This window comes from Pseudomonas sp. JAI115 (genome assembly GCF_014200835.1).
Taxonomy (GTDB): Bacteria; Pseudomonadota; Gammaproteobacteria; order Pseudomonadales; family Pseudomonadaceae; genus Aquipseudomonas; species Aquipseudomonas putida_A.
On the sequence record NZ_JACHCY010000016.1, the window covers coordinates 57,672 to 115,342 of the forward strand.

Annotated in this window: 48 protein-coding genes and 1 tRNA gene (2 of these 49 cut by a window edge); 18 read left to right on the forward strand and 31 right to left on the reverse strand. The window is 60.4% G+C overall.

Annotation, left to right across the window (positions count from 1 at the left end; all coding sequences use genetic code 11):
• A protein-coding gene (locus HDC30_RS24775; protein WP_047596451.1) for a LysR family transcriptional regulator crosses the window boundary here: on the reverse strand, positions 1 to 12 show its 5' end (the start). The gene continues 918 nt to the left of window position 1, outside the view; the window shows 12 of its 930 coding nt (coding positions 1-12); the start codon lies at positions 10 to 12; the stop codon falls past the left edge of the window.
• A gap of 169 nt (positions 13 to 181) precedes the next feature.
• Between HDC30_RS24775 and HDC30_RS24780 the strand changes: the two genes are divergently transcribed.
• Together HDC30_RS24780 and HDC30_RS24785 are read left to right on the forward strand one after the other, a co-directional pair.
• Positions 182 to 1,465 carry an aspartate aminotransferase family protein gene (locus HDC30_RS24780; RefSeq protein ID WP_183785547.1) on the forward strand — a complete coding sequence of 428 codons (1,284 nt, stop codon included), beginning with the start codon at positions 182 to 184 and terminating at the stop codon, positions 1,463 to 1,465.
• A 196-nt stretch (positions 1,466 to 1,661) separates the two neighbouring features.
• Positions 1,662 to 1,820 carry a YqaE/Pmp3 family membrane protein gene (locus tag HDC30_RS24785; RefSeq protein WP_003228885.1) on the forward strand — a complete coding sequence of 53 codons (159 nt, stop codon included), beginning with the start codon at positions 1,662 to 1,664 and terminating at the stop codon, positions 1,818 to 1,820.
• A 133-nt stretch (positions 1,821 to 1,953) separates the two neighbouring features.
• Here HDC30_RS24785 and HDC30_RS24790 read toward each other — a convergent pair whose 3' ends face one another.
• The 16 genes from HDC30_RS24790 to rpsU form a co-directional block, all read right to left on the reverse strand.
• Positions 1,954 to 3,765 carry a S9 family peptidase gene (locus tag HDC30_RS24790; protein ID WP_183785549.1) on the reverse strand — a complete coding sequence of 604 codons (1,812 nt, stop codon included), beginning with the start codon at positions 3,763 to 3,765 and terminating at the stop codon, positions 1,954 to 1,956.
• Positions 3,731 to 4,903: a pyrroloquinoline quinone biosynthesis protein PqqE gene (gene pqqE / locus HDC30_RS24795; RefSeq protein ID WP_045121967.1), complete on the reverse strand. Its 1,173-nt coding sequence runs from the start codon at positions 4,901 to 4,903 to the stop codon at positions 3,731 to 3,733. Before pqqE ends, HDC30_RS24790 begins: the two co-directional genes overlap by 35 nt.
• Positions 4,875 to 5,150, reverse strand: coding sequence for a pyrroloquinoline quinone biosynthesis peptide chaperone PqqD (pqqD, locus tag HDC30_RS24800; protein ID WP_003228880.1), 276 nt, complete (start codon positions 5,148 to 5,150; stop codon positions 4,875 to 4,877). Before pqqD ends, pqqE begins: the two co-directional genes overlap by 29 nt.
• Positions 5,147 to 5,899 (reverse strand): pyrroloquinoline-quinone synthase PqqC, encoded by a 753-nt coding sequence (gene pqqC / locus HDC30_RS24805; RefSeq protein ID WP_096796665.1) that lies wholly within the window; start codon positions 5,897 to 5,899, stop codon positions 5,147 to 5,149. Before pqqC ends, pqqD begins: the two co-directional genes overlap by 4 nt.
• A gap of 142 nt (positions 5,900 to 6,041) precedes the next feature.
• Positions 6,042 to 6,953 (reverse strand): pyrroloquinoline quinone biosynthesis protein PqqB, encoded by a 912-nt coding sequence (gene pqqB / locus HDC30_RS24810; RefSeq protein WP_183785551.1) that lies wholly within the window; start codon positions 6,951 to 6,953, stop codon positions 6,042 to 6,044.
• 81 nt (positions 6,954 to 7,034) lie between these two features.
• Positions 7,035 to 7,109, reverse strand: a complete 75-nt coding sequence (gene pqqA, locus HDC30_RS24815) for a pyrroloquinoline quinone precursor peptide PqqA (RefSeq protein WP_003422658.1) — start codon at positions 7,107 to 7,109, stop codon at positions 7,035 to 7,037.
• A gap of 158 nt (positions 7,110 to 7,267) precedes the next feature.
• The gene (gene pqqF, locus HDC30_RS24820; RefSeq protein ID WP_183785553.1) at positions 7,268 to 9,685 is read right to left on the reverse strand and encodes a pyrroloquinoline quinone biosynthesis protein PqqF; all 2,418 of its coding nucleotides are present in this window, start codon (positions 9,683 to 9,685) and stop codon (positions 7,268 to 7,270) included.
• A gap of 48 nt (positions 9,686 to 9,733) precedes the next feature.
• Positions 9,734 to 10,528: a carbon-nitrogen hydrolase family protein gene (locus HDC30_RS24825; protein ID WP_097089115.1), complete on the reverse strand. Its 795-nt coding sequence runs from the start codon at positions 10,526 to 10,528 to the stop codon at positions 9,734 to 9,736.
• Positions 10,529 to 10,540: 12 nt separating this feature from the next.
• Positions 10,541 to 12,223: an NAD(P)/FAD-dependent oxidoreductase gene (locus HDC30_RS24830; protein ID WP_097089118.1), complete on the reverse strand. Its 1,683-nt coding sequence runs from the start codon at positions 12,221 to 12,223 to the stop codon at positions 10,541 to 10,543.
• A 207-nt stretch (positions 12,224 to 12,430) separates the two neighbouring features.
• A complete protein-coding gene (locus HDC30_RS24835; RefSeq protein ID WP_115988767.1) occupies positions 12,431 to 12,892 on the reverse strand; it encodes an Lrp/AsnC family transcriptional regulator in 462 nt (153 codons plus the stop codon).
• Positions 12,893 to 13,187: 295 nt separating this feature from the next.
• Positions 13,188 to 13,754 (reverse strand): PBECR2 nuclease fold domain-containing protein, encoded by a 567-nt coding sequence (locus HDC30_RS24840; protein ID WP_027610707.1) that lies wholly within the window; start codon positions 13,752 to 13,754, stop codon positions 13,188 to 13,190.
• A 202-nt stretch (positions 13,755 to 13,956) separates the two neighbouring features.
• Positions 13,957 to 14,033, reverse strand: a tRNA-Ile gene (locus tag HDC30_RS24845).
• Between the two features lie 15 nt (positions 14,034 to 14,048).
• The gene (locus tag HDC30_RS24850; protein WP_027610708.1) at positions 14,049 to 17,795 is read right to left on the reverse strand and encodes a bifunctional diguanylate cyclase/phosphodiesterase; all 3,747 of its coding nucleotides are present in this window, start codon (positions 17,793 to 17,795) and stop codon (positions 14,049 to 14,051) included.
• A 126-nt stretch (positions 17,796 to 17,921) separates the two neighbouring features.
• The gene (gene rpoD / locus HDC30_RS24855; protein ID WP_027610709.1) at positions 17,922 to 19,769 is read right to left on the reverse strand and encodes an RNA polymerase sigma factor RpoD; all 1,848 of its coding nucleotides are present in this window, start codon (positions 19,767 to 19,769) and stop codon (positions 17,922 to 17,924) included.
• Positions 19,770 to 19,836: 67 nt separating this feature from the next.
• Positions 19,837 to 21,801: a DNA primase gene (dnaG, locus tag HDC30_RS24860; protein WP_007966496.1), complete on the reverse strand. Its 1,965-nt coding sequence runs from the start codon at positions 21,799 to 21,801 to the stop codon at positions 19,837 to 19,839.
• A gap of 481 nt (positions 21,802 to 22,282) precedes the next feature.
• Positions 22,283 to 22,498 carry a 30S ribosomal protein S21 gene (rpsU, locus tag HDC30_RS24865; protein WP_002551877.1) on the reverse strand — a complete coding sequence of 72 codons (216 nt, stop codon included), beginning with the start codon at positions 22,496 to 22,498 and terminating at the stop codon, positions 22,283 to 22,285.
• Positions 22,499 to 22,697: 199 nt separating this feature from the next.
• On the opposite strand from rpsU, the gene tsaD reads away from it, so the two are divergent.
• Positions 22,698 to 23,723: a tRNA (adenosine(37)-N6)-threonylcarbamoyltransferase complex transferase subunit TsaD gene (gene tsaD / locus HDC30_RS24870; protein WP_047596441.1), complete on the forward strand. Its 1,026-nt coding sequence runs from the start codon at positions 22,698 to 22,700 to the stop codon at positions 23,721 to 23,723.
• 23 nt (positions 23,724 to 23,746) lie between these two features.
• Here the strand turns inward: tsaD and plsY are convergent, their stop codons facing one another.
• The gene (gene plsY, locus HDC30_RS24875) at positions 23,747 to 24,316 is read right to left on the reverse strand and encodes a glycerol-3-phosphate 1-O-acyltransferase PlsY (protein WP_115988769.1); all 570 of its coding nucleotides are present in this window, start codon (positions 24,314 to 24,316) and stop codon (positions 23,747 to 23,749) included.
• 74 nt (positions 24,317 to 24,390) lie between these two features.
• Here plsY and folB point away from each other — a divergent pair, with 74 nt between their 5' ends.
• Positions 24,391 to 24,747, forward strand: a complete 357-nt coding sequence (gene folB / locus HDC30_RS24880) for a dihydroneopterin aldolase (protein ID WP_183785555.1) — start codon at positions 24,391 to 24,393, stop codon at positions 24,745 to 24,747.
• Positions 24,738 to 25,256 carry a 2-amino-4-hydroxy-6-hydroxymethyldihydropteridine diphosphokinase gene (gene folK / locus HDC30_RS24885; RefSeq protein ID WP_183785557.1) on the forward strand — a complete coding sequence of 173 codons (519 nt, stop codon included), beginning with the start codon at positions 24,738 to 24,740 and terminating at the stop codon, positions 25,254 to 25,256. Before folB ends, folK begins: the two co-directional genes overlap by 10 nt.
• Before the next feature lie 80 nt (positions 25,257 to 25,336).
• Here folK and HDC30_RS24890 read toward each other — a convergent pair whose 3' ends face one another.
• The 11 genes from HDC30_RS24890 to HDC30_RS24940 form a co-directional block, all read right to left on the reverse strand.
• Positions 25,337 to 26,566, reverse strand: coding sequence for a multifunctional CCA addition/repair protein (locus tag HDC30_RS24890; protein ID WP_183785559.1), 1,230 nt, complete (start codon positions 26,564 to 26,566; stop codon positions 25,337 to 25,339).
• A 64-nt stretch (positions 26,567 to 26,630) separates the two neighbouring features.
• Entirely contained in the window at positions 26,631 to 28,193 is a 1,563-nt protein-coding gene (locus HDC30_RS24895; RefSeq protein WP_027610714.1) for a SpoVR family protein, read from the reverse strand.
• Positions 28,190 to 29,461, reverse strand: coding sequence for a YeaH/YhbH family protein (locus HDC30_RS24900; protein ID WP_003228849.1), 1,272 nt, complete (start codon positions 29,459 to 29,461; stop codon positions 28,190 to 28,192). Before HDC30_RS24900 ends, HDC30_RS24895 begins: the two co-directional genes overlap by 4 nt.
• A 100-nt stretch (positions 29,462 to 29,561) precedes the next feature.
• The gene (locus tag HDC30_RS24905) at positions 29,562 to 31,484 is read right to left on the reverse strand and encodes a PrkA family serine protein kinase (RefSeq protein ID WP_003228848.1); all 1,923 of its coding nucleotides are present in this window, start codon (positions 31,482 to 31,484) and stop codon (positions 29,562 to 29,564) included.
• Between the two features lie 294 nt (positions 31,485 to 31,778).
• Complete coding sequence (gene glpE / locus HDC30_RS24910; RefSeq protein WP_183785561.1) at positions 31,779 to 32,108, reverse strand: thiosulfate sulfurtransferase GlpE; 330 nt, start codon at positions 32,106 to 32,108, stop codon at positions 31,779 to 31,781.
• A gap of 33 nt (positions 32,109 to 32,141) precedes the next feature.
• On the reverse strand, positions 32,142 to 33,023 hold the full coding sequence (locus tag HDC30_RS24915; RefSeq protein ID WP_183785563.1) for a symmetrical bis(5'-nucleosyl)-tetraphosphatase: 882 nt from the start codon (positions 33,021 to 33,023) through the stop codon (positions 32,142 to 32,144).
• A complete protein-coding gene (gene apaG / locus HDC30_RS24920) occupies positions 33,023 to 33,403 on the reverse strand; it encodes a Co2+/Mg2+ efflux protein ApaG (protein ID WP_183785565.1) in 381 nt (126 codons plus the stop codon). The genes HDC30_RS24915 and apaG overlap by 1 nt, the downstream gene beginning before the upstream one ends.
• A gap of 114 nt (positions 33,404 to 33,517) precedes the next feature.
• The gene (rsmA, locus tag HDC30_RS24925) at positions 33,518 to 34,333 is read right to left on the reverse strand and encodes a 16S rRNA (adenine(1518)-N(6)/adenine(1519)-N(6))-dimethyltransferase RsmA (RefSeq protein ID WP_103368683.1); all 816 of its coding nucleotides are present in this window, start codon (positions 34,331 to 34,333) and stop codon (positions 33,518 to 33,520) included.
• Positions 34,330 to 35,319: a 4-hydroxythreonine-4-phosphate dehydrogenase PdxA gene (pdxA, locus tag HDC30_RS24930; RefSeq protein WP_183785567.1), complete on the reverse strand. Its 990-nt coding sequence runs from the start codon at positions 35,317 to 35,319 to the stop codon at positions 34,330 to 34,332. The genes rsmA and pdxA overlap by 4 nt, the downstream gene beginning before the upstream one ends.
• Positions 35,316 to 36,632, reverse strand: coding sequence for a peptidylprolyl isomerase SurA (gene surA, locus HDC30_RS24935; protein ID WP_183785569.1), 1,317 nt, complete (start codon positions 36,630 to 36,632; stop codon positions 35,316 to 35,318). The genes pdxA and surA overlap by 4 nt, the downstream gene beginning before the upstream one ends.
• Positions 36,613 to 39,411, reverse strand: coding sequence for an LPS-assembly protein LptD (locus HDC30_RS24940; protein ID WP_150370212.1), 2,799 nt, complete (start codon positions 39,409 to 39,411; stop codon positions 36,613 to 36,615). Before HDC30_RS24940 ends, surA begins: the two co-directional genes overlap by 20 nt.
• A gap of 130 nt (positions 39,412 to 39,541) precedes the next feature.
• On the opposite strand from HDC30_RS24940, the gene HDC30_RS24945 reads away from it, so the two are divergent.
• The 3 genes from HDC30_RS24945 to HDC30_RS24955 are packed head-to-tail and all read left to right on the forward strand — an operon-like array spanning position 39,542 to position 41,998.
• A complete protein-coding gene (locus tag HDC30_RS24945; protein ID WP_097089139.1) occupies positions 39,542 to 40,561 on the forward strand; it encodes an aminoglycoside phosphotransferase family protein in 1,020 nt (339 codons plus the stop codon).
• The gene (murU, locus tag HDC30_RS24950; protein ID WP_183785570.1) at positions 40,558 to 41,229 is read left to right on the forward strand and encodes an N-acetylmuramate alpha-1-phosphate uridylyltransferase MurU; all 672 of its coding nucleotides are present in this window, start codon (positions 40,558 to 40,560) and stop codon (positions 41,227 to 41,229) included. Before HDC30_RS24945 ends, murU begins: the two co-directional genes overlap by 4 nt.
• A 1-nt stretch (position 41,230) precedes the next feature.
• On the forward strand, positions 41,231 to 41,998 hold the full coding sequence (locus tag HDC30_RS24955; RefSeq protein ID WP_183785572.1) for a TerB family tellurite resistance protein: 768 nt from the start codon (positions 41,231 to 41,233) through the stop codon (positions 41,996 to 41,998).
• Between the two features lie 130 nt (positions 41,999 to 42,128).
• Here the strand turns inward: HDC30_RS24955 and HDC30_RS24960 are convergent, their stop codons facing one another.
• Positions 42,129 to 43,118 (reverse strand): alpha/beta hydrolase family protein, encoded by a 990-nt coding sequence (locus HDC30_RS24960; protein ID WP_027610725.1) that lies wholly within the window; start codon positions 43,116 to 43,118, stop codon positions 42,129 to 42,131.
• A 74-nt stretch (positions 43,119 to 43,192) separates the two neighbouring features.
• Between HDC30_RS24960 and HDC30_RS24965 the strand changes: the two genes are divergently transcribed.
• From HDC30_RS24965 to trpE, 10 genes are all read left to right on the forward strand, one after another.
• Complete coding sequence (locus tag HDC30_RS24965; RefSeq protein WP_183785574.1) at positions 43,193 to 45,589, forward strand: PAS domain S-box protein; 2,397 nt, start codon at positions 43,193 to 43,195, stop codon at positions 45,587 to 45,589.
• Between the two features lie 113 nt (positions 45,590 to 45,702).
• Positions 45,703 to 46,344 (forward strand): response regulator transcription factor, encoded by a 642-nt coding sequence (locus HDC30_RS24970; protein ID WP_177327384.1) that lies wholly within the window; start codon positions 45,703 to 45,705, stop codon positions 46,342 to 46,344.
• A gap of 351 nt (positions 46,345 to 46,695) precedes the next feature.
• Positions 46,696 to 47,820 carry an ABC transporter ATP-binding protein gene (locus HDC30_RS24975; RefSeq protein WP_007966453.1) on the forward strand — a complete coding sequence of 375 codons (1,125 nt, stop codon included), beginning with the start codon at positions 46,696 to 46,698 and terminating at the stop codon, positions 47,818 to 47,820.
• Positions 47,821 to 47,868: 48 nt separating this feature from the next.
• Positions 47,869 to 48,912 (forward strand): ABC transporter substrate-binding protein, encoded by a 1,044-nt coding sequence (locus HDC30_RS24980; protein WP_027610727.1) that lies wholly within the window; start codon positions 47,869 to 47,871, stop codon positions 48,910 to 48,912.
• A 194-nt stretch (positions 48,913 to 49,106) separates the two neighbouring features.
• Positions 49,107 to 50,354, forward strand: a complete 1,248-nt coding sequence (locus HDC30_RS24985; protein ID WP_150370215.1) for an ABC transporter permease — start codon at positions 49,107 to 49,109, stop codon at positions 50,352 to 50,354.
• A gap of 12 nt (positions 50,355 to 50,366) precedes the next feature.
• Positions 50,367 to 51,191, forward strand: coding sequence for an ABC transporter permease (locus HDC30_RS24990; protein WP_102356220.1), 825 nt, complete (start codon positions 50,367 to 50,369; stop codon positions 51,189 to 51,191).
• A 276-nt stretch (positions 51,192 to 51,467) separates the two neighbouring features.
• Entirely contained in the window at positions 51,468 to 52,616 is a 1,149-nt protein-coding gene (locus HDC30_RS24995) for an iron-containing alcohol dehydrogenase (protein WP_096796646.1), read from the forward strand.
• Positions 52,617 to 52,696: 80 nt separating this feature from the next.
• Positions 52,697 to 53,371 (forward strand): ribulose-phosphate 3-epimerase, encoded by a 675-nt coding sequence (gene rpe / locus HDC30_RS25000; RefSeq protein ID WP_003228808.1) that lies wholly within the window; start codon positions 52,697 to 52,699, stop codon positions 53,369 to 53,371.
• Positions 53,368 to 54,186, forward strand: coding sequence for a phosphoglycolate phosphatase (locus tag HDC30_RS25005; RefSeq protein WP_095137402.1), 819 nt, complete (start codon positions 53,368 to 53,370; stop codon positions 54,184 to 54,186). The genes rpe and HDC30_RS25005 overlap by 4 nt, the downstream gene beginning before the upstream one ends.
• A 71-nt stretch (positions 54,187 to 54,257) precedes the next feature.
• Positions 54,258 to 55,739 carry an anthranilate synthase component I gene (gene trpE / locus HDC30_RS25010; RefSeq protein WP_183785576.1) on the forward strand — a complete coding sequence of 494 codons (1,482 nt, stop codon included), beginning with the start codon at positions 54,258 to 54,260 and terminating at the stop codon, positions 55,737 to 55,739.
• 170 nt (positions 55,740 to 55,909) lie between these two features.
• Here trpE and estP read toward each other — a convergent pair whose 3' ends face one another.
• Positions 55,910 to 57,671, reverse strand: the 3' portion of a protein-coding gene (gene estP / locus HDC30_RS25015; protein WP_183785578.1) for an esterase EstP. The gene runs 149 nt beyond the window's last position; 1,762 of the gene's 1,911 nt are visible here — the last part of the coding sequence; its start codon lies beyond the right edge, outside the window; it ends in the stop codon at positions 55,910 to 55,912.

Sequence of the window (57,671 nt, forward strand, 5' to 3'; positions counted from 1 at the left end):
TTTGAAATCCATAAGTAATGCTTATCGAAAATGCTGGTAAATCGAAATGGCCCGAAGCCGTCAGTGAGCCTAGTCTAACCGCAATCACAAGGCTTACAGGGCCAGAGAGCGCGATGAATAGCGTTTGCTTCGACAGTGTTTGCATAGGCGGTTCAAAAAACCTCAAGCGAGGTTTTTTGCAATGAATCTGTTCAGTCTGCGGCGTCAGGCGCCGAGTCTCGATGACCTCGCTTTCGAGGCCGGTCCACCCCAGGCAGGCGATAACCTGAATGCCGAGCGACTGATGCCCAGCGTCGAGCGACCGGCGCAGGTCTTCGTGCGCGGCCAGGGCTCCTGGTTGTGGGACAGCAACGACCGCGCTTATCTCGACTTCTCCCAGGCCGGCGGCGCCAACAGCCTCGGCCACAGCCCTTCGGCGCTGGTCAAGGCCATCGCCAGTCAGGCCCAGGCGTTGATCAATCCCGGTTTCAATCTGCACAACCGCGGCGTGCTCAGCCTTGCCGAGCGCCTGTGCGCCAGCACTTCCAGCGATCAGGCTTACCTGCTCAATAGCGGCAGCGAGGCCTGTGAAGCGGCGATCAAACTGGCGCGCAAATGGGGCCAACTGCATCGTGGCGGCGCCTCGCGGATCATTGTTGCGAAGCAGGGTTGCCATGGCCGCAGCCTGGCAACGATTTCCGCGTCGGACAGTTGCAACCTGCACAACCGCTTCGCACCGTTGCTGCCGGGTTTCGATCTGGTGCCGTTCAATGACTTGCCTGCGTTACATGCCGCCGTCGATGCGCAAACCGTGGCAATCATGCTCGAACCGATCCAGAGCGATGCCGGGGTGATTCCGGCCACCGAGCATTACCTCAAAGGCGTCGAGCGCTTATGCCGCGAGCTGGGCATTCTGCTGATCCTCGACGAAGTGCAGACCGGCATCGGTCGCTGCGGCACTTTGCTCGCGGAACAGTCCTACGGTGTGCGCGCCGATATCGTCGTGCTCGGCAAGGGCCTCGGCGGCGGTGTTCCTCTGGCGGCGTTATTGGCCCGTGGCAAGGCCTGCTGCTTTGATGCGGGTGAACTGGGCGGCACTCATCACGGCAATGCACTGATGACCGCGGCCGGCCTGGTGGTGCTTGATAGCGTGCAGGACCGGGCATTTCTTGAACAGGTCAAAGACCTCGGCCAGCACCTGCGCGAGGGACTCGCTCGCTTGGCGCACCGTTACGGCCATGGCGAGTTGCGCGGGCAAGGTCTGTTCTGGGGACTGAGCCTGTCAGAGGATTCCGCCGATGCCGTAGTCAAAGCCGCCTTGCATGAAGGCCTGCTGCTCAACGCGCCGCAAGCCAACTGCCTGCGTTTCACCCCGGCACTCAGCGTCAGCAAGGCCAACATCGACGAAATGCTCCTGCGCCTGGCCCGCGCCTTCTCGCGAGTGCGTACCGCGCAACTGCAATGCCGCAAAGGGATTGCCGTCTGAGCTGAAGTTTCCTACCCGATTTGAAGAACCGTCTCGCGGTATAACGCACGCCCCACGCCTGATTCTTTTGGCGTGGGGCATTTTTTTGTGCCCGATGGTGGCGATCAAATGGCGTTTACAGTGAACCCTGACGAACGGCGCAGGTCGATTAGCTTGTATGGCTCATGTGAGCCAACCCCCATTCAGGAGCTGACCCATGGACTTCATTCGTATCATCATCGCTATTCTGTTGCCGCCACTGGGTGTGTTTCTGCAGGTCGGGTTCGGCGGGGCGTTCTGGCTGAACATTCTGCTGACGCTGTGCGGTTACATTCCGGGGATCGTGCATGCGGTGTACATCATCGCCAAGCGCTGAGTTCAGCGGCACCTGATAGATAGCTTTCGCGAGCAGGCTCGCTCCCACAGGGGATTTTGTGCACAACACAGATCCAATGTGGGAGCGAGCCTGCTCGCGAATGGGACGACGCTATTTTGAATTGGGGCGGTGATCAGTCCGCCAACCCCATCACCCGCCGATAAAACTTCCACTCCTGCTCCAACGCATGCGCCTGATTCACCGCCCGGCGAAAGCCATGGCGTTCCTCGGCGTAGTAATGCGCCTCGACCGGGATGCCGTTTTGCTCCAGCGCCGCGACCATGTCGCGGGTCTGTTGCGGCACCACCACCGCATCCAGTTCACCCTGGAAGAAAATCACCGGCACACGGATGTTGCTCGCATGCAGTAGCGGCGTGCGGGCGGCGTAGCGCTCGGCATCCTGTTCGGGATCGCCGATCAGCCAGTCCAGATAATCACCTTCAAACTTGTGGGTCGCTTGGGCCAGTGCCACCGGGTCGCTGACGCCATAGAGGCTGGCGCCCGCGCGGAACACCTGCTGAAACGCCAACGCGCATAACGTGGTGTAACCCCCGGCACTGCCCCCGCGAATAAAGGCGCGCGCTCCGTCGATCAGACCTTGTTCGGCCAGATATTCCACCACCGCGCAAGCATCCTCGACATCCACCTCACCCCAACTCAGATGTAACGCCTGACGGTATTCGCGGCCATAACCGCTGCTGCCGCGATAGTTGAGATCGGCGACGGCGAAACCACGCTGCGTCCAGTACTGAATGCGCGGGTCGAGCATCGGGTAGCAGGCCGAGGTCGGGCCGCCGTGGATGAACACCACCAGTGGTGGCCGGGCTTCGTCGTTCATCGCCGGATAAAAGAAGCCGTGAGCCTCGCCGCTGCCGCTCGGGTAGCGCAAGGTCTGCGGACGGCTGATGCGCTCGGCCGGCAAAGGCGCCACACCGCCAGCCAGCACATTCACTTCGCGGGTAGCGCGATCAATGGCGATGACCGCCGAGGGGCTGATCGGCGAGGCGGCGATGCAGTAGATGAATTGCTGATCCAGCGCCAGATGCCGGAAGCGGCTGTAATTGCCGGTGAAGTCTTCACCGTTGAGCGCCAGGCGACCAAAACCACCTTCGCTCCAACTCGCCAGAAACGAATCGCCCACCGGCAACCAGGTGCTGCCACCCATTTGCCACGGGGCGGGCGCATGATCGGCCTCGGCGCAGGGCAGTCGCTGCAAACCGTCGGACGTTTCGCCCCACGGCTGCCAGAAACCGCCGCGATCAGTCAGGCACAACAAGCGTCCTTTTGCATCGAACCGGGGTTGCTGGATCGACTCTTCAAGGTCAGCCCCCGCCACGCAACGCGGTGCGCCAAAGCCACCCTCAGCCAGACGCTCGGCCACCATCAATCGCGTGGATGTCCAAGGCTGATGCGGCCGACTCCACTCGACCCAGGCCAATCGCGAACCGTCCGGGCTGATCACCGGTGCTGCATAAAAATCCGCACCTTCAGCCAGCAAATGCCGGGTGCCGTCGGCCAGACCAATCGCTACCAGCCGATGCTGGTCGCGCAGTTCCTCGACCGCCAGCACCTGGCCGAAAGCAAAATGCAGATCGCCATAACGACACTCGCCAGAAGTCAGCACCTCGGGCGCGCCATCCAGCGTCTGCCGATACAACTGCTGATCCGCCTCATTGACGAAAACCACTCCACTTGGCGTCAGACAAAACGCACCACCGCCGTATTCGTACACCCGGCTGCGCACACTGAAGCCATTCGGCGTCAGACATTTCGCCACACCGTCGCGCCAGTGCCAGATCCGGCACTCGGCCTCTTCCGGGCGATATTCATTCCAGAATAAACCGTTGGCACCGAGTTGCAGTTCGGCGAAGTCCATTCCGGCGGCGACGGCCTGGGCGGCGCTGAAAGGCTCAGCCCTTGGCGATGAGGCGTGAGTTTCGTTCATTACGGAAGGCCAGTTGTTCGATGGTCTGAGTGGCGGTCTCGGCTTCTTCGCGGGCCTTGAGAATCACGCCGTGATGTTCGGACTTGCTGCACACCGGGTCGGCATTGCTCGCGTCCCCCGTGAGCATGAACGCCTGACAGCGGCAGCCGCCGAAATCCTGTTCCTTCTCGTCGCAGGAGCGGCACGGCTCGGGCATCCAGTCGTAACCGCGAAAGCGGTTGAAGCCGAACGAGTCGTACCAGATGTGCTGCATGCTGTGGTCGCGCACATTGGGAAATTGTACCGGCAGCTGTCGGGCACCATGACAGGGCAGGGCAGTGCCGTCCGGGGTAACCGTCAGAAAGATGCTACCCCAGCCGTTCATGCAGGCTTTCGGGCGTTCTTCGTAGTAGTCCGGAGTGACGAAAATCAACTTGCACGGATGTCCTTCGGCTTCCAGTTTGGCGCGGTATTCGTTGGTGATGCGTTCGGCACGCACCAGTTGTTCCTTGGTCGGCAACAGGCCGACACGATTGAGCTGCGCCCAGCCGTAGAACTGGCAGGTGGCGAGCTCGACGAAGTCCGCTTCGAGCGCAATACACAGCTCGATGATGCGGTCGATCTTGTCGATGTTGTGCCGGTGGGTGACGAAGTTCAGCACCATCGGATAGCCGTGGGCCTTCACCGCGCGAGCCATTTCCAGTTTCTGCGCGAAGGCTTTTTTCGAGCCGGCGAGCAGGTTGTTCACTTGCTCGTCGCTGGCCTGGAAACTGATCTGGATGTGATCGAGACCAGCCTTTTTGAAGTCGCTGATTTTTTGCTCGGTCAGACCGATGCCGGAAGTGATCAGGTTGGTGTAGAAACCCAACTGTCGCGCTTCACGGATCAGTTCGGCGAGGTCCTGACGCACCAGCGGTTCACCACCGGAAAAGCCCAGTTGCGCCGCGCCCATCTCCCGCGCTTCGCGGAAGACCTTGATCCACTGCTCGGTGCTCAGCTCTTTGCCCTGCTCGGCGAAATCCAGCGGATTGGAGCAGTACGGGCATTGCAGCGGGCAACGGTAGGTCAGCTCGGCGAGCAACCACAGCGGCAGGCCGACTTCAGGTTTTGGCGGTACTTGCACCGATGCTTCAGGCAAGTTCGATCCAGTGCTGCGCACGGGCAACCTCCATGAATTGCTCGATGTCTTCACCGAGCTCGGGCACGCCGGGAAACTGCTCGTCGAGTTTGGCGATGATCGCCGCGACATCGCGTTCACCGTCGATCAAACCGCCGATCAGCGCGGCGCTGTCGTTGAGCTTGATCATGCCCTCGGGGTAGAGCAGCACGTGACCTTTTTGCGCCGGTTCGTACTGGAAACGGTAGCCGGGACGCCAGGTCGGGATCTTGCTGCGATCAAAACTCATAGGGTGATTCCTTTGTGCCAGACCCGCTGCTCGGTGACGCTGTGATACGGCGGGCGGTTCAGTTCGTAAGCCATGCTCATGGCATCGAGCATGCTCCAAAGAATGTCCAGTTTGAACTGGAGAATTTCCAGCATGCGCTCCTGACCCTCGCGGGTCTTGTAGTGCTCGAGCGTGATCGCCAGACCATGCTCGACATCGCGCCGCGCTTGACCCAGGCGAGTGCGGAAATATTCGTAACCGGCCGGGTCGATCCACGGGTAATGCTGCGGCCAGCTGTCGAGACGCGACTGGTGGATCTGCGGCGCGAACAGTTCGGTAAGCGAGCTGCTGGCGGCTTCCTGCCAACTGGCGCGGCGAGCGAAATTGACGTAGGCATCGACGGCGAAACGCACGCCGGGCAGCACCAGTTCCTGGGAGCGCAGTTGATCCGGGTCGAGGCCGACCGCCTGACCGAGACGCAGCCACGCTTCGATCCCGCCGTCTTCACCGGGGGCGCCATCGTGGTCGAGCAGGCGTTGAATCCACTCCCGGCGAATCTCGCGATCCGGGCAATTGGCGAGGATCGCCGCGTCTTTCAGGGGGATGTTCACCTGATAGTAGAAGCGGTTGGCGACCCAGCCCTGAATCTGCTCACGGGTGGCACGGCCTTCGTACATCGCCACGTGATACGGGTGGTAGATGTGGTAATAGGCGCCTTTGGCGCGCAGGGCGGCTTCGAATTCGCTGGGGGACAGCGGGGTGTCGGTCATTGCGGTTCTCCGGGGAACAACCCTAGAAATCTTTTCTGTTTGCACTGGCCTCTTCGCGAGCAGGCTCGCTCCCACAGGTTGATCGCATTCCAAATGTGGGAGCGAGCCTGCTCGCGAAGGGCCGCGCATCGGTATCTGCGGCTTACAGCACAATACTCATGCCATCAAACGCCACTTCAACATTACGCCGCGCCAGCTCCGCGCGCTCCGGCGAATCTTCATCGAGAATCGGGTTGGTATTGTTGATGTGGATAAGCACCTTGCGCTGCTCGGGCAACTGCTCCAGCACTTCGAGCATGCCGCCGGGGCCGTTCTGCGCCAGGTGGCCCATCTCGCGACCGGTGCGGGTGCCGACGCCACGGCGCTGCATTTCATCGTCCTCCCAAAGCGTGCCGTCCACCAGCAGGCAGTCGCTGTCAGCCATGATTTCCAGCAGCGGCGCGTCGACCTTGCCTAGACCCGGGGCGTAAAACAGTTTGCCGCCCGTGTTGAGGTCTTCGACGATCAGGCCGATGTTGTCGCCCGGGTGCGGGTCGAAACGGTGCGGCGAATACGGTGGCGCGGCGCTGCGCAATGGCAGCGGGGTGAAGCGCAGGTTCGGGCAGGCCGCAACGGTGAAGCTCTGGTCGAGCTCGATGCGATTCCAGCTCAAACCGCCGTTCCAGTGGGTGAGCATCTTGAACAGCGGGAAACCGGTGCTCAAATCTTCGTGAACCATGTCCGTGCACCAGACCTGATGCGGGCAGCCTTCGCGCAGGCTGAGCAGGCCGGTGGTGTGGTCGATCTGGCTGTCCATCAGGATGATCGCGCTGATGCCGGTGTCGCGCAGTGCACGGCCCGGTTGCATCGGGGCGAAGCTCTGCAGTTGCGCGCGGATGTCCGGCGAAGCGTTGCACAGCACCCAGTTCACGCCATCATCGGAAATTGCGATGGACGATTGGGTACGGGCCTTGGCATTCAGGCTGCCGTCGCGAAAGCCTGCGCAATTGACGCAGTTGCAGTTCCACTGCGGAAATCCGCCACCGGCGGCCGAACCCAGAATCTGGACGAACATGAACGCTCCCATCTTTCAACGCTGAAAATAAAACGCCCCGGCGAGCCGAGGCGTTGCACTGCAAGTCTGCGTAGGCAGAACTCAGCGGCTGGCGAAGTACATGGTGACTTCGAAGCCGATACGCAGGTCGGTGTAAGCCGGTTTTGTCCAGGACATAGGGTGACTCCTCATTGGGTGGGTGGGATAGCGCTGTCCATAGTTATAGTCCACGGCAGCGCAGGGATGTTCCAAATAGTTAGGCTGCTATGTTACTCAAAATTTCAACGGTATTGCCCGTGAATCTTTGAGAAAGCTCCTTGCAGCCTTGGTAATGATCATTTTGTCGCTTGCCACGGCGCACCGGGTGACGATTCGCTGGCCAGGCAGCGCCAGCCGCCCTTGGCGTTGAGCAAGCGCTGCGCTGCCTCCAGCAATGTTGAGCGTTTCAGTTGACTAATGGCTGTGTGCAGTTGCGCCAGATAATCCGACGAGTGGCCGGCGAGCTTGGCCTGCCACAGCAACTCGGCGGCGTCTTTGCCGGACAGATGACTCTCATCGAACTGATCCGCGAGTGACTGGCGTTGCTGGTTGAAGTCCTCTTCATCGAGGTTTTCGATCAGCGCAGGAATGCCCTCGAGGAACTGCTGGATATGCCCAAGCATTTCAACTGGCGCAGTATTTGGCGACTGCACACCAAACAGCAATCCACTCTGGCCATGCATCTGTCGCAAGGCGCTGAACACTGCGTAGCCCAATTGCAATTCGACCCGCAGGCGCTGATAGAAAGGTGTCTGGCACAGCTGCGCGAGCAGGCGCCAGGCGGCTTCGTCGGCGATCTCGCGGCTGGCGGTCGGGCAGAACAGCAGCAACGCATGCTCGCTGGACGCGGTGTCGATGTGGCTCCACAGATGTTGCGTATTGATCGTCGGTGCTGCCGGCAATTGATTGTCCGGTGTGCCGGGGATGCGGCTCAGGGCCAGGCCCATGGCCGATTGCGTCTGTGCGTTGAGACCAAGGGCCAGTCCGTCCCAGCGCGAAGTTGTCCACAGCTGTTTGACGTCGTTCGACTCGACGGCCGATGACAGACAATATTCAGGCAACGCCTTGAGCAACTGGCGGATCGGTATCAACGGTGTTTCTGGCTCTGCGCTCGCTGAATCGGCGTCAATTTGCGTCAGACATTTCAGCGCGTGTTCGAGGACACTGGGCATCGGCTCCTGCAGGCCCGTCAGTTTCAGCAGCCACTGCGTGCCGGTGGCACTGAACGCCAACTCGACGCCGGCCTGCCGCGCATCTTCCTGCGTTTCCCGCAGACTGCGTCGCAGCTTGCCTTGCAGATCTGTGCCGGCCGCCGCCTGCGTTTGCCAACGCAAGTAAATCGCGCCGTGGTCGCTATGATCCGGCAACGCCTGGCTGAATTGCATCGGCGAACGCTCACGCCGACCGCGCGAGCGATCCTGAGCGAAAGTACGCAAGCCACGATGGGCGCTGGTCTGGCCGCGAATCAGGCCGGCGTTGGCCAGCGGTTCGCTGGAGCGCAGGAAAGGGTTGGCGGCAGGCAGATGCCAATGGTCGCTGAAGTTATCCACAACGCCGATGTCGCGCAGGATCTGTTTGAGCGCAACAACGCCGTTTTCCGACAGACCGTGTTCGCGTTGTTCACTGTCGAGCCGCGCCAGTTGCAGGGCGCTGCTGATTTGCTGCTGACGCTCAAGCAGCCTGGTGTACTCCTCGCGCAGCGCTGCCCAGTCCTGTTGCGCGGCAAAGAAGCTCAACCAGTCCAGCAGTTGTTCACCAATGACGCTCAGGGATTCGGCGGGGGCGGTGAATTGCAGATGCAGCAGCGCTTGCCCGGCGAACTGATACAGCGGCACGGCTTTCAAACTATCCGCGAGGCGGTGTTGCTGCAAATGGGCGAGCAGCCCGCCGGGCTTGGCGCTGTTCAGCCAATGGCAGAGAAACGCCAGCGCTTCGGCGGACGAGTCGGGCAGCGCTTCGAAAGCGAACAACAGATTGCCGCTTCGCTCGCCGACCTGTTGATAACTTTTTACCGCCAATGGCAGCGGCGCTGCTTGCTCGACCTTATCCCCAACCGGCAGCACGGCGGCGAACTGCTGCGCCAGTACGCGCAATTCCTCGATGCTCTGCGGCCCGACCAGGCTCAGCGTCATTTGTCCGGTGCGATAAAACTGCCGGTGGAAATCTTTCAGCGCCTGTTGAAACGCTGGTAACTCAACTTTCAGGCTGTCGCGATTTCCCGCATGAAACCCGCGCAGCGGATGTGTAGCGGGCAACCCTTCGTACAACGCCAGTTCCTGCTGAGCCGTCGGATCTTGCGACCACGCGACGAATTCCGCGTCCAGCACTTCCCGTTCGCGCAACTGATCGTGCGAATTCATACGCGGCTGGGCGAGCATGTCTGACAGGCGCTCAAGCCCGGCGCTGTAGGCCGAGGTCGGCAGTTCGAAGAAGAAGTCGGTGGTGCGTTCACGGGTGCTTGCATTCACTTGGCCACCGTGACTTTGCACGTAGGCCATCAGCGCCTGACTCGCAGGAAAACGCTCAGTGCCGAGAAACAGCAGATGCTCAAGGAAATGCGCCAGCCCCGGCCACTCCAGTGGCACATCATGGCTACCGGCAGCCACCCGCAACGCAGCGGCACTGCGCTTCAAGCCGGGCACCTGACGCAGGGTCACGCGCAAGCCGTTTGGCAGGGTTTCAGTGTGGGGGCGGGGGTGAGTCGGCGCAGGCATGGGCACTTCCAGAACAGTGAAGTGCCAATGCTAGCGGATTGGGTGGGGTCAGCGCTTGTTCAACGCATGGTAAAGCTCGGGACGACGGTCGTTGAGGTAGCGATTGGCGGCGCGGGAATCGGCCATCAACTGTCGATCCAGCTCACCGACGATCAATGCTTCATCGAGTCCGGCCTGGGCGATACGGCTGCCGTCCGGCGCGGCGATGCTGCTTTGTCCGCAATAGTGGATCTCGCCTTCCTGCCCGCAATAATTGGCGTACGCCACGTAACACTGGTTTTCGAAGGCACGGGAACGCACGGTAACGTCAGCGACGAAATCGAACGGAATCATGTTTGCCGTCGGCACCAGAATCAGCTCGGCACCGGCCAGCGCCAGACGTCGCGCGTTCTCCGGAAACTCTAGGTCGTAGCAGATCAGAAAACCGAGCTTCCAGCCGTTGAGTTCAACCACCGGAAAATCATCTTCGCCGGGGCTGAACATCGATCGATCGAGATCGCCGAACAGATGGGTCTTGCGATAATTGCACAGGCGCTCGCCGTGCGCGTCGATCAACTGCACGGCGTTGTAGATCTGCCCGTCGGCGGTGCGCTCGGGGTAACCGTAAGCAATCGCCAGCCCGGCGGCTTTGGCGATTCGACCGATCTGTTGCGCCCATTCGCCGTTGTAGACCTCGGCCAAGGTGCTGACCGCTTCCTTGCCGATGTTGTAGCCGGTCAGAAACATTTCCGGCAGCACCAGCAGGTCGGCACCCTTGGCCTCCATCGCCAGTTGCTGCAGGCGATGCAGGTTGGCGGCGGGGTCCAGGGGCAGCGGTGGGCATTGGTAAAGGGCTACACGCATCGGGGAATCCTCTTACTCGGGCAGGGCGATAGGGCCGATGTCTTTGAACACATCACCCGGGCCCGGGTTCTCTTTATGTGTCGAACCGCCGAAATGCTTCATGATCCCCCACACCGCGTTGAGTGAAGTTTGCACCGCGCCTTCGACCCACGCCGGGGTCCACGATACGTCGTCACCGGCGATGAAAATCCCGCGCTGCTCGGCTGGCATCTCGTCCTGCATGAAGTGCGCGTACATGCGCTGGTTGTAGCGATAGTGGCCGGGCAGGGCGCCTTTGAATGCGCCGAGGAAGTACGGGTCGGCTTCCCACGACACGGTGATCGGATCGCCGATGATCCGCGCGGCGATATCGACTTTCGGGTAGATCTTCTTCAGCGCGTTCAACGCCAGCTCTACGCGTTTTTCCACCGGGTGCGGCAGCATCTTCAGCGCGTCGCTCATCCACGAGTAGGACAGGCAGATCACTCCCGGCTTGTCGTCACCGTTGTCGAACAGATAGGTGCCGCGGGTCAGGCGATCGGTGAGGGTCATGCTCATCAGGTCGCGACCGGTTTCCGGGTCCTTGTCCTTCCAGAATGGCCGGTCGACCATCACGAAGGTCTTCGACGACTGCATGTAGCGCGTGCGATCCAGCGCCATCCACATCTTCTGCGAGAACAGGGTTTCGTCGCATTCGATCTGGGTGGTCAGCAGCCAGCTCTGGCAGGTGGTCAGCACGGCGGCGTACTCGCGGGTGTCGCCGTTGTTGTCGGTGACGGCGAAACGGCCGTCCGGCGCGTGAGCGATTTTCTTCACGCCGGAACGTGGCGCGCCACGGTGCAGGGATTTCAGACTGGTGCCTTCAGGCCAGTGCACGCAGCGCTCCGGCACATGGCGCCAGATGCCTTGCGGCACTTGCTCCACACCGCCCACCACCAGGTGCTGGTGATCGTCGCAGTTGGTCATCACCACGCGGAAGATTTCCAGCATCGAATTGGGGAAGTCCGAGTCCCAGCCGCCGGTACCGAAACCGACCTGACCGAACACTTCGCGGTGATGGAACGAGAGTTTGGCGAAGGCTTTGGAAGTGGCAACGAAGTCGTAGAACGTGCGGTCGTCCCACAGCGGAACGAGTTTGTTCCAGAGTTCTTTGAGGCGTGGTACGTCGCGCTCACGGATCGCTTGCTGGATATCAGCGAACTGCGAGCCAGCCTCCAGCGCATCCGCCCAGGCGTCAGCCACTTCCTGGAACAGTGCAGGAAGATCCTTCAGGCTTTGTGCGTAATGGGTTTTGCCTTCCAGATCGATCACGGTGCTGCCGGAAGCCGGCGTCAGCGGGTTCGGGAAAGGTTTGGTCTCGAGACCGAGCTTATCGACGTAGTGGTAGAACGCAGTAGAGGACACCGGGAAACGCATGCCGCCCAGTTCCGCGACGATGCCGTCGGTGCCGTTGAACGCTTGCGAACGCAGGCGGCCACCCAGTTTCGAGGCCTCGTACACCACCGGCTTCAAGCCGAGCTTCATCAGTTCGTAGGCGGCCACCAGACCCGCGATACCCGCGCCGACAATCGCCACTTCAGCGCCGTGATGGTGTTCAGGAATGCTGCCGAGACCGGCCGGGTGTTCGATCCAGTCGTCGAAGGCGAACGGAAAGTCCGGGCCGAAAATGGTGACGGGTTTCTTACCGTCTGCAGGATGGCGATTGTTCTTGTTCATGGCTGACCTTGCTGGCGACCCGACGCAGGATGCGCGTCTGAGTATAGGAAAAGATGCCAGCCATTCTAGGGAGCGTAGGACACGTTAATAAGACGCAAAGTGTCGTCGTTTTGCCAGTTAATTTATCAATATGACGATTAATGACTACATTCCGACCAAATATAGGAGTGAGCCTGCTCGCGATGAGGCCATCAAGCTCACCAGCGCTCAAACCGGCTGCCCCCGATCAATCTTGCTGCTCAAAATGATCGAGGTCGTGGTCTTCTCCACCCCGTCCACACTGCCGATCTGATCCAGCAATTGATCCAGTTGCTCCGGCGAGTCGGTGCGCAACCACGCCACATAATCAAATTCGCCACTCACCGCACACAACTGCTGCACCTGCGCCATCGCGCTCAACCGGCGCAATACCTCTTTGCCGGAGCGCGGCTGCACCTTGATCCCGACATACGCCTGCAACCCGCCATCGACCACGCGCTGCCCCAAACGTACGCCATAACCGGTGATCACCTTGGCCCTCTCCAGCCGCGCCAACCGCGATGTGACGGTGGTCCGCGCAATGCCCAGCTGCCGGGCAAGCATGGCCACGCTTTCGCGGGCGTTGATTTGCAGGGCGGCGATCAGCCGGCGGTCGATTTCGTCGAGGGCGGGTGGGCGGGTGTCGGGCAAGGGTCGGCTCCGTGACTGTCGAGGGCGGATGAGTTTGCATGTTACAGGCACTATCAGCGACACGCTGCTGGCGATGACTGAACACGTCACTTATGCGTGGAGGCAATTGTTGCGCCAAAACAAACATCAAATATTTGGTTTGACTTGCCGGGCCTATTTATCAAGAATGCCAACAAGAGCGCGAAATCTGCTGCCTTGCAGGGCTTTAGCGGACGTAGGTACCTCAGCGATGCTGCAACATCGGTGTAAGGTGAGACCTCTTCATCCCATTTCCTGAGGATGCAAATATCAGGATTTAAATATCAAGGGCAGCCAAATGGCTGCCCTTTTCTTTGTCTTCAAGAATGTACCGCTTGTACAAAAGATCGCCATGGCGGTGCTTGTTCATTGCTCTTGACGGAGCGTGCATGAAATTCCAGAGGACGTGCCCGTTCCGCACATCGACCACGACGAGCATGTCGTTTTTTGCCTCATAGGCGTTGATGAATGCCAATCGGAAACCGCCATTATCGTAGAGGACTTTCCATACTTCGAATGGTCCCGCCAGCGTGTCGATGGCATGCCGAACATAGCGTTCTCGGGAGTCTGGACGTTTCTCGACTATATGGGCCAGTTTGTCTCGCATGACTGCAACGTTTCCAATAGGCGTGAGGATGGTAACCGCCAATACGGAGTCGTCGAAGAATCCGAAGTGATCCAAGAGGATTTTGAGGGCGCCTTCTGCGTCGTCAGCCCTCTTTATTTCTTCTATTGCAGCTGACCGAAGCTCTCGCGATAACGTTCTCAGATCGGGTAGAGCAAGGTCGATCCAGGTTTGTTGATCGGCTGCTTCCTTTATCAGTGGCGCAGCATTCACAAGCATAAAAACAATCCTGGACGGGCAGTGGCGTCCGGAGATTACTTGTCTGGGGAAACAGTCAACAAGGCGCGGGGAGGGGAGAAAACATAACTTTGGAACATTCCTACAGCCTTCGGGGAGGTCTTCCGAACATTGCGCTCGCAAAGATTGTCCCCTCAACTGATCGCCCAAGAAAAAGCCGCGCATGTAGCGCGGCTTTCAAATGTGGTGGGCCCACACGGACTTGAACCGTGGACCAAAGGATTATGAGTCCTCTGCTCTAACCAACTGAGCTATAGGCCCTCAGTAGGCCGCGGATTATAGCGACGGTTTGGCGGCTGTGCTATCCGAATAATCCGATACGGTTACACGAAGAAACGTTGCGGCGAATTCTTCCGGGGGCAGTGGCAGGCTGACGATGTAGCCCTGGATCTGTTCGCAACCTTCGGCGGCGAGGAATTGTTGCTGGGCCTGGGTCTCGACGCCTTCGGCGATCACGGTGAATTGCATGCTCCGGCCCAGAGCGATGATCGCGCGGACAATCGCCGCGTCGTGCGGGTCATCGGGCAGTCCGCGAACAAAGGACTGGTCGATCTTGAGGATGTCCAGCGGCAGGCGTTTGAGGTAACTGAGCGAAGAATAACCGGTGCCGAAGTCGTCGATCGCCAGTTGTACGCCCAAGTGTTTGAGCTGGTGCAGCACCGCCAAGGCCTCCTCGGCTTGGCTCATGATGAAGTTTTCGGTAATTTCCAGTTGCAGTAAATCCGGCTGCAGACGGTTGTCCCTGAGCAGTTGTTCGATGCGTCCGAGCAGATTCGGCTGGCGTAGTTGCGCACCGGCGAGGTTGACTGACAGCGGGCCGAGGCTGTCGTAGATCTGGCTCCACTCGAACATCTGCCGGCAGGCGGTCTCGAGCACCCAATCGCCGATCTGCAGGATCATGCCGTTCTCTTCGGCCAGTGGAATGAAGTGCTCCGGCGGCACTTCGCCGAAGGTCGGGTGACGCCAGCGGATCAGTGCTTCGGCACCGACCAGGCGATGGTCGTCGAGGCTGATTTTCGGTTGGTAGTAGAGGAACAACTCTTCGCGCTCGATGGCCCGGCGCAGTTCGTGCTCCAGTGCCACGCGCTCGCTGGCCTGGGCAGTGAGGTCGCGAGTGTAGCTTTCGACGCGGTTGCGGCCCTTGGCCTTGGAGCGGTACATCGCCGCGTCGGCGTTTTTCACCAAGGTGGCGACATCGCAGCCATCCCGTGGATAGAGGCTGGTGCCGATGCTGGCGCTGATGAAGAACTCGTGCTCACCGGCCTGAAACGGTGCGCCAAAGCAGTTGAGCAGTTTGAATGCGATGTTGTCGGCATCGCTGGCTTGTTGCAGACCCGGCAGCAGAATGATGAATTCATCACCGCCCAGTCGTGCGACGGTGTCGATATCACGCAGTTGTTCTTTCAAACGCACGGCAATGCCTTTGAGCAGCAGATCGCCAACCGGGTGGCCGAGGCTGTCGTTGATGTGTTTGAAGCGGTCGAGATCGAGGAACAGCACCGCGCCCTGACCACCGTTTTCCTGCTGACTGTTCAGCGCGGTGAGCAGGCGACTTTCGAACAGGGTGCGATTCGGCAGGCCGGTGAGCGGGTCGTGGTGCGCCTGATAGTCGAGCTTGGCTTGTGCGTGTTTGAGGCTGGAGATATCGGCGAACACCGCGACGAAGTGGGTGATGAACTTGTCGCGGTTGCGTACGGCGCTGATGGTCAGCCAGCTCGGATACAACTCGCCGTTCTTGCGCCGGTTGGAAATCTCGCCCTGCCAGTGTCCCTCAGCAGTCAACTGGTGCCACATTGCCGCATAAAACGCGCTGTCATGCAGTCCCGAGGCGAGCAGACGCGGGGTGTGACCGAGGGCTTCGCTTTCGCTGTAGCCGGTGATTTCGGTGAACGCACGGTTCACCGCGCTGATGTGCTGCTGGGTGTCGGTGATCAACACGCCTTCGGCGGTGCTCTCGAAAACGGTGGCGGCCTGCTGCAGTTTTTCCTGCATCAAATGGCGCTCGGTGATGTCCCGGGCAATGGTCAACATGCAGTCTTCTTCGCCGATCGGCAACGGACGGCTGGAGACTTCGCACAGTCGGATTTGCCCGTCGCTGCGGCGGATATGGCAGGTGAAATCGCGTACGAAGCCGTCGCGGTGCAGCAGGTCGAGCATCTGCTTGCGTTCGTTGAGGTTGACCCAGATCCCCAGATCCAACGCCGAGCGATCCACCGACATCGCGCTGTTGAACCCGGTGATGCGGCTGAAGCCCTCGTTGACTTCCAGCAGCAAGCCATCGCTCTGACGCGACAGCAACAAGCCGTCCGGCGAGGCGTGAAAGGCCTTGGCGAACTTCTCTTCAGAGGTTTGCAGTTGCTGTTGGGTTTCCTTGAGCTGGGTGATGTCGCGCACGACCACCACCAGCGCCGGAGTGGTGTCGAGGTCGAAGGGCTCGGCGGAGATCAGACCGGTGAACACCTGGCCGTTGTTGCGGCGAAAGGGCATCTCCAGGTTGCGGATGCTGCCGGCCTGCAAGCGCTGTAACAGCCCGGGCCCGACCCCGGGGATGCCCCAGATATTCAGTTCAGTGGCGGTCTGGCCGACGACGTCCTTGGCCTTGAGGCCAATCTGCTCTTCAAAGGCTTCGTTGACCTCCAGCAGACAGCCGTCGGACAACCGCGCGATCACGAGGATATCCGGGCATTGCTGGAACACCGACGCGAACTTCTGCTCCGAAAGCCGCAGCGCCTCCTCAGTGCGCTTGGTTTCGCTGATGTCGATCATCAGCCCGCGCATCACAGGCTCGTGGCCATGTTCAATCAGACTGACAATGTCACGCACCCACAGGCAGCGCCCGTCAGCGGTGATCACCCGATAGTCGAGGGTGTGATCGCGTCCGTCGCGTACCGCCTCATCGCAAATGGCCTGGGCGCGGGTCAGGTCGGCGGGGTGAATGATGTTGCGCCAGAAGCCCGGAATCAGCCAGTGCGCCTGTGGATAACCGAGCAGATCTTCGGCATGGGGCGACACATAGCTGTAGGTAAAGTCGCTCATGCGCGCTTCCCAGGCGATGGCCGAAAGGCTCTCGACCAATCCGCGGTAATGATATTCGCTGCTGCGCAATTCCTGTTCTAGGTCGACGCGGCGGGCGATTTCCGAACTCAAGCGGCGATTGATGCGAATGACCACCGCCAGAATGCTGACCAGCAGCAACAGGCCCGGAAGGCCATAGATCAGAAGATCCGACCAGAATGTCCGATGGTCCAGAACATTACCGACCCAATGTTCCTGAATGCTGCTGATTTCCTCGGGGCTCATGTCCGCCAGGACTTTGTCCAGAATACCCACCAGCATTTTGTTGTCGCGGGGTACGCCCATTGCCAGCTGATAGCGATACGGGGTTTCGCCGCTGACGTATAAACCGTCGAGCTTGAGCTGGCGCAGACTCCAGACGCTGGAGGCAAGATCGCCGACCACGGCGTCTACCTCGTCGGTAGCCAGGGCCTGCAAGGCCGAGCTGACATTGGGCATAGCCACCAGATTCAGGTCGGGATGGTGGGTGCGCAGGAGTTCGTGGGGGGCGTAGTTCTCCACCACGGCGATCTTCAGACCGTACAGGTCCTCGATTTTGCGCGGTTGTGCGCCGCCGATATGGGCGAGAATCACGATCGGAAAGTCGAGGTAGGGGCGGGTGAACGACAGATAGTTCTGGCGCTCCGGCGTGGACATGATTCCTGGCAGCAGGTCGATCTTGCCGGTTTTCACCTGCGCCAGCACTTCGGTCCAGCTCGATGGCTCGACCGGATTGAGTTTGATCGACAGGCGCTGGCGGATCACGTCGATATAGTCGGCGGCCAGGCCTTGATAGCGATTCTGTTCATCGCGGAACTCGAACGGCGGCCACGATGCATCGACACCCAGGCGCAAGTCCGGGTGAGCCGCCAGCCAGCTACGTTCTTCATCGGTCAGAGTCAGCGCGTCAGCCGTTGCGGTCCAGATCATCAGTGACAGCAAGAAAAGCACGGGCGCCAGTCTGGGCATAACCGTCTCGTTATGGCACGGGATTCATTGTTTCGAGTGTAGACGGGGTATGCCGGGGAGGGGCGGTGCGAGGGATTTAATCTGCCGCATAAACAAAACCCCCGGCCTGGGCCGGGGGTTCTGGTATCACTCGTCGAGGAAGGAGCGCAGATGCTCGCTTCGCGTCGGGTGGCGCAGCTTGCGCAGCGCCTTGGCTTCGATCTGACGGATCCGCTCGCGCGTTACGTCAAACTGTTTGCCCACTTCTTCGAGTGTGTGGTCGGTGTTCATGTCGATACCGAAGCGCATGCGCAGTACCTTGGCTTCACGGGCAGTGAGGCCGGACAGCACTTCGCGGGTCGCTTCTTTCAGGCTTTCAACGGTTGCAACATCGATTGGCGACTGCATGGTCGAGTCTTCGATGAAGTCACCCAGATGAGAGTCTTCGTCATCACCGATCGGGGTTTCCATGGAGATCGGCTCTTTAGCGATCTTCAATACCTTGCGGATCTTGTCCTCAGGCATTTCCATGCGTTCGCCCAGCTCTTCCGGGGTCGGTTCGCGACCCATTTCCTGCAGCATCTGGCGGGAAATGCGGTTGAGCTTGTTGATTGTCTCGATCATGTGCACCGGAATACGGATGGTGCGGGCCTGGTCGGCGATCGAGCGAGTGATCGCCTGACGGATCCACCAGGTGGCATAAGTCGAGAACTTGTAACCACGACGGTATTCGAACTTGTCCACCGCTTTCATCAGACCGATGTTGCCTTCCTGGATCAGATCGAGGAATTGCAGGCCGCGGTTGGTGTACTTCTTGGCGATCGAGATCACCAGACGCAAGTTGGCTTCAACCATCTCTTTCTTCGCGCGGCGGGCCTTGGCCTCACCGATCGACATGCGACGGTTGATGTCCTTGATTTCGGCGATGGTCAGGCCGGTCTCGGTTTCCAGCGCGATCAATTTCTGCTGGCAACGGATGATGTCCGGCTGTACGCGACCAATGGCTTCGGCGTATTTGCTCTTGCCTTTGGCCAGGGCGTCGGACCAGCTTTCGTCGACTTCATTGCCCGGGAACTGACGCAGGAAATCGGCGCGAGGCATACGTGCATCACGTACACACAGCTGCATGATCGCGCGCTCTTGCTGACGCAGACGATCCAGGGCGCTGCGAACACGCTCGACCAGGGCTTCGAATTGCTTCGGCACCAGTTTGATCGGCATGAACAGCTCGGCCAGGGCCAGCAACTCGGCAATCGCTGCCTTGTTGTGACGACCGTGCTTTTTCAAGGCCTTGCGGGTGATTTCCATCTGGTCGGACACAGCGCCGAAACGCTGGGCCGCGATGACCGGATCCGGACCGCTTTCGGCTTCTTCTTCGTCATCCGAAGATTCGGCGTCATCGTCGTCGGTATCGTCGTCAGCCTTGGCGGCTTTCGCGTCGATCGGCGGTGGCACTTCGGCGGCCGGCGGCGCAATGCCGTCGTCCGGGTCGATGTAACCGCTCAGAACGTCGGACAGGCGACCACCCTCGGTGGTGACGCGAGTGTACTCGGAGAGAATGTGGTCAACCGTGCCAGGGAAGTGCGCGATCGCGCTCATCACTTCACGGATGCCTTCTTCGATACGTTTGGCGATTTCGATTTCGCCTTCACGAGTCAGAAGCTCGACCGTACCCATTTCACGCATGTACATGCGCACCGGGTCAGTGGTGCGACCGATATCGGTCTCCACCGCTGCCAACGCAGCGGCTGCTTCTTCCGCAGCGGCCTCGTCGGTATCGGCGTCGGCCAACATAAGGGCGTCCGCATCCGGAGCACTCTCGTGTACGGGGATCCCCATGTCGTTAATCATGCGGATGATGTCTTCCACCTGCTCCGGATCTGAAATATCCTCGGGCAGGTGGTCGTTGACCTCGGCGTAAGTCAGATACTTCTGCTCACGACCCAGTTTGATCAACTCAATAATACGAGACTGCTGTTGCGCTTTTCCGGACATAACACCCTATCCACTGAAGGTCTTGGCGGGCAAAAAACAAGCCGAGGATTATACCTGAGCTATGACCTCACGCGCCAGTTGAGGTCGGGTTTGATGCGGAAACATTGCGACTTAAAAGGTCGCGCAGTTGATTTTTCTCTTCGGCGCTCAGTTCGCTTTGACGCGCTTTCCTGAGCAACTGTTCCAGATTTCGCTCGCGTTGGCGGGCTGACAAGCTAGTAATGGTGTCGAAAAACTGTTGTTCAAGGTTTTCTCCGTCAATCAGCCACTCCTTTTCCGCCAGCGCTTTCAACAAGCGACCCTGTTCAGTGCCGTGCCATCGCGCGATCAACTGAAATGAGTTTAGCTTGGGATTCTTCTGTACGGCTTCGAGCAGCGCCACAAGCAACTGTGCGTTGGTCTGATTTTCGTCCGCAATGTGCCCGGCGTCCTCGACGCGCTCGGCCAGTTGCGGGTGATGCAGCAATGTTCGCAGGGCGGTCAGGGTTGGCGATTCGACGCCAATCGGCGTGCGCGGGCGTTGTTGATCGCGATCGCCGCCACGCTTGCCGTTCTTGTCCCAGGGTTTCTTGTCCCATTTCTTGCCGCCGGCGCCGGGTTTCTTCGGCGTCCACTCCTGCTGCGGCACATACATGTCTTGTGCCTGCGGCTGATGGTAGTCGCTGTAATCCGGCATTGCGTCGTAATCGATGCCCGGATCGTAGGCGGGCGGCGCTTCCTGGGGCGCGCTTTGCGCAAGCTGGCTGACGGTTTCGCTGCTCAGGCCGGTAATTTCGGTCAGGCGCTGGCGCATCAGGATACGCAGGTTGGCGCCCGGCACTTTGTCGATCAGTGGCGCGGCAAGGGTGGCCATGTGGGCCTTGCCTTCGAGCGAGCGTGGATCGGCTTCCTCGGTCAGTTGCTGGAAGAAATAATCGGCCAGCGGTTGCGCATGTTGGTTGATTCGGGCCTTGAAGGCATCAGTGCCTTCGGCGCGAACCAGGGTGTCCGGGTCTTCGCCTTCGGGCAGAAACAGAAAGCGCGCGCGGCGCCCGTCCTGCAGGCACGGCAATGTTGCTTCCAGTGCGCGCCAGGCGGCGTTGCGGCCGGCCTGGTCACCGTCGAAGCAGAACAAAACGTTCGGCACTACCCGAAACAGACGCTTGAGGTGTTCTTCGCTGGTTGCAGTGCCCAGGGTCGCGACGGCATTGCGCAAACCTTGCTGGGCGAGGGCGATGACGTCCATGTAACCCTCGACGACGATGATTTCGTCGAGGTTGCGGTTGTTCTTGCGTGCTTCATAGAGGCCGTAGAGCTCCTGGCCTTTATGAAATACCGGGGTTTCCGGCGAGTTCAGGTATTTCGGCTTGTCGTCGCCGAGTACCCGGCCACCGAAAGCGATGATGCGGCCGCGGGTATCACGAATCGGGAACATCACGCGATCGCGGAAGCGGTCATAGCGTTTGCCGGTTTCGGCGTTCTCGATCAGCAGGCCGGCGTCGATCATGGCCTTCTGCTGCAAAGTGTCGCTGCTCAAATGCTTGAACAAGTTGTCCCAGCCCGGCGGCGCGAAGCCGAGACCGAAGTCCCGGGCGATCTCGCCGGTCAGTCCGCGGCCCTTGAGATAATCCACCGCAGCCTTGCGCGCCGGATGACTCTTGAGCGCCTGGCGGTAGAAATCGGCGGCGGCGGTGAGCAGCGGGTACAGCGGCGAATCGGTTGGCTGCCGCGGTTTGTGCGGGCGGCCACTTTCTTCGCGGGGGATTTCCATGCCGGCGGCTTTAGCCAGGTCCTCAACCGCCTGGGGAAAATCCAGGTTGTCGTGGTCCATGAGAAAGCCGAGGGCGTTGCCACCGGCGCCGCAACCGAAGCAGTAATAGAACTGCTTGTCCGGGCTGACGCTGAACGATGGGGTTTTCTCTTTATGGAACGGGCAGCAGGCGGTGTAGTTCTTGCCGGCCTTTTTCAGTTGCACGCGCGAGCTGACCACGTCGACGATGTCGGTGCGGTTCAGGAGGTCGTCAATAAAGCTCTGGGGAATCAGCCCGGCCATGGCGTTCTCGTCTGCGCTGTAATGAGTCCGATGCGAAGGGCGGCCGGACGCAGGTCTTGAGTGAGGCGCACAAAGTGGGCGGCTCGACCGGGTTCGGTTGCGTGATCGCTGTCGGGAAGTGTATCTGCCGAAAAACCACTGACGTTAGTACTCATCAGTTTTCGACTATTTGAAAGTGTTGCGCTGAATCCGCTGACGGCCGATAAATGGCCCCGGATAGCTCAATAAAACGGGCACGCATGCAGGTGCCTTGGGCTGATCGTCGTAAGAGGAATCAGTGGGTGTGCTCGTCAGTAGCCTTGAAAGGCTCGTCAGAAAAGACGTGCACCGCTGGCAAAAGAGCCAGGTCTGACGCGTGAAGCAGATTTGTCTCGGTCGCGTGTGCGGCTTCGACGGTGAAGCATCAAGCGTTTTACGCAAATGCCATTAGCCCGGCTGAGGGCCGGGCTTAGGCAAGAAGCTTGCTACGATCGTCTGTGTATTAGTACAGACGAACGGCGCGGCGCTGTTCGCGCTGAACTTTCTTGGCGTGACGCTTAACAGCGGCTGCTGCTTTGCGCTTACGCTCAGAAGTTGGCTTCTCGTAAAATTCGCGGCTACGAACTTCAGCCAGTACACCGGCTTTTTCGCAGGAGCGCTTGAAACGACGCAGAGCTACGTCGAAGGGTTCGTTCTCTTTAACTTTGACGGCTGGCATCCAGAGCTACCTTCATTCATTACCGGGGTCAACATCCTCGCGGCAAAAGAGCACTTGAAGACGTCGGTTTTTAAGGGTTGCGGATGTTAACCCCTCATCGCTCGGAATGCAAAGCCTCTGATCGAAAACCGCTAGTCGGGGCATCGCATGGCGACTATTATGCGCGCCTTCGAATTCAGCCTAAACAAGGCGCAAACCCATGCTAGTACTGGGATTAGAAACCTCCTGCGACGAAACCGGCGTCGCATTATACGACAGTGAGCGCGGCCTGCTGGCCGACGCGCTGTTCAGTCAGATCGACCTGCACCGCGTCTATGGTGGCGTGGTGCCGGAGCTGGCCTCGCGTGACCACGTCAAACGCATGCTGCCCTTGATTCGTCAGGTGTTGGCCGAGGCTGACTGCGTGCCGACCGAGATCGATGCGATCGCCTACACCGCAGGCCCAGGCCTGGTCGGGGCGCTGCTGGTCGGTGCTTCGTGCGCTCAGGCGCTGGCGTTTGCCTGGGGCATTCCGGCACTCGGTGTGCACCACATGGAGGGCCACTTGCTGGCGCCGATGCTGGAGCCAAAACCGCCGGAATTCCCGTTCGTCGCTTTGTTGGTGTCCGGTGGGCATACGCAGCTGGTTCAGGTCGATGGCATTGGCCAATACAGCCTGCTTGGCGAGACCCTCGACGATGCCGCCGGCGAAGCGTTCGACAAAACCGCGAAAATGATGGGCCTCAATTATCCGGGGGGGCCGGAAATCGCCAAACTGGCCGAGAAGGGCGTTGCAGGACGTTTCACCTTCCCGCGTCCGATGTGTGATCGCCCGGGTCTGGATTTCAGCTTCAGCGGCTTGAAGACCTTTGCTCTCAACACCTGGCAGCAATGCGTCAGCGCCGGGGACGACAGCGAGCAAGCCCGTTGCGACATCGCGCTGGCGTTCCAGCAGGCCGTGGTGGAGACTTTGACCATCAAGTGCAAGCGCGCCCTGAAACACGCGGGCATGAAGCGTCTGGTGATCGCTGGCGGCGTCAGCGCCAACAAGGCCTTGCGCGCTTCGCTGGAAAAGATGCTCGGCGACATGCAGGGCGATGTGTTCTACGCCCGCCCGGAGTTCTGCACCGACAATGGCGCGATGATCGCGTTTGCCGGTTGCCAGCGTTTGCAGGCCGGTCAGCAGGAAAGTCTGGCCATCAGCGTGCAGGCGCGCTGGCCGATGGAGCAGTTGTCGGCACTGTGATTGGCGGTGTGGCTGAGCGGTATTTAAAAATGCCGTTCGCGCCCGGCAAACAGGTCGCGTAGATTGCCGCGGTGGCGCCAGACGATCAGCAATGTCAACGCGCTCATCGGCAGCAGCGCTTCCGGTTCTTGCCACGCGAGTAAGGGCAAGGTCAGGGGCGTGGCGATCAACGCCGCCAGCGAGCTGGTACGGGTCAGGTAGAACGTCAGCAGCCAGGCGCACACCGCCAGCAGCGCGGCGGGTGGATACAGGCCCAACAGCATGCCGGCGGCGGTGGCGACGCCTTTGCCGCCGCGAAAACGGAAATACAGCGGGAACAGGTGACCGATCACGGCGCACACGCCGATCCAGGCCTGATCCTGCATCGAAAGGCCAGCGGCCGCTGCGATCAGCACCGGTACCAGGCCTTTGCACAGATCACCGAGCAGGGTCAGGATCGCCAGTTTGCGACCGACCAGGCGCAGCATGTTGGTGGCGCCGGCATTACCCGAGCCACTCATTCGCGGATCCGGGTTTCCGGTCAGGCGGCTGAGCAAAATGGCGAAGGACAGAGAGCCGAGCAGGTAGGCGAGAGTCGCCAGTAACCAAAACATGCTAACTATTCCGGGCGAGGACGCCCTGATTCTAACGGCGCATTGCGCCCTTGTCGTGCAGCGGAGAAAAGTGCTTGGACAGAGTGTTTATCGAGGGCCTGGAAGTCGACACCGTGATCGGTGCTTACGACTGGGAGCGGGGCATTCGACAGTGCCTGCGTCTTGATCTGAGCTTCGCCTGGGACAATCGCCCGGCTGCCGCCGGTGACGACCTGAGCCTGGCGCTCGATTACGCCAGCGTTTCCACGCGCATCCAGGCGTTTGCCGAGCAATCCCAATATCAACTGGTCGAGACCTTTGCCGAGCGCCTGGTCGAAGTGCTGATGGCCGAATTCAAGATCACCTGGGTTCGTCTGAAACTGACCAAGCCGGGCGCCGTGCCGGCCGCCAAGGGTGGCGTGGGTGTGGAGATCGAGCGCGGATGTCGCTGACTCAGGTGTACCTCGGGCTCGGTAGCAATATCGAGCGCGAAACCCATTTGTGCGCCGGGCTCGACGCTTTGGCGACGTTTCTGGTGGATATCCGCTGTTCGGCGGTGTTCGAGAGTCAGCCGGTGGGGATCAAGAGCGGGCCTTTCTTCAACTTCGTGGTCTCGGCGTTTACCGATCTGCCCTTGATGGAGCTGGATCGGCGCCTGAAATTCATCGAAGCCGATAACGGTCGCTATGCGCCGGATCGCAAGGGGCTGCCGCTGGATATCGACGTGCTGTTGTACGGCGATCTGACCGGTAACTTCGACGGCTTGATTCTGCCGCGTGCCGAAATCCTGAAAAACGCCTTTGTGCTGTGGCCGCTGTCGCTGATTGCGCCGGATCGGGTGCATCCAGGTGTGGGGAAAAGCTTCGCGACGTTGTGGGCCGAGGCGCAGATTGATCAGGTGTTGGCGCCGGTGGCCTTTGAGTGGCGTGGGCAGCAACTGACGTCTTCGGATTTACGTTGAATTAACGGCCGCTTTCGCGAGCAAGCCCACACATTTGGAATGCATTCCCCTTGTGGGAGCGGGCTTGCTCGCGAAGCTTTTCAGGCTGACGCCCTGTCTTTGTAGGCTTTTAGCGCCTTCAGTCGTTCTCGCTTCAGCGCTTCGCCCAGTTCCGGGCCTTTGAATCCCTTCTCCAGCAACGGCTGCACCGCGACTTCCCGCGCAGCCTGGGCAGCGCCGCGTAAATAATCGGCCTGTGGATAACTTCTCTGCTCCAGCCCTTTACGGCCTCGGGCGTCCATTTCGCATGCGCCGATAAACTCTTCAAACCGCTGCGGTCGTCGATACACATCAAAGCTCTGCAACAGCTCCAGCAATGTTGAGGCCTTCAATTCCAGCGCCCGGTGACAGTGGGTGTGGTACTTGCCGACAAGCAAGGCCAACTCCTGACAATCCTTCGGTGCCTTGAAGCGTTCGTTGACCGCTTTGATCAGATTCAACCCAGTGTGTTCATGGGCGATATGTCGTGGCCACTCTTCTTCCGGCGTCAGGCCTTTGCCGAGGTCGTGCAGCAGGCAAGCCCAGCGTACCGTCAGCGGTTGTTTGTGCAGCGCTGATTGCTCCAGAACGCTGAGAGTGTGCAGGCCGGTGTCGATTTCCGGGTGATGCACTTCCGGTTGTGGCACGCCAAACAGCGCGTCGACTTCCGGCATCAGTTCTTTCAGTGCGCCGCAATCGCGCAGCACCTGGATGAATACCTGCGGCTGATCTTCCATCAGTGCGCGGGAGATTTCTTTCCAGCTGCGTTCGGCGGTCAGCGCCTGCAGTTCGCCGGACTCGCTGAGCTGGCGCATCAGTTCCAGTGTTTCTGGTGCGACAATGAAGCCAAGACTGGCATAACGGGCAGCAAAGCGCGCAACGCGCAGCACGCGGAGCGGATCTTCGGCGAATGCGGGGGAAACGTGGCGCAGGATGCGCGCTTCGAGATCGCGTTGCCCATGATAGGGATCGGTGAGGTTCTGCTGGTCGTCCTCAGCTATCGCATTGATGGTCAGATCACGACGGATCAGGTCTTCTTCCAGAGTGACTTCGGGGCTTGCGTGAAAAGTGAACCCGCCATAACCGCGACCGCTTTTGCGTTCGGTGCGGGCAAGGGCGTATTCCTCGCCGGTTTTCGGGTGAAGGAATACCGGAAAATCCGCACCCACGGGGCGAAAGCCCTGGGCGAGCATTTCCTCAGTGGTCGCGCCCACCACCACCCGATCAACGTCGGTGACCGGTATACCCAGCAAGCGATCGCGTACCGCACCGCCAACCTTGAAAATCTGCATAAAAAACCTCCGTTAGCCCGACAGGATAACCCTTGTGTCGGACTTTCGGAGGTCAGAACCGCATCTAGAGATGAATCACGGCCAAGTCGAGTCGACCGTAATCACCCTCGCTGTGTTCACTTCGCGGCGGTACGTGGTGAGTTTTCATGATCTGGTCGCCCTGAAGGGTTTCCAGGTGAATGTCGAAGCCCCACAACCGGTGCAGATGTTTCAGTACCTCGTCGGTGGAATCGCCCAAGGGTTTGCGGTCATGTTGCTGGTGACGCAGGGTCAGCGAGCGGTCGCCGCGCCGGTCAATGCTGTAGATCTGCACGTTCGGCTCGCGGTTACCGAGGTTGTACTGCGCGGCCAGGGTTTCGCGGATGATCCGGTAACCGGTTTCGTCGTGGATCGCCGGCACTAGCAGGTCGTCCTTCTGGTCGTCATCGAGGATGCTGAACAGCTTCAGGTCGCGGATAACCTTGGGTGACAGGTACTGGAGGATGAAACTCTCGTCCTTGAAACTGCTCATGGCGAATTTGATGCTCGACAGCCAATCGGATCCGGCGATGTCCGGGAACCAGCGCCGGTCTTCCTCGGTGGGGTTTTCGCACATGCGGCGGATGTCGCGATACATCGCGAAGCCCAGTGCGTAAGGGTTGATCCCGTTGTAGTAAGGGCTGTCGAAGCCTGGCTGGAACACCACGCTGGTATGCGAGGTGAGGAATTCCATCATGAACCCGTCGGTCACCAGGCCCTCGTCGTACAGGTCGTTCATCAGGGTGTAGTGCCAGAAGGTGGCCCAGCCTTCGTTCATCACCTGCGTCTGACGCTGTGGATAAAAATACTGGGCGATCTTGCGCACGATCCGCACGATCTCCCGTTGCCACGGCTCCAGCAACGGCGCGTGCTTCTCGATGAAATACAGGATGTTTTCCTGCGGCTCGGCCGGGAACCGGGCGTTGTCCTTGTCGCTGTACTTGTCCGCGCCTTTGGGGATGGTGCGCCACAGATCGTTGATCTGCTTCTGCAGGTGCTCTTCGCGATCCTTCTGCCGCCGGCGTTCTTCCTCGGCGGAAATCGGATACGGACGCTTGTAGCGATCGACCCCGTAATTCATCAGCGCATGGCAGGAGTCGAGCAGGTCCTCCACCGCATCGATACCGTGGCGCTCCTCGCATTGCATGATGTACTGCTTGGCGAACACCAGGTAATCGATGATCGAACTGGCATCGGTCCAGGTGCGGAACAGGTAGTTGCCCTTGAAGAAGCTGTTGTGGCCATAGCACGCGTGAGCCACCACCAGCGCCTGCATGCAGATGGTGTTTTCTTCCATCAGATAGGCAATGCACGGATCCGAGTTGATCACGATCTCGTAGGCCAGCCCCATCTGGCCGCGGCTGTAGGATTTCTCGGTGCTGAGGAAGTGTTTGCCGTAGGACCAGTGGTGATAGCCCAGTGGCATGCCGACCGAGGCATAGGCGTCCATCATCTGTTCGGCGGTGATCACTTCGATCTGGTTGGGATAAGTATCCAGGGCATAGCCGGCCGCAATCCGGGCGATTTCGCGGTCGTAGGCCTGAATCAGCTCGAACGTCCATTCGGAGCCGGTGGAAATGGGTTGGCGTTTCTGCTCTTTGGCGGTCATGTCACTAACCTGCGCTGGAAGAGTTCACGGAAGACCGGATAGATATCCCCGGCCGAGACCAGTTGCTGCTGGGCAAACGTGTCGGAAAAGGCTTCGGCGATGCGTTCGTATTCGTACCAGAGGGCCTGGTGTTCGCGCGGGGTGATCTCCACATAAGTGTAGTACTGCACAAACGGCATGATCTGATTGATCAGGATGTCGCGGCAGATCGGCGAGTCATCGTTCCAGTTGTCGCCGTCGGAAGCCTGCGCGGCGTAGATGTTCCATTCGTTGCTCGGGTAGCGCTCGGCCATGATCTCCTGCATCAGCTTCAGGGCGCTGGAGACGATGGTGCCGCCGGTTTCCCGCGAGTAGAAGAACTCTTCCTCGTCCACTTCCCGGGCACTGGTGTGATGGCGGATGAACACTACGTCGATCTTGTCGTAGTTCCGCTTGAGGAACAGGTACAGCAGGATGAAAAAGCGTTTGGCGATGTCCTTGGTCGCCTGGGTCATCGAGCCGGACACGTCCATCAGGCAGAACATCACCGCTTTCGAGCTGGGGTTGGGTTGCTTGATCAGCAGGTTGTATTTCAAGTCGAAAGTATCGAGGAACGGCACGCGGTGAATGCGCGCGCTGAGTTTCTCGATTTCTGCTTCCAGTTCCTGAATATCGCCGAAGTTGTCCGGCTCTTCGCGCTTTAATCGCGCCAGTTCCTCTTTGGCCTCGCGCAGTTTGGCACGGCTGCTGCCGGACAGCGCAATGCGCCGGGCGTGGGCCGAGCGCAGGGTGCGGATGATATTGATCCGCGACGGGTTGCCTTCGTTACTGATCCCCGCGCGCACGGTCTTGAAAGTGTCGGTGCCGCTCAGGTTGCGTTTCACCAGATTCGGCAGTTCAAGGTCCTCGAACATGAACTCGAGGAATTCTTCCTGGGTGATCTGGAAGACGAATTCGTCCATGCCCTCGCCGGAATTGCCAGCCTTGCCGGGACCGCGTCCACCGCCGCCCCCCGGAGGCCTTGCTATGTGTTCGCCGGCAGTGAATTCCTTGTTGCCGGGATGAACCACGGTCTGCTTGCCGCCGCGGCCGTGGTGAAGCACCGGTTCGTCGATATCGCGACCGGGAATACTGATCTGTTCGCCGTGTTCCATGTCGGTAATGGAACGGCGGCTGACTGCCTCTTCGACAGCCTTCTTGATGTGATCACGGTAACGCCGCAGGAAGCGCTGGCGGTTCACCGTGCTCTTGTTCTTGCCATTGAGACGTCGGTCGATCACATAGCTCATACGTGGCCCTCCGGGCAGCTTCAAGTTGTGAGCTGCGAGCCGCAAGTAGAAGCACAGCGTTCACATGCTTTTTTCTTGCAGCTCGTAGCTTGAAGCTGTTTTACTGCGATTTCCGGACCCGTAGGTACCATTCGGACAGAAGTCTTACCTGTTTGTCGGTGTAGCCGCGTTCGACCATTCGAGTAACGAAGTCGTTGTGTTTCTGTTGATCCTCTTTGCTGGCCTTGGCATTGAAGCTGATGACTGGCAGCAGGTCTTCGGTGTTCGAGAACATTTTCTTCTCGATGACCACCCGCAGTTTCTCGTAGCTGAGCCAGGTCGGGTTCTTGCCGTTATTGTTGGCCCGAGCGCGCAATACGAAGTTGACGATCTCGTTGCGGAAATCCTTCGGATTGCTGATGCCCGCCGGTTTCTCGATTTTCTCCAGCTCTTCGTTCAGGGCGACACGGTTGAGAATCTCGCCGGTCTCCGGATCGCGGTATTCCTGATCCTGGATCCAGAAGTCCGCATACAGCACGTAGCGGTCGAAGATGTTCTGTCCGTATTCGCTGTAAGACTCCAGATAAGCGGTCTGGATCTCCTTGCCGATGAACTCGATATAACGCGGCGCCAGGTATTCCTTGAGGTAGCGCAGATAGCGCTCGCGGGTCTCGGCCTGGAACTGTTCCTGCTCGATCTGTTGTTCCAGCACATACAACAGGTGCACCGGGTTGGCGGCGATTTCATGCGGATCGAAGTTGAACACCTTGGACAGAATCTTGAACGCGAAACGGGTCGAGAGACCGTTCATGCCTTCGTCGACGCCCGCCGAATCGCGGTATTCCTGAATCGACTTGGCCTTCGGATCGGTGTCTTTCAGGTTTTCCCCGTCGTAGACGCGCATCTTCGAATAGATGTTGGAGTTTTCCGGCTCCTTGAGGCGCGACAGCACGGTGAACTGCGCCAGCATCTTCAGAGTGTCGGGGGCGCAGTGGGCCTTGGCCAGCGAACTGTTGAACAGCAATTTGTCGTAGATCTTCACCTCGTCGCTGACCCGTAGGCAGTACGGCACTTTGACGATGTAGATCCGGTCGATGAACGCTTCGTTGTTCTTGTTGTTGCGGAAGGTGTGCCACTCCGATTCGTTGGAGTGCGCGAGCAGGATCCCGGTGAACGGAATCGCCCCCAGCCCTTCGGTACTGTTGTAGTTGCCTTCCTGCGTGGCGGTCAGCAATGGGTGCAGCACCTTGATCGGTGCCTTGAACATTTCGACGAATTCCATCAGGCCCTGGTTGGCCCGGCACAGCGCACCGGAGTAGCTGTAGGCGTCGGCGTCGTTCTGTGGGTATTCCTCGAGTTTGCGGATGTCGACCTTACCGACCAGCGCCGAGATGTCCTGGTTGTTCTCGTCGCCCGGTTCGGTCTTGGCCACGGCGATCTGGTTGAGGATCGACGGATACAGTTTGACCACACGGAACTGGCTGATGTCGCCACCGAATTCGGCCAGGCGTTTGGTCGCCCACGGCGACATGATGGTGTTCAGGTAGCGCCGCGGGATGCCGAAGTCTTCCTCGAGGATCGCGCCATCTTCGGTGGCGTTGAACAGACCCAGAGGCGATTCGAATACCGGCGAGCCCTTGATCGCGTAGAAGGGCACTTTTTCCATCAGCTGTTTCAGCTTCTCGGCCAGGGACGATTTACCGCCACCGACGGGGCCGAGCAGGTAAAGGATCTGTTTCTTCTCTTCCAGGCCTTGGGCGGCATGGCGGAAATACGAGACGATCTGGTCGATGCATTCTTCCATCCCGTGGAAGTCTTCAAAGGCCGGATAGCGACGAATCACCTTGTTGGAGAAGATCCGCGACAGCCGCGAGTTGGTCGACGTGTCGAGCAGCTCGGGTTCGCCGATGGCCATCAATAGACGCTCGGCGGCGGAAACGTAAGCGCTGCGGTCCTTTTTGCACAGCTCCAGGTACTCCTGCAGCGAGAGTTCTTCCTGGCGTGTGGACTCGAAGCGTTGTTGGAAGTGGCTAAAGATACTCATGACGTCACCTCGCTCGATACGTGGAGCCGACGCCGGATCACTCAGTCGATGCTGGCAAGCAGCCGTGGTGGCTGCCTGTTTACCCCCCAGAACACTTTCGCGGTCGACAACCTTGAAAGTCACTCCCGATGACCCGTGCGCCGGTGTACCGGCTCTCCCCTGTTTTGGATGGCCTGGGCTTAAGGATAGTTGGGAATTCGGGAGGTAAAGGCGAGATACGTAATTAGTTGTGGCAGACCGTTCGTCTGCCCCGCGCAGGCCCGCGGCAGCCGGGGCCTGCACGTGACAAAAAAATTATTCGGCGGCGCCTTGCGCGGTTTCCGACGGATAAGTCGTACGCCACAACTCAAAGCCACCGTCCATGCTGTAGACGTCGGAGAAACCCTGACTGATCAGGTAGGCGGCCGCGCCCTGGCTGGAATTGCCGTGGTAGCAGACGACAACGGTCGGTGCATCGAGGTCGGCGCCTTGAATGAAGGCGTGCAGGGAGTGATTGTCCAGATGCTTCGAACCGCTGATATGCAGCGCAGCGAAAGTGGCAGGATCACGTACATCGACCACCACGGCGCCTTGCTCGCGCAGGGCCTGGGCCTGTTTCGGGGGGATTCGTTTGAATTCGCTCATGGCGGGTTCCTGTAGCTCGGCAGAATGCGCAGTCTAACGCGGGGCGCTGACTGGCGAAGTTTCGGGGATAAGTGGTGCGACGGTGGGGGCAAGCCCGCCGTGTTCATCGCATTTGCACGACACGCGCTCGCCGCTGTCGACGTTCATCAGGGTCAGGCTGCCGCCCCAGACACAACCGGTGTCCAGTGCCGAGATGCCCGGTTCACGGACATCGCCTTCCAGCGCGGCCCAGTGGCCGAAAATGATGCGCAGGCCGCGGGTCTTGCGCTCTTTGTGCTGGAACCATGGCTTATAGCCCGGCGGGGCAGTAGCGAGACCTTCCTTGCTCTTGAGGTCGAGCTTGCCCTCGGCGGTGCAGAAGCGCATGCGGGTGAAATAGTTGGTGATGACGCGCAGGCGGGTCACGCCCGTGAGCTCGCTGTCCCACTTCGCCGGCTCATTGCCGTACATGCCATCGAGATACAGCGGAAACAGGTTGTCGTCACGCAGTGCCGCTTCGGCCTCGGCCGCGTACTTCAGGGCCTTGCGCAAGGACCACTGCGGTGGGATGCCTGCGTGCACCATGGCTACTTCGCGTTGTTCGTCGTAATGCATGAGCTTTTGCTGGCGCAGCCATTCGAGCAACTCGGCAGCATCAGGGGCTTCGAGAATCTCGCGCAGGGTGTCGGACTTCTTCAGCCGTTCGATATTGTTGGCGGCGGCCAGCAGATGCAGGTCGTGGTTGCCGAGTACACAGACCAGCGACTCGCGCATGCCATAGAGAAAACGCAGGGTCTCCAGCGATTGCGGGCCGCGGTTGACCAGGTCGCCGACCAGCCACAGCCGATCGAGCTTCGGGTCGAAAGCCACTTGCTTGAGCAGACATTTGAGCGGTTCGAGGCAGCCTTGCAGGTCGCCGACGGCGTACGTCGTCATCAGTGCAGGGCTCCGGGGACGGCGAGGCGGAAAGGTTTGATGATCGCGTCGAAATGCTTGCCGTCATCGGCGACCATTTCGTAAGTGCCCTCCATGGTGCCGACCTTGGTGGTCATCACCGTGCCGCTGCTGTAGGTGTGGCTTTTGCCAGCCTCGATCAGCGGTTGCTGGCCGACGACGCCAGCGCCGCGAACCTCTTCGACATGCCCGTCACCGTCGGTAATCACCCAATGTCGTGAGATCAGCTGGGCAGGGCGCTCGCCATTGTTCTGCACGGTGATGGTGTAGGCGAAGGCGAAGCGGTTGTGCTCGGGTTGCGATTGTTCTGCCAGGTAGCGGGTAACGACACTGACGTCGACCTGATAACGAGAATCGGACATGCAAAAGGGCCTTAAGCAAAGCGGAACGCGAGGCGTAGCTGATGGGGAATCAGTCTAGGCAAGTATCGGGCAGTAAACCAGAGTGGCGGCCTGCCCGATAGCGTTCATCGCCGGTCAGTCGGCGGTGGAGGCGGGGGCTTGCTCGCTAAGCTTGTCGGCCAGGCGCACGAATGCGGCCAGGTCCAGTTGCTCGGGGCGCAGGCTGCCATCGACACCGGCGGCTTCGATCTCGGCAGCGGTCATCAATTGCTTGAGGGTGTTGCGCAGGGTCTTGCGACGCTGGTTGAAGGCTTCGCGAACGACACGCTCGAGCAGGCGATGATCCTTGGCCGGGTGCGGCAGTACCGCATGCGGCACCAGGCGGACGATGGCCGAGTCGACCTTCGGCGGCGGGTTGAACGCGCCCGGGCCGACGTTGAACAGGTGTTCCACACGGCAGTGATACTGAACCATGATTGACAGACGACCCCAGTCCCCGCCACCCGGGCCTGCGGCCAGGCGCTCGACCACTTCCTTCTGCAGCATGAAGTGCATGTCGCGAATGATGCCGGCGTTGTTCAGCAGGTGGAAAATCAGCGGCGTTGAGATGTTGTACGGCAGGTTGCCGACCACACGCAGGCTGTTCGGCGCAGCGTTGAGGGTGTTGAAGTCGAACTTCAGCGCATCGCCCTGATGCAGGTTGAAGTTGCTCTTGCCGGCAAACTGCTGGTTGAGGATCGGGATCAGGTCCTTGTCCAGTTCCACCACGTCGAGCTGCGCACCGGAGTTGAGCAGGCCAGCGGTCAGCGCGCCCTGGCCCGGGCCGATTTCCAGCATGCGGTCGCCGGATTTGGCACTGATGGAGCGCAGGATGCGGTCGATGACGCCGGCGTCGTGCAAGAAGTTCTGGCCAAAGCGTTTGCGCGCCTTGTGTTGGTATTGCTCGGTCATAAACGGGTCTCGGCCATCTGGTAGGCGGTTTCCAGGGCGACCTGCAGGCTGCCGGTGTCGATCTTGCCGCTACCGGCCAGATCCAGGGCGGTGCCGTGATCGACCGAGGTGCGGATGATCGGCAGGCCAAGGGTAATGTTGACTGCGGCGCCGAAGCCTTTGTACTTCAGCACGGGCAGACCCTGGTCGTGGTACATCGCCAGCACTGCGTCGCAGTGCTCCAGATATTTGGGGGTAAACAGAGTGTCGGCAGGCAGCGGGCCACGAAGGTCCATGCCCTCGCCGCGCAGGCGCTCTAATGTCGGTTCTATGATGTCGATTTCTTCATGGCCCAGGTGTCCACCTTCGCCGGCGTGCGGGTTGAGTCCGCAGACCAGGATACGTGGCCGGGCGATGCCGAATTTGTCTTGCAGGTCGGCGTGCAGAATCCGCGTGACCCGTTCCAGCCGCTCCGGCGTAATTGCATCGGCAATCTCGCGCAGGGGCAGGTGGGTGGTGACCAGTGCCACGCGCAAACCGCGAGTAGCCAGCATCATCACCACTTGGGCGGTATGGGTCAGGTCAGCGAGAAACTCTGTGTGACCGGAGAACGGGATGCCGGATTCATTGATCACGCCTTTATGTACAGGGGCGGTGATCATCCCGGCGAAGTCGCCGTTCAGGCAGCCGTTGCCGGCGCGGGTCAGGGTTTCCAGAACGAAGGCAGCGTTGGCCTTGTCCAGTTGCCCGGCAACCACGGGAGCGCTCAGCGGGGTGTCCCAGACGTACAGGCTGCCGGCCGCTGCTGGCGCATCCGGCCATTGACCGGGTGCCACTTCCAGCAAAGTGACGGCCAGCCCCAGCTGCGCGGCCCGCTCGGTGAGCAGGTCGCGGCTGGTGATGGCAATCAGGGGGTGTGGCTGGGCTTGCGAGGCGAGCAGCAGGCACAGGTCGGGACCGATGCCGGCTGGTTCGCCGGGTGTCAGCGCGAAACGCTTGGGTTTCACTGCGCTGCCTGGTCTGCACCAGGGAGTTTGATTTCTACGTAGGCTTCTTCACGAATCTGACGCAGCCAGTTTTGCAGCTCTTCATCGTATTTTTTGTTACGCAGAACATTCATTGCCTGTTGCTCGCGAGCCGACTCGGTGCTGTCGGTGGCGCGGCGGCCAAGGACTTCCAGTACGTGCCAGCCGTACTGGGTCTGGAACGGCTTGGACAGCTGACCTTGTGGGGTCTTGGCCATCACTTCGCGGAATTCCGGTACCAGCGCGTTCGGGTCGATCCAGTTCAGGTCGCCACCGTTGAGCGCCGAACCCGGGTCTTCGGAGTAGTTCTTCGCCAGTTCAGCGAAGTCTTCACCGGCCAGGATGCGATCATACAGCGACTGTACCAGGGCCTTGGTCTTGGCTTCGTCACGGATCGGGCTTGGCTTGACCAGGATGTGGCGCACATGCACCTCATCACGCATCTGCGCTTCGCCACCACGTTTGGCCAGCAACTTGAGGATGATGAAACCACCCGGAGTGCGTGCAGGCTGAGTGATGTCGCCAACCGCCATGCTGCTCAACTCGCGGTCGAACGGCGGTGGCAGTTGCGCAGCTTTACGCCAGCCCATGTCGCCGCCTTCCAGGGCGTTGTCGCTGCCGGATTTGGCAACGGCCATCTGACCGAAGTCGGCGCCTTGCTTGAGCTTCTGGTAAACGTCCATCGCCTGACGGTAAGCGCTCTGAATTGCATCAGAGTTGGCGCTTTCCGGCGTCGGGATCAGGATGTTGGCCAGGTGCAGTTCTTCGGACAGTTGCATCTTGCCCAGGTCGGAGGCGAGGAAGTTCTTCACTTCCTGCTCGGAGACCTGGATGCGCTCTGCCACACGGCGCTGACGCACACGGCTGATGATCATCTCGCGCTTGATCTGGTCACGGGCGTCGTCATAGGACAAACCGTCGTGTGCCAGGGCGGCGCGGAATTGATCCACGGTCATGTTGTTGCGCTGGGCAATGGTGCCGACCGCCTGGTTCAGCTCTTCATCGGTAATGCGGATGCCGGAACGCTCGCCGATCTGCAGTTGCAGGTTTTCGACGATCAGGCGCTCGAGCACCTGCTGATCCAGCACGCCCGGAGGCGGCATGCCGCCGCCACGCTTGGCGATGGTCTGCTGAACTTCGTGGACGCGCTGGTCCAGTTGGCTCTGCATGACCACGTCGTTATCAACGATCGCGACCACTTTATCGATGGACTGTACTGCGGCGTTGGCCGCAGTACCCAGGAACAGCGCGCCCAGCAGCAGCGGGCGCAGAGAATCAGAAAGCTTGGTCTTCACGTTGACGATAACCTTGGATGCCTTTGTCGAGGAAGCTCTCTACCTTGGCGCCAGTCAGGCCGCCGAGTCCCTTCAGAACAATTTGGAGGAAGACGCCGTGGTCGCCTTTTTCGTTTTCCGGGGCGTTCTGACTGAATTCGTCATAGCTGACCCAGTAACGATTGATCAGGCGCAGTTTCCAGCAGCAGTTGTCGTATTCGAAACCACCGAAGGCTTCCAGCGTACGGTTGCGGTTGTAGTCGTACTGCCAGCGGCTGATCGCGCTCCACTGTGGAACGATCGGCCAGATGACCGAGAAGTCATGCTGCTGGATCTTGTAGTAGTCCTTCACGTAGCCAGGCTGGCCCGGGGTGCCGTAGTCGCCACCACCCACCGACCATTTACCGGTGTTCTGGTCGTAACGAACCTGGTCGTTGCGATAGCGATAACCGACGTTGACCACCTTGTTCGGGTTGTCTTCAGGCTGGTAATGGAACATCGCGCTGCCGGAACGCGGGCTGCGGCTGTCCGGGTCCCAGTTGTAGTCGGCCGTGGTGCGCCAGTCACGGTTCCAGCGATATTCGTATTCCAGAGCGTACGGTGATACGTCGGACTGGGCATCTTTACGATCGTTGAACGCGATGCCTGGCAGTTGTACTTCACGATCCTTGAAGTAGTAAGCCTGGCCGACGCTGATGCGCTGACGCTCGAAACCGTCGTCTTCGATCCAGCGGCTGGTCACACCCAGCGACAGCTTGTTCTCGTCGCCGACGCGGTCGGAGCCGGAGAAGCGGTTGTCACGGAACAGCGACGCGTAGTTGAAGGTGTATTCGCTGGTGTCGAATACCGGAATGTCTTCCTGATCAACCTTGGGTACATACAGGTAGAACAGACGCGGTTCCAGAGTCTGGCGATAGTTCTTGCCGAAGTACGACGTGTTGCGGTCGAAGTACAGGCCGCTGTCGACGCTGGCGATCGGTACGCCACGGCTCTGGTTGCTGTCGAAGGTGCCGTTGAGTTTGTTCTGCTCGGCGGTTTGATTGGCGATCTGGCCTTTGCCAATACTGTCCAAATCCAGCTGGTATTGGGTGTACTGATACTTGAGCGATGGCTTCAGGAAACCATAGGTCCAGTTCATCGGCAGACTGACACCAGGTTTCAGATTCAGGCGGTCGCCGTTGGCTCGCGCCAAGCCTTGAACATTGGTGTCGAGACGATCATCGATCGTACCGTCTTCGTTGGTGAATTTGCCATTTTGCAGATCACGATCAAAGCGAACAAGCTCGGTCTCGTAATCGAAGTTCAAACCTTCCGGGTGATACGGCAGTTGCCCGTTGAAAGTGATCTGCGGCAGACGGCCGTAAGGCGTGATGTTCGAAACGGTCGCGAGTTGATACTGCTGAGCGTTCAACGTGGCGGTATACGAGTCGCCACGATAGGAAACCAGACCCTGCTGGTTCACGAAGTCAGCGCTCTTCACGCCGATCTGATCTGTGGTCAGGTCCTGGAAGTAATACGGATCGCTGATCTTGGTGTAGTCGACCTGAGTCATCACACGGGAGTCGAGACCGCCCTTGTGCTGCCAGTTGTACATGTAGCGATTTTTTTCGTAATCGGACTGCTTGCTGCGATCGGTATCTTCGTCGTTCAGATACGCCGCACCAAACTGGCCTTCGCTGGACTTGGTCAGGTAACGGAACTCGCCTTCGACCAGCATGCCGCGCTTGCTCATGTAACGCGGGTACAACGTGGCATCGTAGTTCGGCGCCAGGTTGAAGTAGTACGGGGTCACCAGCATGAAGCCGGTATCGCTGCCGGTGCCGATGGTCGGCGGCAGGAAGCCCGATTGACGACGATCGTCGATCGGGAAGTAGATGTACGGCGTGTACAGGATCGGAATGTCCTTGACCCGCAGTGTCACGTTGGTCGCGGTACCGAAGCCGGTGGCAGGGTTCAGGGTGATGTTGTTGCCCTTGAGCTGCCAGGCGTTGCTGTTCGGTTCGCACGTGGTGTACGTGCCGTCCTTCAAGCGAATGATCGCGTTTTCGGCACGCTTGGCGTACAGCGCGTTACCGCGGATGCGCGATTTGTGCATCACGTATTCGGCGTTGTCGACCTTGGCTTCACCGGTGTCGAGCTGCACATCGGCGTGGTCGCCGACGATCAGTGCGCCGTTGTCGCGAATGCGCACGTCGCCATTGAGTTCGGCGCGGCTCTCGGCCTGATACAGGCTGGCCTCGTCGGACTCGACCTGCATGCTGCCCTGACGCAGGACCACGTCGCCGGCCAGCGTACCCACCTGATCTTCGGTGTTGTAGCGCGAGGCCTTGGCGCCAATAAAGGTCGGTGCGTCACTTTTATTCGTCTTGTCATTCATGCCAGGACGAATTGGTTCGATATAGGAACCAGAGCAGTAAGGACCGGTCTCGGCCAATTGGGCGGCGGTGAGCTTCTCGCGCGGAACCCAGTCGAGGTGACTGTAGTCTTCGCTACGGGATTTCAGGCCGCGGCCTTTGGCTTCGGTGACCAGCACAGGCTTGGCGCCGGTGTCGGATGTGGAACCGTTCTGGGTCGGGGCTTCGCCGGCGGCGCTGACAGCGCTGCCGTCATGCACCGGACGCGGCGGCAATGCAGCTGCCGGCGTCTTGGGCGCACACGCCCAGCCACCCGTTGCCGAGACGGCGCAGTCATACTGCTCGGCGGCAACAACGAATTGACTGGCCAGAGGTTGCATAGCCAGCAGACTGCCGGTTACCAACAACGGAAATTTTTTACGAAACGCGGGGGATTTCAATGCCATCTTATTAGTCCGGGCTTCCTGCGTGCCATCTGCCCGCGGTGTGGGCCGCACGCCTCTCGATGGTCTGAAAAAGATGCTGGATAATAAAGCATGACCCGCTTGACGGCTAGCGCCGTCGGAGACCCTTGCAATGCCTGACCAAGATGTACGCTTGCAACACCTGAAAGTTTGGCTCGATGAGCAGTTGGCAATCCTGTTTGCAGATCAGGGCTGGGGCGCCGTGCCCCCGGCCACGTTGACCGCGGCCAGCAGCGACGCGAGTTTCCGCCGGTATTTCCGTTGGGAAGGCGCGGGTCGCAGTTTCGTCGTGATGGACGCGCCACCGCCCCAGGAAAACTGCAAACCGTTCGTGGATATCGCCTTTTTGCTGGCGAAATCCGGAATTAACGTGCCGAAAATTTATGCAGAAGACCTCGAACGCGGATTTCTTTTGCTCAATGACCTGGGCAACAAGACCTATCTGGACGTAATCGACAGCGAAAATGCCGACGCTTTGTTCAGCGATGCCCTGCAGGCGCTGTTGGCTTTTCAGCAATTGCCGATGGTCGCACCGCTGCCGAGTTACGACGTGGCACTGCTGCGCCGCGAGCTGGAACTGTTCCCCGAGTGGTACGTAAAGCGCGAACTCGGCATCGAGTTCGACGCGGCACAGCAGCAACAATGGCAAGCCGTCAGCGATCTGCTGATCGACAGCGCCCTGGCCCAGCCGAAAGTGCTGGTGCACCGCGACTACATGCCGCGCAATCTGATGCTCAGCGAGCCGAATCCGGGCGTACTGGACTTTCAGGATGCGGTCTACGGCCCGGTCACCTACGACGTCACCTGCCTGTTCAAGGACGCTTTCCTCAGCTGGCCTGAAGAACGCGTGCGTGGCTGGCTGGAAAGCTACTGGCAGCAAGCCTCGGCGCTGGACATCCCGGTGCAAGCGGATTTCGAAGACTTCCTGCGCGCCAGCGACCTGATGGGCGTACAACGCCACCTGAAAGTCATCGGCATCTTCGCCCGCATCTGCCATCGCGATGGCAAGCCGCGCTACCTGGCCGACGTGCCGCGTTTCTTCGCCTATATAGAAGCGGTGCTTGCGCGTCGTCCTGAACTGGCGGATCTGCAGGCGTTGCTCGCCAGTCTGCGTGGCGGAGCGACTGCATGAAGGCGATGATTCTGGCGGCAGGCAAGGGCGAGCGCATGCGCCCGCTGACCCTGACCACCCCCAAGCCGCTGGTGCGTGCCGGTGGCGTACCGTTGATCGAATATCACCTGCGCGCACTGGCGGCAGCCGGTTTCAGTGAAATCGTGATCAACCATGCCTGGCTCGGTCAGCAGATCGAAGATTACCTGGGCGACGGTTCGCAGTTCGGCGTGAGCATCCAGTACTCGCCGGAAGGTGAGCCGCTGGAAACCGGCGGCGGGATTTTCCGCGCCTTGCCGCTGCTCGGTGACGATGCGTTTCTGGTGGTCAACGGTGACATCTGGACCGATTACGACTTCAGCGTGCTGCATCAACCGATCAATGGTCTGGCGCATCTCGTACTGGCGGACAACCCGGCTCATCATCCGGCGGGCGATTTCATCCTGACTGACGGCCGGGTGAGCGATGCTCAGCCGGGTGCGCAAACCCTGACCTACAGCGGCATCGCTGTCCTGCATCCGCAGTTGTTCGATGGCTGCACGGACGGCGCATTCAAGCTCGCACCACTGCTGCGCAACGCCATGGCTGACGGACAGGTCAGCGGTGAGCGTCTGAAAGGTCACTGGGTGGATGTCGGTACGCATGAGCGTCTGGCCGAAGCTGAAGCATTGATAGAAGCGAGTCGTTGATATGTTGTGGCCAGGGACTCTGATTGGAGCCGGAGCGGGTTTTGCGATTGCCAGCATTCCGGGGGCCATGCTTGGGGCATTGTTGGGACAGGCGCTGGATCGGCGCCTGCACCTGCAAAGCTGGGGGCACTTGCGGGAAAAACTCGGCGGACGGCCGATGTTGCGCAACGACGAATTGCTGTTCGTGTTGCTCGGGCGTCTGGCCAAGAGTGACGGGCGAGTGACGGACGGCCATATCCAGCAGGCGCGCCATGAAATGAACGCCCTGGAAATGAGCGAACCGGCACGGCGACGGGCGATTGCTGCGTTCAATCGCGGCAAGGCCGGCGGCGACCGCCTGCGCGGTTATCTGCGCCGCCTGGGTGCTCAGCCGCATGCCGCCGAGGGCGTGTTGCGCGCCTGCTGGCGGATGGTCTGGGCCGACGGTCGTGCGGGCGTCAGTGAGCGTGAATTGTTGGCGCAGTGGGGCAAGTGGCTGGGTTGGACAACCCACCAGATTCAGGCGCTGGCCAATGATTACGAGCCCAATAAACGGCCGATTGTCAGTGCCGCGGTGAGTTATCAGGAAGCGATGCGCCTGCTCGGGGTGTCGGCGACCAGCGAGCCGGCGCAGATCAAGCGCGCCTATCGCCGGCTGCTCAGTCGTCATCACCCGGACAAGATCGCCGGCAGCGGCGCGACGCCGGAGCAGGTGCGTGACGCGACCGAGAAAACCCGCGAGCTGCACAACGCGTTTACCCTGATTCGGGCGCGGCGGGATTTTCGCTGATCGTTAGAAGTTAGTTGTTGATGAGGGCCTCTTCGCGAGCAGGCTCGCTCCCACACTGATCGCATTCCTACAGATGGAATGCATTCAAATGTGGGAGCGAGCCTGCTCGCGAATGGGGCGACTCGGTCTATCAGTCAGTCTTCTGCGGATTCAACCAGCCACGCACCCGCCGGAACATTTGTTCCTGCTCAGCCTTTTTATCCGGTAACGCCTTGAGCGCCACTTGGCTGAAGGTCGAAGTCTTCAAGCGCTTGCTGGCCTGCATGCGCTCCAGCGCCGCGTTGCGATCCAGCGCCTTGTCCATGTAGAAAATGTCGGCGGTCGGCAACTTCAGGGTCGGTGTCAGCTCGGCCAATTGTGGCTTGGCCTTGCTCGGCGTTTGCGCATCGACCATCACCAGTTTCTCGACCTGGGAACTCTGCCGCTCGCTGAGAAAGCGCGCTGCCCAGTACGCGCCCGTACCGTGACCGAGGACCACGACCCGGCGTGCGCTTTGCTGCTCGGCGTAGGCGATCGCCGCATCGATCCGCGCAAAGATCCGTTCGGCATCAGCCTTGGATTGTTCTTCAGTCGTTTCGGCGACCACCTGATCCGCCACTTCCGCTTCACCGCCCGCCGCCTGTTCGATCGGTTGCGCAGTGGTGGAATCCTTGCTGCCACTTTCCGGGGCTTTCGGCGCGGCGGCGGGCGCAATCACCCGCGGTGCGATGACATCGCTTTGCAGATCCGGCAGGGTGATACTCAGGCTGCTCCACTCGACATCGGGCAATTTGCTGCGCAGTGGGCCGATCACTTGCGGCCAGTCAGCGGTTTCGCCGGCGCCGGGGACGATAATCACCGCACCTTTGGGCTCGGCAGTGTTGGCCGGTTTCCACAGGGCGAGGAAAGTATCGGCGCCGGCCTGCAATTGCTGCTGTTCTTGTGCCGGGACTTTGCGTTCCAGTGCTGCGGCTTCTTCCTGACTACGCTCAAGCAGTGGCTGGCGTTCGGCCGGTTTTTCGGCGGCCGGTTGCTCGGCGGTGGAGGCGGGCGCCGGATCGGCGGCTTCGACGGAAAACGCACAAGGCAGGATCAGCGACAGGCACAATGCTGGCATTGCCAGGCGGTAGACAGAGGGCATCGGTTATTCCAGGCCAGAAAAGTATCCCGGCAGCCTAATGGGTTGGTCAGAATTTGTCAGTGCAAGAGACTTCAATGATGCGTTTTTGCTGCCTGTGGGTTATCGGCTGGTTGTGTTTTCCCTTGATGGGCTGGGCGGCGTCTGCGCCGGCGGCGCATGCAGCGCTGTTGACGCCCGGCGAGCAGCAATGGCTGGCGCAGCACCGTGAGCTGCGTGTTGGCCTGGTATCGCAGGCGCCGTACGCGCAATACGACCGGCGCTTGCAGCGACTGTCCGGGGCTAATGTCGAATTGATGAAAGCGCTGGCCAAGACGCTGAACGTCGAGCTGAGCTGGCGCAATTTTCAGGACCTGGCGCAACTGGAAGACGCCGCCCGCGAAGGCGAAATCGACATCGCCCCGGGCCTGACCCAGACCCCGGGTGCGCTGCGCCTGTGGCTGTTTTCCGATCCTTACATGCGTGTGCCGCAACTGGTGGTCAGCGACCAGAAGAGCGGCGGCGTGGTCGAGCTGGAAAAGCTCGACAGCCTGTCCCGCGTCGCGGTGCGCATGCCCAGCGTCACCGCCGATTATTTGCGCAGCAATTATCCGCACCTGAATCTGCAAGGCGTGCCGCTGGAGCGTCAGGCGCTGCAACTGTTGTTGACTCAACAAGCGTCCTACGCCGTGATAGATGAAGCGCAACTCGGGCGGTTGTCCGCCGAACCTGAGTTCGCCGGGTTGGTGGTGGTCGGCGATATCGGTTTGCCGCAGCTGTTGCGGGTTGCCACGCGGCGCGACTGGCCGCAATTGGCCGGGATCATCGAAAGCGCCTTGCGGGCAATCCCGGCCAAGGATCTGGAGCGCCTGCACAACCAGTGGCTGCAACCCAAGTACCCACGGCTGACGGAATCGCCGGGGTTCTGGCAGAACCTCAGCCTGTTGTTTGCGGTGTTGCTGCTCAGTTGTGCGGCCATCATCATCTGGCAACGACGCCAGCAACACAGCCTCGAACAGCGCCTGCTGGCCGCCCGGGAAGACATTGCCCTGCGCGCGGCCAGCGAAGAAGCCTTGCGCCTGACCCAGTTTTCCATCGACCAAAGTACCGTTGGCATTCTCTGGGTCAACTGGGACAGCCATGTGCGCTATGCCAACCGCGCGGCGGAACACATGCTCGGTTATCCACAGGGCGCGGTGATCGAGCGGCCGCTGATCGACTTCGAACCCGGTCTGCACATGGACCGCTGGCTCAACTTGTGGAAACGCGCGCGGGCCAGTGAAGAGGGGCCCTTGAGTTTTGAAACCAGCTGCGTACGCGCTGATGGCAGCGTCCTGCCGGCGGACGTTTCGTTGAGCTTTCTGCGCTTTCGCGACAGCGAGTATCTGGTGGTTTATCTCACCGACGTCACCGAGCGTCGCCGCGCCCTGGCCGCGTTGCAGGAAAGTGAAGCGCGCCTGCAAGGCATCGCCGCCAACGTTCCGGGGCTGGTGTTCCGCCTGGAGCGGGCGCCGGTGACCGGTCAGATCGATTTCGCCTACATCAGCGAGGGCAGCGAGAGTCTGGTCGGCTACGCCCCGGCCGCCATCGCCCACCGCGACATGGGCTTGCGCAGTCTGGTGCATCCGGACGACAGGGCCAGTTACCACCAGACCCAGGATCAGGCGCTGGACACTGACAGTGACTGGTCGTGGCAGGGTCGCATCCTCACCCGTCAGGGCGAGCAGCGCTGGGCCGAGATCAAGGCAATCACCCGACAGCTGGAGGATGGCGCCTATGTCTGGGACGGCATCGTCTGGGACATCAGCGAAAGCAAGCGCATCGAGCTGGAGCTCGCCGCCTCCCGTGAGCAACTGCGCGAATTGTCGGCGCACCTGGAAAGCGTGCGCGAAGAAGAAAAGGCACGCATCGCCCGAGAAGTGCACGATGAGCTGGGGCAGATGCTCACGGTGCTGAAGCTGGAAACATCGATGTGCGAACTGGCCTATGCGCAGCTCGACCCGGGGCTGCACGAGCGCTTGAACAGCATGAAACGCCTGATCGCCCAGTTGTTCCAGCTGGTGCGTGATGTGGCGACGGCGTTGCGCCCGCCGATTCTCGATGCCGGGATTGCTTCAGCGATCGAGTGGCAGGCGCGGCGCTTCGAGGCGCGTACGCAGATTCCGTGTCTGGTGCAGGTGCCGGACAATCTGCCGGCGCTCAGCGATGCCAAGGCGATCGGGCTGTTCCGCATCCTGCAGGAGGCGCTGACCAACGTCATGCGCCATGCTCAGGCGCATACTGTGGAGCTGACACTGGCGCTGGAAGGCGACGAGTTGTGTCTGACGGTCAGCGACGATGGCGTAGGCTTTGTCGCTGCGGCGGATCGGCCGACGTCCTTTGGTTTGGTCGGTATGCGCGAGCGGGTGCTGATCATGGGCGGACGCTTGTTGCTTGAGAGTGAGCCGGGGGAGGGCACCAGTCTGAATGTGTGGGTGCCGGTGAATGAGGTTTGAAGGTTGTGGTGTTTGAGCTGACGCTATCGCGAGCAGGCTCGCTCCCACATTGGAATGCACTTCCCTGTGGGAGCGAGCCTGCTCGCGAATGACCTTGGCGCTGAATAAGAATAATGGAGAAGAACGTGATCCGTGTATTGGTAGCCGAAGACCATACCATCGTCCGTGAAGGCATCAAGCAATTGATCGGCCTGGCCAAGGACCTGCAAGTGGTGGGGGAGGCGAGCAATGGCGAGCAGCTCCTCGAAACCCTACGCAGCGTGCCGTGTGAAGTGGTGTTGCTGGACATCTCGATGCCTGGCGTCAATGGGTTGGAGGCGATTCCGCGGATTCGCGCGCTGAACAATCCACCGGCGATTCTGGTGCTGTCGATGCACGACGAGGCCCAAATGGCCGCCCGTGCGCTGAAGGTCGGCGCCGCGGGCTACGCGACCAAGGACAGCGATCCGGCGCTATTGCTGACGGCGATTCGCAAAGTGGCGGCCGGCGGGCGCTACATCGACCCGGAACTGGCCGACCGCATGGTCTTCGAAGTCGGCCTGACCGACACGCGTCCGTTGCATTCGCTGCTGTCCGAGCGTGAGTTCTCGGTGTTCGAGCGCCTGGCCCAAGGCGCCAACGTCAACGACATCGCCCAGCAACTGGCGCTGAGCAGCAAGACCATCAGCACCCACAAGGCGCGACTGATGCAGAAGCTCAATATCACCTCGCTGGCCGAACTGGTGAAATACGCGATGGAGCACAAACTCCTCTAAAGATCACCGCAGTTAAAACTGTAGGAGTGAGCCTGCTCGCGATAGCGGTCTGTCAGGCAATACTTCAGTGACTGAGCCACCGCTATCGCGAGCAGGCTCACTCCTACAGGGGATCTTCATAGCGCCCGAAATTGCGAGCATATCCATTAGCGACAACCGCTTTTGCTTGTTCTCGTGGCTTGCCGCTTGGTGCTCGTAGCTCGTTTGCCAAAACGCGCCATCCTTGTAGGGCAATCCCTACCCCCAACCTTCCATCCGGCTGAGGCGATTCTCTCCTGCGCCCCGATTTGCGTGGCTGGCGCCAGCCACTAGGCTTAATCCACAGCAGTTACCAATAACAAAGGTGTGGGTATGAGCCAGGTCGATTCAAACGCAGGGGCCAGTGACGTGCTGGTCAGCTTTCGTGGAGTGCAGAAGAGCTACGACGGCGAGAACCTGATCGTCAAAGACCTCAACCTGGACATTCGCAAAGGCGAGTTCCTGACCCTGCTCGGGCCGTCCGGCTCGGGCAAGACCACCAGCCTGATGATGCTCGCCGGGTTCGAAACCCCGACCGCTGGCGAAATCCTCCTGGCCGGCCGTGCAATCAACAACGTGCCGCCGCACAAGCGCGACATCGGCATGGTGTTCCAGAACTACGCGCTGTTCCCGCACATGACCGTGGCCGAGAATCTGGCCTTCCCGCTGACCGTACGTGGCCTGAACAAGAGCGACGTCAGCGACAAGGTCAAGAAAGTCCTGAGCATGGTCCAGCTCGACGCCTTCGCTTCGCGTTATCCGGCACAACTCTCCGGCGGTCAGCAGCAGCGTGTAGCGCTGGCCCGGGCGCTGGTGTTCGAACCGCAACTGGTGCTGATGGACGAACCGCTGGGCGCACTCGACAAGCAACTGCGCGAACACATGCAGATGGAGATCAAACACCTGCACCAGCGCCTCGGCGTGACCGTGGTCTATGTGACCCACGACCAGGGTGAAGCCCTGACCATGTCCGACCGCGTCGCCGTGTTTCATCAGGGCGAGATCCAGCAGATCGCCCCGCCGCGCACGCTTTACGAAGAACCGAAAAACACCTTCGTCGCCAACTTCATCGGCGAGAACAACCGCCTCAACGGCCGTCTGCTCAGCCAGAGCGGCGAGCGTTGCGTAGTCGAGTTGGGTCGGGGCGAGAAGGTCGAGGCGCTGGCGGTCAACGTCGGCCAGACCGGCGAGCCGGTGACCCTGTCGATCCGCCCGGAGCGCGTCAGCCTCAACGGTTCGAGCGACCAATGCGTCAACCGCTTCTCGGGGAGGGTGGCGGAATTCATCTATCTGGGCGACCACGTCCGGGTGCGCCTGGAAGTCTGCGGCAAGACCGACTTCTTCGTGAAACAGCCGATTGCCGAGCTCGATCCAGCGCTCGCGGTCGGCGACGTGGTTCCGCTTGGCTGGCAGGTCGAGCACGTTCGCGCACTCGATCCTCTTCTAGAGGCGCACTAAGCGCCCCGGCAATACCAACACCAACCCTGCACGTGGAGAGAACAATAAATGTTGAGATCCCTGAAGTTCACCGCCCTGACCCTGGGCCTGATGGGTGCGGCCAGCGCTATGGCCGCCGGTCCCGATCTGACTGTGGTGTCGTTTGGCGGGGCGAACAAGGCGGCGCAAGTCAAAGCCTTCTACGCACCGTGGGAAGCGGCGGGCAACGGCAAGATCGTTGCCGGTGAGTACAACGGCGAAATGGCCAAGGTCAAAGCTATGGTCGACACCAAGAGCGTGTCGTGGGATCTGGTGGAAGTCGAATCGCCAGAGCTGTCCCGTGGTTGCGATGAAGACATGTTCGAACAACTCGACCCGGCCCTGTTCGGCAAGACCGAAGACTACGTCAAAGGTGCGATTCAGCCGTGCGGCGTGGGCTTCTTCGTCTGGTCGACCGTGCTCGCGTACAACGCCGACAAGCTGAAAACCGCGCCAACCAGTTGGGCCGATTTCTGGGACACCAAGAAATTCCCGGGCAAGCGTGGCCTGCGCAAAGGCGCCAAGTACACCCTGGAATTCGCGCTGATGGCCGACGGTGTTGCACCGAAGGACGTTTATAAAGAGCTGGCGAGCAAGGGTGGGCAGGATCGCGCGTTCAAGAAACTCGATGAACTCAAGCCAAGCATTCAGTGGTGGGAGGCCGGTGCACAACCGCCGCAATACCTTGCTTCCGGTGACGTGGTCATGAGCTCGGCCTACAACGGACGCATCGCCGCCGTGCAGAAAGAATCCAACCTGAAAGTGGTGTGGAACGGCGGCATCTACGACTTCGATGCGTGGGCCATCCCGAAAGGTCTGGACGCCAAGCGCGCCGAAGCGGCGAAGAAATTCATCGCCTACTCGGTTCAGCCGCAGCAACAGAAGACCTACTCGGAAAACATCGCCTACGGCCCGGCCAATACCCAAGCCGTACCCCTGCTGAGCAAGGACGTGCTGAAAGACATGCCGACCACCCCGGAAAACATCGCCAACCAGGTGCAGATCGACGTCAGCTTCTGGGCTGATAACGGCGAGCAACTGGAACAGCGCTTCAATTCCTGGGCTGCGAAATAAGCAAGGCCTGGTGATGGTGGGCTTGCCTACCCCTGTGGGAGCGAGCCTGCTCGCGAAAGCGGTAGATCAACCAGCATAGATGTTGAATGTGCTGGCCTCTTCGCGAGCAGGCTCGCTCCCACAGGTAGCTGTGTTTCAACACAACAGAGGTGGTTCGCCACCTCTGTAACGATCAAAGATTTGCGGAGTACGTCATGGCCATCGCCGTTCCCCTGAACGAGGGCGCCAGCCCCACCTTGAAGCAGAAGCTCAAGCGCGCCGAGCGGGTCAACCGCTGGAAGGCCCAGGCGTTGATTGCGCCGCTGGTGCTGTTTCTGTTGCTGGTGTTCCTGGTGCCGATCGTGGCGCTGCTCTACAAAAGCGTCGGCAATCCGGAAGTGGTCGGCGGCATGCCACGCACCGTGGCGGCCATCGCCAGTTGGGACGGCCGCGGCCTGCCGGCTGAACCGGTGTACAAAGCGGCCGGCGAAGACCTCGCCGAAGCCCGCAAAAACCAGACCTTGGGCGATCTGTCCAAGCGCTTGAACATGGAGTTGGCCGGCTATCGCAGCCTGCTGACCAAAACCGCCCGGGCGCTGCCCTTCGCCAGCGAACCGGCCTCCTATAAAGAAGCCCTCGAAGCGCTCGATGAGCGTTGGGGCGATCCGGCCTACTGGCAAGCGGTCAAACGCAACACCAGCAGCATCACGCCTTACTACCTGCTGGCGGCGGTGGATCACCGTATCGATGATCTCGGCGAACTGGCCCCGGCCACCCCGGATCAGGCGATCTACCTCGACATCTTCGCCCGCACGTTCTGGATGGGCCTGGTCATCACCGTGATCTGCCTGTTCCTCGCTTATCCATTGGCTTACCTGCTGGCCAACCTGCCATCGCGGCAGAGCAACCTGCTGATGATTCTGGTGCTGTTGCCGTTCTGGACCTCGATTCTGGTGCGGGTCGCGGCGTGGATCGTGTTGCTGCAATCGGGCGGGCTGATCAACAGCGCACTGATGGCGATGGGCATCATTGATAAGCCGCTGGAGCTGGTGTTCAACCGCACCGGGGTCTACATCTCGATGGTGCACATCCTGCTGCCGTTCATGATCCTGCCGATCTACAGCGTGATGAAAGGCATCTCGCCGACCTACATGCGCGCCGCCATCTCGCTGGGCTGCCATCCGTTCGCCAGTTTCTGGCGGGTGTATTTCCCGCAGACTTATGCCGGCGTCGGTGCCGGTTGCCTGTTGGTGTTCATCCTCGCCATCGGCTACTACATCACCCCGGCGCTGCTCGGCAGCCCGAACGATCAGATGGTCAGTTACTTCGTCGCGTTCTACACCAACACCAGCATCAACTGGGGCATGGCCACTGCACTGGGCGGCCTGTTGCTGCTGGCGACCGTGGTGCTTTATCTGATCTACAGCTGGCTGGTGGGCGCCAGTCGCCTGCGTCTGAGCTAAGGGGAATTTGAAATGCTGAGTCCTTACATGTCGCCCATCGAACGGGTGTGGTTCTACAGCTTGCGGATCCTCTGCGGCCTGATCCTGCTGTTCCTGATTCTGCCGGTGCTGGTCATCGTGCCGCTGTCGTTCAACTCGGGCAGTTTCCTGGTGTATCCGCTACAGGGCTTTTCCCTGCACTGGTATCAGGACTTCTTCGCCTCGGCGGAATGGATGCGTTCTCTGAAGAACAGCATCATCGTCGCCCCCGCGGCCACGGTGCTGGCGATGGTCTTCGGAACCCTGGCCGCGATCGGCCTGACCCGTGGCGACTTCCCCGGCAAATCCCTGGTGATGGCGCTGGTGATTTCGCCGATGGTGGTGCCGGTGGTGATCATTGGTGTGGCGAGTTATCTGTTCTTCGCGCCGCTGGGGCTGGGCAACAGCTTCTTCTCGTTGATCGTGGTGCACGCGGTGCTCGGTGTGCCGTTCGTGATCATCACCGTGTCGGCGACGTTGCAGGGGTTCAACCACAATCTGGTACGCGCTGCGGCGAGTCTTGGTGCATCGCCACTGACGGCGTTCCGCCGGGTGACCTTGCCGCTGATTGCACCGGGGGTGATTTCCGGGGCGCTTTTTGCCTTCGCGACGTCGTTCGATGAGGTGGTAGTGACGCTGTTCCTCGCCGGCCCCGAGCAAGCGACTCTGCCACGGCAGATGTTCAGCGGGATCCGCGAGAACCTCAGCCCGACGATTGCGGCGGCGGCAACCTTGCTGATCGCTTTTTCCGTCATTCTGCTGCTGACCCTGGAATGGCTGCGTGGTCGCAGCGAAAAACTGCGTACCGCGCAGGTCTGACGCCCAGATCAAAAGCCACCCCTCACCCCAGCCCTCTCCCCCAAGGGGGCGAGGGGGAAAGGGGGCAGATCTTCATGCTGTTCAGAATCTGAGTTCGACTCGGTATTGCACGTCGATGGACTTCGAGAGTGCAGCTCGGTCAGTCCCCTCTCCCTACGGGAGAGGGTTAGGGTGAGGGGCTTTTGCTCCTGATTATTCACCAACTGAATACCAGACAACCCGAAACCCTCAACTACGCTTGTGCTCAGCTCCCACATCTATAAGAGGCTGCGCACGATGAGTCTGTCCCAGTTCAAAATCGCTCACAAACTGATCACCGGCGCCGGGGCCATCGAGCAACTGGCCGCCGAACTCACCCGCCTCGATATCGACAACCCGCTGATTGTCACCGACGCCGCGCTGGTCAAGTCCGGCACCGTGGAGCTGGCGCTGTGCCAATTGGGCGGGCGCGAGTACGAGATTTTTGATCGGGTGCTGCCGGACCCGGAAATCGCCATCGTCGAAGATTGCATGCGCGTGTATCGCGAGGGTGGGCATGACGGCTTGATCGGTCTCGGTGGCGGCAGTGCCATCGACATCGCCAAGAGTGTCGCCGCGTATGCCGGATACCACGGCGCGCTGGAAGACCTGTTCGGCGTCGATCAGGTGCCACGCAAAGGTCCGCCGCTGATCGCCATCCCGACCACCGCCGGCACCGGCTCGGAAGTGACCAACGTCGCCATCCTTTCCGACAAGGTTGCGCAACTGAAGAAAGGCATCGTCAGCGATTACCTGTTGCCGGACGTGGCGCTGGTCAGCCCGCAGATGACCCTGACCTGCCCGCGCAGCGTCACCGCCGCCAGTGGCGTAGATGCGCTGGTGCATGCCATCGAATCCTATCTGTCGGTCAACGCCTCGCCGATCACCGACTCGCTGGCGCTCGGCGCAATCAGGTTGATTGCCCGGTCGCTGCCCAAGGCCTACGCCAATGGCGCCAATCTGCAGGCCCGTGAGGACATGGCCACCGCCAGCCTGATGGCCGGGATGGCGTTCGGCAATGCCGGAGTCGGCGCGGTGCATGCGTTGGCCTATCCGTTGGGCGGGCGCTTCAACATCGCCCATGGCGTCAGTAACGCCTTGTTGCTGCCGTACGTCATGACCTGGAACAAGATGGCCTGCGTCGAGCGCATGCAGGATATCGCCGAAGCCATGGGGGTGAAGACCGCGCATCTGAGCGCCACCGAGGCGGCGGACAAAGCCGTGCAGGCGATGACCGACCTGTGCGCTGCGGTGGAAATTCCGGCCGGGCTGCGCAGTTTCGGTGTACCCGAGGAGGCGATCCCGGCCATGGCCGTGGAGGCCGCGGGAATCGAGCGTCTGATGCGCAACAACCCGCGCAAGCTCAGCGCTGCGGATATCGAGAAGATCTACCGAGCGGCGTACTGATCATCGCGGTCACGGTGCGCGCACGGAAACTTGAGGTATACAATGCGCGCCATCGTGATTTAGCTCAGAAAAGGTGCGTCATGCAGCCCTTCGTAATTGCTCCGTCGATTCTCTCCGCCGACTTCGCCCGCCTCGGCGAAGAAGTGGACAATGTTCTGGCCGCCGGTGCCGACTTCGTCCACTTCGATGTCATGGACAACCACTACGTGCCGAACCTGACTATCGGCCCGATGGTCTGCGCGGCACTGCGCAAGTACGGCATCACCGCGCCGATCGATGCGCACCTGATGGTCAGCCCGGTGGATCGCATCGTTGGCGACTTTATCGAGGCCGGCGCGACCTACATCACCTTCCACCCGGAAGCCACGCTGCACGTCGATCGTTCGCTGCAACTGATCCGTGAAGGCGGCTGCAAATCCGGCCTGGTGTTCAACCCGGCGACCCCGCTGGACGTGCTCAAGTACGTGATCGACAAGGTCGACATGGTCTTGCTGATGAGCGTCAACCCTGGCTTCGGCGGGCAGAAGTTCATTCCTGGCACCCTCGACAAACTGCGCGAAGCGCGGGCGATCATCGATGCCTCGGGGCGTGACATCCGTCTGGAAATCGACGGCGGCGTCAACGTCAACAACATCCGTGAAATCGCGGCCGCTGGCGCTGACACCTTTGTGGCCGGTTCGGCGATCTTCAATGCACCGAACTATCAGGAAGTCATCGACAAGATGCGTTCCGAACTGGCGCTGGCGCGCCCATGAGCGGTTTTGAGCAGCTGTTCCCGGGGCAGCTGCCACGGTTGGTGATGTTCGATCTGGATGGCACGTTGATCGACTCGGTTCCCGACCTGGCGGCGGCGGTGGACACCATGCTGCTCTCCCTCGGCCGCAAGCCTGCCGGTATCGAGGCGGTGCGCGAGTGGGTCGGCAATGGCGCACCGGTGCTGGTGCGCCGGGCGCTGGCCGGTGGCATCGATCATTCGGCGGTGGATGACGTAGAGGCCGAGCACGCGCTGGAAGTATTCATGGAAGCCTATGGCGCGAGCCACGAGTTGACCGTGGTCTATCCCGGCGTACGCGACACTCTCAAATGGCTGCACAAACAGGGCGTGGCCATGGCATTGATCACCAACAAACCGGAGCGTTTTGTCGCGCCGCTGCTGGATCAGATGAAGATCGGCCGCTACTTCAAGTGGATCATCGGCGGCGACACCCTGCCGCAAAAGAAACCCGACCCGGCCGCGCTATTCTTCGTGATGAAGATGGCCAACATTCCTGCCTCGCAATCGCTGTTCGTCGGCGACTCGCGCAGCGACGTGCTGGCGGCGAAAGCGGCGGGGGTCAAGTGCGTGGCGCTGAGCTACGGCTACAACCACGGTCGACCGATTGCCGAGGAATCCCCGGCACTGGTGATCGACGATCTGCGCAAGCTAATTCCCGGTTGCCTCGGTACAGCCGCTGAGATAACGTTGCCCGACGCTGCTCAATCCCATTCTGGAAACGCCATCGTGGTGGTCACCCGCAAACTCTGGATGAAAGTCATCAAGGCCCTGGCCCGCTGGCGTTGGCGCGCCTGACTGGTTCCTGGCCGGCTTGCCGGCGCGTTTGCACACCTGACTGATTTGCCCCTCACACCACGAGGCACCCCATGATCCGCGAAGAATTCCTGCGCCTGGCCGCTGACGGCTACAACCGCATTCCGTTGGCCTGCGAAACCCTGGCCGACTTCGACACCCCGCTGTCGATCTACCTGAAACTGGCCGACCAGCCAAACTCCTACCTGCTCGAATCGGTGCAGGGTGGCGAGAAATGGGGCCGTTATTCGATCATCGGCCTGCCGTGCCGCACCGTGCTGCGGGTGCACGACCATCACGTGAGCATCACCGTCGATGGCGTCGAGACCGAAAGCCATGACGTCGAAGACCCGCTGGCCTTCGTCGAAACCTTCAAGGCCCGCTACAACGTGCCGACCATCGCCGGTCTGCCGCGTTTCAATGGGGGGCTGGTCGGCTACTTCGGTTACGACTGCGTGCGCTATGTTGAGAAGCGTCTGGGCAAATGCCCGAACCCGGACCCACTGGGCGTGCCGGACATTCTGCTGATGGTTTCCGATGCGGTGGTGGTGTTCGACAACCTCGCCGGCAAGATGCACGCGATTGTTCTGGCCGACCCGGCGCAAGCCGATGCTTACGAGCAGGGGCAGGCGCAATTGCAGGCACTGCTGGAGAAACTGCGCCAGCCGATCACCCCGCGCCGTGGCCTGGATTTCAGCAAGCAACAAGCGGCTGATCCTCTGTTCCGCTCCAGTTTTACTCAGGACGATTACGAAAAAGCCGTCGACACCATCAAGGAATACATCCTTGCCGGTGACTGCATGCAAGTGGTGCCGTCGCAGCGCATGTCGATCGACTTCAAGGCTGCGCCAATCGATCTGTATCGCGCCCTGCGTTGCTTCAACCCGACGCCGTACATGTACTTCTTCAACTTCGGCGACTTCCACGTCGTCGGCAGTTCGCCGGAAGTGCTGGTGCGGGTCGAAGACAACCTGATCACCGTGCGCCCGATTGCTGGTACGCGCCCGCGTGGCGCCACCGAAGAAGCGGATCTGGCGCTGGAAGAAGACCTGCTGTCGGACGACAAGGAGATTGCCGAGCACTTGATGCTGATCGATCTGGGTCGTAACGACACTGGCCGGGTTTCGGAAATCGGTTCGGTGAAGCTCACCGAGAAAATGGTCATCGAGCGTTATTCCAACGTGATGCACATCGTCTCCAACGTCACCGGCCAGTTGAAGGCCGGGCTGACCGCGATGGACGCTCTGCGGGCGATTCTGCCGGCGGGCACCTTGTCCGGCGCGCCGAAGATCCGTGCGATGGAAATCATCGACGAGCTGGAACCGGTCAAGCGTGGCGTGTATGGCGGTGCGGTCGGTTACTTCGCCTGGAACGGCAACATGGACACCGCGATTGCGATTCGTACCGCGGTGATCAAGAACGGCGAACTGCACGTGCAGGCCGGTGGCGGTATTGTTGCCGACTCGGTGCCGGCGCTGGAGTGGGAAGAAACCCTGAACAAGCGTCGCGCGATGTTCCGCGCCGTGGCATTGGCCGAGCAAACCCCGGACGCCTGATCCACGCAAAACCCTGTAGGAGTGAGCCTGCTCGCGATTTTGGTCTGACATTCTCCTTAATGTTGACTGTTTCACCGCCATCGCGAGCAGGCTCACTCCTACATTTGATTGTGTTCAGCCATAAAAAAACGCGGCGCCTGTGAGGGTGCCGCGTTTTTTATGCCAGTAGATCAGAAATCAAGGCTGACCCCGACGTTCACCCCCTGCTGGGTAAAGTCATCATCCTTGCGCACGTTGTAGCTGGCGCGCAACGCCAGATCCTGCGTGAGCTTGTGGCTCACGCCCAGGTTCAGGCGATTGAGGTTGGTCTGCGGCTCGTAGCCTTCGAGCGTGAAGCGGTTGTTCGGCAGGCTGTTGAGGTTGATGGTCAGATCCTGGCGGTCGTCGTTGTACTCACGCTCGTGGGCGAACTCGCCGAACACTTCGGTCTGCGCGGTGATCTGGTACTTGCCCTGGATACCCACGCCCAGACGCCGCGAGTTGCGCGACTGGTCGTCAAAAGTCAGCGCCGTGGAGTCAGCGCCTTTTTCCGAGTAGCCATCGACTTCGGTCTTGCCAAAGTCGGCACTGACGAACGGCGACAGGTGCCACGGGCTGCTGGCCTGCTGCGCGATGTCGTAGCCGAGGCGGCCGCTGATCGCCAGCACGTAACCGTCGGTATCGCCTTTCTCTCCGCGCTCGTTGACCCCAAGCTGGAATTTACGCTTGAGGCTGTCGTAGTCGAGTTTGCCGGCGGTCATCGCCAGATCGCCCCACCAGCGGTTTTGCTGATACTGGGCGAACGCGGTGCCCATGTAGGAGTTGAGTTTGTATTCCGAGTCGGCGTCGCCGGCTTCGAGTTTCTGGTGATAGAAACCTGCGGCCAAGCCGACACGCCAGGCTTCGTTGACGCGATAGCTGCCGCCGATGTTCAGGTTATACCCGTTGCCATCGGCACTGGCCGCACTGTGCTGGCTGTCGAAATCCTGATGTTGACCGCCGCCGGCAACGATGGCGCGCCATTGGCCCACGGCTTGCCAGTTTTCCCAATCGGCCAGCCATTGATTGCGCAGTTCATCCTGATGCGCGCGCAACGAACCCTGGGCCATTTCCGGCAGCAGGGTCAGCTCCCAAGGGGCGGCCAGCAGCGAATAGGCGTAGTCGGCAATCAACCGCTGGCCGGCTTCGGTCGGGTGCACTGCGTCGTTGTAGATCAGCTTGGTCGGATCCGGCGTGGCGCTGTTGATGCCGTATCGGGCGTTCTCGGTGCAACTATTGCCGCTGAAACAAGTGGCCGTCAGGTTCTGGTCGGTCGCGAGGCCGAACTGCGCCGGGTTGGCGAAGGCTTCTTTGAGCAGCACCGGGATGTTCAGCGGGATGATTTCGGCGTTGATGCCCTGCAACTGCCTGACCAGCTCGGTGTTGAACTGGGCGCTGAGCTGCGAGGTGAAACCCTGCAGCGGCGAGCCGTTGATGGCTGGGGTCAGGCCGATGTCCGGCAGCAGCCAGACCATGATGTATTTGGCGCCGGCGCCTTGCAGCGTGCGGGCGCTGTCGGCCAGGCGATCGGCTGCGGCGCTGGCCTGATCGAGACTGAGTACGCGGCCTTGAAGGAAATCGTTGCCGCCCCCCGACAGGTAATACAGCGCGTTCGGGTCGGCACGGAAACCGTTCGACGGCAGGTAACCGCTGCGAGTGCGTTCGCCGGTGGCGGACTGGGTGGTGATCGAGTCGAGAATCTGGTCGGTACGGTAACCGCCCACCGCCCAGTTGTTGCCATCGGCCAGACCTTCGCCGGCACGCACGGCCGAGGATGAGGAGGCGGTCTGGTCGGGGCTGAAACCCAGTTTGCCGCCGATGATCTGGGTGGCGTTGAGGTCGCGGTTTTCCCCGGTGCCGTCCTTGTACAGCGGGCCGGTGCGGTTGGTGTAGCGCTGCGTGGCGCCGGCCGGG

Bases quoted from the DNA above. Each gene is read 5' to 3' on its own strand.
- HDC30_RS24780 (WP_183785547.1), top strand. From the start codon at position 182: ATGAATCTGTTCAGTCTGCGGCGTCAGGCGCCGAGTCTCGATGACCTC.
- HDC30_RS24785 (WP_003228885.1), top strand. From the start codon at position 1,662: ATGGACTTCATTCGTATCATCATCGCTATTCTGTTGCCGCCACTGGGT.
- HDC30_RS24790 (WP_183785549.1), bottom strand. From the start codon at position 3,765: ATGAACGAAACTCACGCCTCATCGCCAAGGGCTGAGCCTTTCAGCGCC.
- pqqD (WP_003228880.1), bottom strand. From the start codon at position 5,150: ATGAGTTTTGATCGCAGCAAGATCCCGACCTGGCGTCCCGGCTACCGT.
- pqqC (WP_096796665.1), bottom strand. From the start codon at position 5,899: ATGACCGACACCCCGCTGTCCCCCAGCGAATTCGAAGCCGCCCTGCGC.
- pqqB (WP_183785551.1), bottom strand. From the start codon at position 6,953: ATGTTCGTCCAGATTCTGGGTTCGGCCGCCGGTGGCGGATTTCCGCAG.
- pqqF (WP_183785553.1), bottom strand. From the start codon at position 9,685: ATGCCTGCGCCGACTCACCCCCGCCCCCACACTGAAACCCTGCCAAAC.
- HDC30_RS24825 (WP_097089115.1), bottom strand. From the start codon at position 10,528: ATGCGTGTAGCCCTTTACCAATGCCCACCGCTGCCCCTGGACCCCGCC.
- HDC30_RS24830 (WP_097089118.1), bottom strand. From the start codon at position 12,223: ATGAACAAGAACAATCGCCATCCTGCAGACGGTAAGAAACCCGTCACC.
- HDC30_RS24840 (WP_027610707.1), bottom strand. From the start codon at position 13,754: ATGCTTGTGAATGCTGCGCCACTGATAAAGGAAGCAGCCGATCAACAA.
- HDC30_RS24850 (WP_027610708.1), bottom strand. From the start codon at position 17,795: ATGCCCAGACTGGCGCCCGTGCTTTTCTTGCTGTCACTGATGATCTGG.
- rpoD (WP_027610709.1), bottom strand. From the start codon at position 19,769: ATGTCCGGAAAAGCGCAACAGCAGTCTCGTATTATTGAGTTGATCAAA.
- dnaG (WP_007966496.1), bottom strand. From the start codon at position 21,801: ATGGCCGGGCTGATTCCCCAGAGCTTTATTGACGACCTCCTGAACCGC.
- rpsU (WP_002551877.1), bottom strand. From the start codon at position 22,498: ATGCCAGCCGTCAAAGTTAAAGAGAACGAACCCTTCGACGTAGCTCTG.
- tsaD (WP_047596441.1), top strand. From the start codon at position 22,698: ATGCTAGTACTGGGATTAGAAACCTCCTGCGACGAAACCGGCGTCGCA.
- plsY (WP_115988769.1), bottom strand. From the start codon at position 24,316: ATGTTTTGGTTACTGGCGACTCTCGCCTACCTGCTCGGCTCTCTGTCC.
- folK (WP_183785557.1), top strand. From the start codon at position 24,738: ATGTCGCTGACTCAGGTGTACCTCGGGCTCGGTAGCAATATCGAGCGC.
- HDC30_RS24890 (WP_183785559.1), bottom strand. From the start codon at position 26,566: ATGCAGATTTTCAAGGTTGGCGGTGCGGTACGCGATCGCTTGCTGGGT.
- HDC30_RS24895 (WP_027610714.1), bottom strand. From the start codon at position 28,193: ATGACCGCCAAAGAGCAGAAACGCCAACCCATTTCCACCGGCTCCGAA.
- HDC30_RS24900 (WP_003228849.1), bottom strand. From the start codon at position 29,461: ATGAGCTATGTGATCGACCGACGTCTCAATGGCAAGAACAAGAGCACG.
- HDC30_RS24905 (WP_003228848.1), bottom strand. From the start codon at position 31,484: ATGAGTATCTTTAGCCACTTCCAACAACGCTTCGAGTCCACACGCCAG.
- glpE (WP_183785561.1), bottom strand. From the start codon at position 32,108: ATGAGCGAATTCAAACGAATCCCCCCGAAACAGGCCCAGGCCCTGCGC.
- HDC30_RS24915 (WP_183785563.1), bottom strand. From the start codon at position 33,023: ATGACGACGTACGCCGTCGGCGACCTGCAAGGCTGCCTCGAACCGCTC.
- apaG (WP_183785565.1), bottom strand. From the start codon at position 33,403: ATGTCCGATTCTCGTTATCAGGTCGACGTCAGTGTCGTTACCCGCTAC.
- rsmA (WP_103368683.1), bottom strand. From the start codon at position 34,333: ATGACCGAGCAATACCAACACAAGGCGCGCAAACGCTTTGGCCAGAAC.
- HDC30_RS24940 (WP_150370212.1), bottom strand. From the start codon at position 39,411: ATGGCATTGAAATCCCCCGCGTTTCGTAAAAAATTTCCGTTGTTGGTA.
- HDC30_RS24945 (WP_097089139.1), top strand. From the start codon at position 39,542: ATGCCTGACCAAGATGTACGCTTGCAACACCTGAAAGTTTGGCTCGAT.
- murU (WP_183785570.1), top strand. From the start codon at position 40,558: ATGAAGGCGATGATTCTGGCGGCAGGCAAGGGCGAGCGCATGCGCCCG.
- HDC30_RS24955 (WP_183785572.1), top strand. From the start codon at position 41,231: ATGTTGTGGCCAGGGACTCTGATTGGAGCCGGAGCGGGTTTTGCGATT.
- HDC30_RS24960 (WP_027610725.1), bottom strand. From the start codon at position 43,118: ATGCCCTCTGTCTACCGCCTGGCAATGCCAGCATTGTGCCTGTCGCTG.
- HDC30_RS24965 (WP_183785574.1), top strand. From the start codon at position 43,193: ATGATGCGTTTTTGCTGCCTGTGGGTTATCGGCTGGTTGTGTTTTCCC.
- HDC30_RS24970 (WP_177327384.1), top strand. From the start codon at position 45,703: ATGGAGAAGAACGTGATCCGTGTATTGGTAGCCGAAGACCATACCATC.
- HDC30_RS24975 (WP_007966453.1), top strand. From the start codon at position 46,696: ATGAGCCAGGTCGATTCAAACGCAGGGGCCAGTGACGTGCTGGTCAGC.
- HDC30_RS24980 (WP_027610727.1), top strand. From the start codon at position 47,869: ATGTTGAGATCCCTGAAGTTCACCGCCCTGACCCTGGGCCTGATGGGT.
- HDC30_RS24985 (WP_150370215.1), top strand. From the start codon at position 49,107: ATGGCCATCGCCGTTCCCCTGAACGAGGGCGCCAGCCCCACCTTGAAG.
- HDC30_RS24990 (WP_102356220.1), top strand. From the start codon at position 50,367: ATGCTGAGTCCTTACATGTCGCCCATCGAACGGGTGTGGTTCTACAGC.
- HDC30_RS24995 (WP_096796646.1), top strand. From the start codon at position 51,468: ATGAGTCTGTCCCAGTTCAAAATCGCTCACAAACTGATCACCGGCGCC.
- rpe (WP_003228808.1), top strand. From the start codon at position 52,697: ATGCAGCCCTTCGTAATTGCTCCGTCGATTCTCTCCGCCGACTTCGCC.
- HDC30_RS25005 (WP_095137402.1), top strand. From the start codon at position 53,368: ATGAGCGGTTTTGAGCAGCTGTTCCCGGGGCAGCTGCCACGGTTGGTG.
- trpE (WP_183785576.1), top strand. From the start codon at position 54,258: ATGATCCGCGAAGAATTCCTGCGCCTGGCCGCTGACGGCTACAACCGC.